We start from the raw sequence: 55,027 nt of genomic DNA, 5'->3' as shown, positions 1-55,027 counted from the left end.
TGGCGAAGTTGCCCAGGCCCTTGTCCAGGTCCTGCTCGATGACGTTGACACCTTTGGCCACACAGGCGGCGATGTTGTCGGCGTCGATCTCCAGGCCATAGCCGGTGACGTTCTTGCGCTCGCGCAAGGAGGCCAGCAGTTCGCCGTTGCCGCAGCCCAGGTCGAGGACCCGGCTGCCGGCGGGGATCCAGTCTTGGATGATTTCCAGGTCGGCTCTCATGCTGTCCTCAGAGGGCGATGCGGTTCATGTAGTTCGCGAAGCCCTGCATGTAGCGGGGCGTCGGGATGAGGAAGGCGTCGTGGCCGTAAGGCGAGTCGATGTCCAGGTAGCAGACGTTCTTGCGCGCGGCCATCAGGGCGTCGACGATCTCTCGCGAGCGGGCCGGCGAGAAGCGCCAGTCGGTGGTGAACGACATGATGCAGTAGTCCGCCGTGACGTGGGCCAGGGTCGCCGCCAGGTCGCCGCCATGGGCTGCGGCCGGGTCGAAGTAGTCCAGCGCCTTGGTCATTAGCAGGTAGGTGTTGGCGTCGAAACGGCCGGAGAACTCCTCGCCCTGGTAGCGCAGGTAGCTTTCGACCTGGAACTCGACGCTGTGGAAGTCGTAGTTGAGCTTGTCGCTCTTGAGTTCGCGGCCGAATTTCTCGCCCATCGAGTCGTCGGACAGGTAGGTGATGTGGCCGACCATGCGCGCCAGCATCAGGCCGCGCTTGGGAATCACGCCCTGGTCCTGGAACGAGCCGCCGTGGAACTCGGGGTCGGTAAGGATGGCCTGGCGCGCCACTTCGTTGAAGGCGATGTTCTGCGCCGACAGCTTGGGCGCCGAGGCGATGTCCACGCAGTGGCGCACGCGGTCCGGGTAGGTGATGGTCCACTGCAATGCCTGCATGCCGCCGAGGCTGCCGCCGACGATGGCGGCCCAGGTCTGTACACCTAAGCGGTCGGCCAGGCGCGCCTGGCTGTGCACCCAGTCCTCCACGGTCAGCACCGGGAAATCGGCGCCGTAGGGCTTGCCGGTGGCCGGGTTGATGCTGCTGGGGCCGGTGCTGCCGTTGCAGCCACCCAGGTTGTTCAGGCTGACAACGAAGAAGCGGTTGGTGTCGATCGGCTTGCCGGGGCCGATGCAGCTGTCCCACCAGCCCGGCTTGCGGTCGGTGGCGGCATGGTAGCCGGCGGCATGGTGATGGCCGGACAACGCATGACAGATCAGCACGGCATTGCTGGCGGCGGCGTTGAGGGTGCCATAGGTTTCGTAGATGAGCTCGTACGAGGCCAGGGAGCGGCCACAAGCCAGGGCCAGCGGTTCATCGAACCGGGCAGTCTGCGGTGTTACCAGACCGACGGAATCTTCGGGAAGGACAGTGGACATCGACCCTGCTCACGCTTGACGGAGGCGTAAGTCTAAAGAGCGCTACCCCCAGCGGCAAGCAAAGGCTTGCCGCTGGATGCAGGGCGGGTCAGATCATCCGCCACAGCTCTTGCGGCATGCCGGCGTAGGCCGCCAGTTGGGGCATCAGGAACGACTGGATCACCTGGATGGCGATGAAGGCGAAGATCGGCGAAATATCCATGCCGCCGAGGTTCGGCACCAGGCGGCGGAACGGCGCCAGCACCGGCTCGCTGATCTGGTAGGCCAGCTCGGCGGCGGGGTTGTGGCTGTTCGGCGCGACCCACGAGACGATGACCATGACGATCATCGCCACCCAGAAAATCTTCAGGAACAACGAGGTAATGCCCAGGATCGACCACATCAGCAGATGCAGGATGTCGCCGAAGGTGCCGTAGGTGACCATCAGCACGAAGGCCATCAGCAGCGCCTGGATCAGGATCGACAGCAGCAGCGAGGAGGTGTCCAGGCCGGCGATGCTGGGGATCATTCGACGCAGCGGCTTGAGCAGCGGCTGGGTGGCGCGCACGGCGAACTGGCTTAGCGGGTTGTAGAAGTCGGCCTTGACCAGCTGCAGCACGAAGCGCAGCAGGACGATCACCAGATACAGGCTGACCAGGGTTTGCACCACGAAGATCGCGGCGCCGGACAATGCATTCATCAATGGCTCCTTATTTGCCCAGTTGTTCGGCCAGTTCGGCGGAACGTTTCGCCGCGGCCTGAAGTGCCTGCTCGACGATTGCCTCGAAACCGCTGGCCTGGAACGACTTGATCGCCGCTTCCGTGGTGCCGGCCGGCGAGGTCACGCGGCGGCGCAGCTCGGCGGCGTCGACGTCGCTGGCAACCGCCATGCGGGCGGCGCCCAGGGCGGTCTGCAGGGTGAGTTGCGAGGCGGTTTCACGCGGCAGGCCGAGTTTCTCGCCGGCGGCGGTCATGGCTTCGATCAGCAGGAAGAAATAGGCCGGGCCGCTGCCGGAGACGGCGGTGACGGCATCCAGTTGTTGTTCTTCGTCCAGCCACAAGGCGGTGCCGACCGCCGACAGCAGCTGTTCGGCCTGCTGGCGCTGCTCGGCGGACACTTCCCCGGTGGCATACAGGCCGCTGACGCCCTGGCGCAGCAGCGCCGGGGTGTTGGGCATGCAGCGCACCACCGGGATCGCGCCCAGCCAGGCCTGCAGGCTGGCACAGGTGATGCCGGCGGCAATGGAAACCACCAGCTGGCCGGGCTTGAGGTTCGGCTTCAGTGTTTCGCAGACCGCCTTCATGACCTGCGGTTTGACCGCCAGCACGATCACGTCCACGCCCTCGATGGCCTGGGCGTTGTTTTCGAAGGCATCAATGCCGTGCTCGGCCTGGATCCGCGCACGGGTTTCGGCACCCGGGTCGCTGGCGCGGATCTGCGCGGCGTCCAGGCCCTGGGCACGCAGGCCGCCGATCAGGCTGGCGGCCATGTTGCCGGCACCGATAAAGGCAATACGAGTCTTGCTCATGTCAGGTCCTTGAAGGAAAGAGTGAGTTAAGCATGGATTCAGGGCTGTCCGTAGTCGCGGGCGCCGAACAGGGCGGTGCCGATGCGGACCCAGGTCGCACCTTGGGCGATGGCGGCTTCCAGGTCGTGGCTCATGCCCATCGACAGGGTGTCCAGGCCGAGGCCCAGCTGCTCCTGGAGCTGGCGCAGGATGGCAAAGGCGGCCTCCTGCTCGGCGCGGTCCTCGGTCGGCTCCGGAATCGCCATCAGGCCGCGCAGGCGCAGGCCGGGCAGGGCGTTCACCGCCTGGGCCAGGGCCGGCAGCTCGGCGGGCATGCAGCCGGACTTGCTGTCCTCGCCGCTGACGTTGACCTGCAGGCAGACGTTCAGCGGCGCCAGGCCGGCAGGGCGTTGTTCGGAGAGGCGTTGGGCGATCTTCAGGCGGTCCACGGAATGTACCCAGTCGAAATGCTCGGCGATGGCCTTGGTCTTGTTCGACTGGATGGGGCCGATGAAGTGCCAGATCAAGGGCAGGTCGGAAAGCGCCTGTTGTTTTGTCAGGGCTTCCTGAAGGTAGTTTTCGCCCACATCGCGCAGCCCGGCCGCAAAGGCCTCGCGGATGGCGCTGGCGGGCTTGGTCTTGCTCACCGCCAGCAGCTGGATGCTGGCCGGGTCGCGTCCGGCGGCCCTGGCCGCGCTGTCGATGCGGGTGGCAATGGCGCCAATGTTGTCTGCTAGGGTGGACATGGTTCGTCGCCGACGGCTTTGGGGTCAGCGGCATTCTACCTGCTTGATCGCCGTTGGGGAGTCTCATGGATGTGACCGACCTGTTGGGCCGGGCCCTGGCTGCCGGTGCCAGCGACCTGCATCTGGCTGCTGGCGAGCAGCCGCTGCTGCGTGTGGATGGGGTGTTGCAGCGTCTGGACCTTGCGCTGCTGACGACAGGGGCGCTGGAAAACGGGATGGCGGGTCTGCTTGATAGCGAGCAGCGGCGGCAGTGGGCGGCCGGGGATGAGCTGGACCTGGCGGTGAGCCTGGATGGACTGGGGCGTTTTCGGCTGAACCTGTTCCGCCAGCGCAATGGTCCGAGTGCCAGCGTACGTTTGGTCCCCGCGAGCGTGCCCTGTCTGGAGGCACTTGATCTGGTGCATGTGTTTCAAATCATCTCCCGGTACCGGGATGGCCTGGTCCTGGTCGGTGGTGCCACCGGCAGCGGCAAGTCGAGCACCCTCGCGGCGCTGATCGATCGGCTCAACCGCGAATACGCATTGCATATCGTCACGCTCGAGGACCCGATCGAGTTCATCCACGGCAGTCAGCGCAGCCTGGTCAATCAGCGTGAGATAGGCCTGCATAGCCGTGACTTTGCCCAGGCCCTGCGCAGTGCCCTGCGTCAGGACCCGGACGTGATCATGATCGGCGAGCTGCGCGATCTGCACAGCATTCGCCTGGCGTTGCGCGCCGCGGAGACCGGGCACCTGGTGCTGGCCACCGTGCATACGCGATCGGCGGTGAACAGCATCGACCGGCTGGTGGAGGTGTTCGCGCCGGAGGAAAAGTCGCTGGTGCGCAGCATGCTGGCTGACTCCCTGCGGCTGGTGGTCGCGCAGGTGCTGGTGCGGCGATCAGGCGGTGGCCGGGTCGCGGCGCGGGAGGTGCTGGTGGCGACGCCAGCGGTGCGCAACCTGATACGTGAGGGGCGCCTGGCGCAGATCCATTCGCTGATGCAGGCTGGTGCGGCGGCGGGGATGTGCACGATGGAGGGGGCGCTGCAGGCGCTGGAGGCGCGGGGTTTGATAGTGGGTTAGGAACGTCCACAGAGACTGAAAGTGCACCGCAGTCCCTGTGGGAGCGGCTTTAGCCGCGAACACCGGCAGAGCCGGTGCCATCCTCCGCGTCGCTTGTTTCGCGGCTAATACTCTCCCACAGAGTTCGCGCTGGGCGCGGAATCATGGTTCCCTTCGATCTCCCACAGGGACTGCTGGGCGTTTCAGCGTTTGGCCAGGCTCAGCGCCTGTTGCTGCTGCTTGGGCAGCACGCGCTTGGCTACCACGTAGTGCTTCTGCCAGTAAGGCTTCTCCAGGCTGTCGATGCTCACCCGCTTGCCGGTGCGCGGCGCGTGGATGAAGCGGTCGTTGCCCAGGTAGATGGCGACGTGGTTGACCCGACGGCTCTTGATGTTGAAAAAGATCAGGTCGCCTGGCTTGAGGTCGCCCTTGGCCACCTTGACGCCTTGACCCTGGGCCATGGCATTGGAGGTGCGCGGCAGGTCGACATCCGCCACATCGTTGAACGCATACTTGACCAGGCCGCTGCAGTCGAAGCCCTTCTTCGGGCTGCTGCCGCCCCAGCGATAGGGCGTGCCGAGCACGTTCACCGCACGGCTGAGCACTTCGCTGCTCTGCTTCGGCGACATCGCCACCGCCTGCATGCCCACGGCGTGCTGCTTGGCCGCATTGGCCGGGCGCGCGCGCAGGCTGTTGGTGCTGCGGTACTGGATCGGGGCGCGTTTCACCGTGGCGTCGGCGTTGGTCGTGTAACCGGTGAATCCGCTTGGAAGACGTTGCTCACGGTTGGTGGCGTGGGCGGCCAGGGGTAATAAAAGGCAGAGGGTCAGCCATGTCTTGAAGAAAGGTGGCATAGATGAAGCTCTTTATAAGTGTTGGCGCGCAACTTTATAACAGCTTTTTGATCAAATTCTGATCCGTTGGTCGCTCAGCCACGTACCATATGTCGGGTCAAAACGAAAAAGTCACATTTTTCGTTAGAAAATTTTCGGCTATCCCACGAGGGCTTCGAATGAATGGTTATCAACAGGGTGCCCCTTCGCACGACACCCACAGCAAGGTCCTCGGCTATCTGCTGTGGATCTTCGGTTTCACCGGCTCGCACCGTTTCTACTACGGCAAGCCGATCACCGGGACGATCTGGTTCTTCACCCTCGGGCTGCTGGGCATCGGCTGGCTGATCGACCTGTTCCTGATCCCGTCGATGGACCGCGAGGCGGACATGCGCTTCGAATCGGGCGGGGTGGATTACAACCTGGCGTGGATCCTGCTGACCTTCCTCGGCATCTTCGGTGTGCACCGGCTGTACCAGGGCAAGTGGATCAGTGCCTTGATCTACCTGTTCACCGGCGGTCTGTTCCTGCTGGGCGTGCTGTATGACTTCTGGACGCTCAACAGCCAGATCTCCCAGGTCAACGCCGAGCGTCGCCGGGTATGAAAAAAGGCCTTGTCGCTGAATGCGGCAAGGCCTTTCTCGTTACTGGCGCCGCTGTTGCAGCAGCAGGTTGCTGAAGCCTGCCCCGGCCAGTTGCTTCTGCGCCACGGTCAGCTGTTCACGGTTGCTGAACGGGCCGACCATCACGCGGTACCAGGTCTCTTCCTTGACCGTGCCCGACTCCACCTTGACCGCCTGGCCGAGCAGGATGATCTGCGCGCGGACCTTGTCGGCGTCCGCCTGCTTGCGGAACGAGCCGGCCTGCAGGAAGAACTGGGTGGTGGCTGCCGGCTTGATCACCGGAGGTGCCGGTGGCGGCGTCTGCCCCAGCAGCGCGGCCTGGGCGCGGGCGGTGTCGATCTTCGCCGCTTCCGCTGGCGTGACCGGCGTGCTAGGCACAGGCGGCTGCGCCGGTACCGGCGGGGTTTTCTCCGGCACGGCCTCGGGCGGCACGATCACTTCCGACTCCGGCAGCAGGGTATAGAAGTCGTACTTCGGCTTCACCGGTTGCTGTGGCGTCGGCGTGGTGGTCTTGCTCGCCTCGGCGACTTTCTCCGGCTTGTGCTGCTCGGGCTTGGTGCGTTTGATGTCGTCACCGCCCGGCTCGAGCTTCATCAGGAAAACGATGAAGGCGCCGACCGTCAGGCCAACCGCCAGCCACACCCAGCCCGGGATCGGCTGCTTGCTGGCAGGCGGCTGGGAACGGCTGGCGCCGCGCTTGGGTGCGGGTTTCTTCTTTGCAGCCAACTTACATGCGCTCCAGGGTTTCCAGGCCGAGCAGTTCCAGGCCCTGCTTGAGGGTGCGGCCGGTCAGGGCGGCCAGGCGCAGGCGGCTCTGCTGCTGTTCGGTGGTTTCGGCAGAGAGGATCGGGCAGTTCTCGTAGAAGCTGGAGAACAGGCCGGCGAGGTCGTACAGGTAGCTGCACAGCACGTGCGGCGTGCCTTTTTCGGCGACGTTGTTGAGGATCTCGCCAAACTGCGCCAGGCGCGCGGCCAGGTCCTGCTCGTGCGCTGCCTGCAGGACGATGCTGCCGTCGACTTCGGCGAAGCCCTTGCCGAGCTTGCGGAACACGCCGGCCACGCGGGTGTAGGCGTACAGCAGATACGGCGCGGTGTTGCCTTCGAAATTGAGCATCAGTTCGAAGTTGAAGCTGTAGTCGCTGGTACGGTGCTTGGACAGGTCGGCGTACTTGACCGCGCCGATGCCGACCACCTCGCCGATGTGGCGCAGTTCGTCCTCGGCCAGCGACGGGTTTTTCTCCTTGACCAGCGCGTAGGCGCGGTCCTTGGCTTCGGTGAGCAGGTCGATCAGCTTGACGGTACCGCCATCACGGGTCTTGAACGGGCGGCCATCGGCGCCGTTCATGGTGCCGAAGCCCATGTGCTCCATCTTCATCGGATGGCCGACGAAGCCGGCGCGACGGGCCACTTCGAACACCTGGTTGAAGTGCAGGGCCTGACGCTGGTCGACGAAGTACAGGGCGCGGTCGGCGTTCAGCGTGTTGCTGCGATAGCGCACGGCGGCCAGGTCGGTGGTGGCGTACAGGTAGCCGCCGTCGGCCTTCTGCACGATCACCGGCAGCGGCTCGCCCTCGGCGTTCTTGAATTCCTCGAGGAACACGCACTGGGCACCCTGGTCCTCGACCAGCAGGCCCTTGGCCTTGAGGTCGGCGACCACGTTGGCCAGGTCGGCGTTGTAGGCGCTCTCGCCCATCACGTCGGCCATGGTCAGCTTGACGTTGAGCAGTTCGTAGGTCTTCTGGCAGTGCGACAGCGAGATGTCCTTGAAGCGCGTCCACAGCGCCAGGCAGTCCGGGTCGCCGGCCTGCAGCTTGACCACCAGGCCGCGAGCGCGGGTGGCGAATTCTTCAGACTCGTCGAAGCGCTTTTTCGCTGCGCGGTAGAAGTTTTCCAGGTCAGACAGCTCATCGCTGGTGATCGGGTTTTCCTGCAGGTAGGCCATCAACATGCCGAACTGGGTACCCCAGTCGCCAACGTGGTTCTGGCGGATGACGTTATCACCCAGGAATTCCAGCACGCGGGCCACGCTGTCGCCGATGATGGTCGAGCGCAGGTGGCCGACGTGCATCTCCTTGGCCAGGTTCGGCGCCGACATGTCGATCACCACCTTCTCGGCCGGGCCGGCCTTGCGCACGCCCAGGTGCTCGTCGGCCAGGGCGGCGTCGAGGCGGTTGGCCAGGGCCTCGGTGTTCTGGAAGAAGTTCAGGAAGCCGGGGCCGGCGATCTCGACCTTGCTGATGTCGTCGCTTTTCGGCAGGGCGTTGATCAGCTTCTCGGCCAGATCGCGCGGCTTCATGCCGGCCGGCTTGGCCAGCATCATGGCGATGTTGCTGGCGAAGTCGCCGTGGGTCTTGTCCCGGGCGTTTTCCACCTGGATCGCCGGCGTCAGCCCTTCAGGCAGCACACCGTCGGTGGCGAGTTGGGTGAGGGCTTGCTGGATCAGCTGGCGAATGGTGTCTTTCATGGGATTCTCTTTTCGACCGCAAGCGCGGTGGAGCGCTTCGATGCGCAGGTGGAAAAACTGGGCATTATCCGTTGCCGGGGGCGGGTTGCCAACCTTTTGGCCGGTATCGCTGGTCAGGCGTGGGAGCGGGCTTGCCCCGCGATGGGTGCAATCGCGGGGCAAGCCCGCTCCCACGGACCGTTCAATCTCTCAGTACAGGTCCACCGGATCGACATCCAGCGACCAGCGCACCTGCCGCCCCGATGGCATCTGCTCCAACACTAGCAACCAGGCACTGATCAGTCGATGCAACTGAGCCCGGGCATTGGCCTGGAGCAATAGTTGCGCGCGGAAGCGGCCCGCCCGTCGTTCCATGGGCGCCGGGACCGGCCCCAGCAGCTCGATGCCGTGCAGGCCCTGTTCGGCCATGACCCGCTCGGCGGCGGCGCAGGCTTCGTCGAGGAAGCTCTCGGCCTGGCCCGGCTTGTGCGCATCCGCACGCAGCAGGGCCAGGTGGGCGAACGGCGGCAGGCCGGCGGCGCGACGTTCGCTCAGGGCCTGCTCGGCGAAGGCGAAGTAGCCCTGCTCGGTCAGTTGCACCAGCAGCGGATGGTCGGCCAGGTGGGTCTGCACGATGACCTTGCCCGGTTCCTCGGCGCGTCCGGCGCGACCGGCGACCTGGACGATCAGCTGGGCCATGCGCTCGCTGGCGCGGAAGTCGCCGGAGAACAGTCCTCCGTCGGCATCGAGAATCGCCACCAGGGTGACGCGGGGGAAGTGGTGCCCCTTGGCTAGCATCTGGGTGCCCACCAGGATGCTCGGCTGGCCGCGCTGGATGGTGGCGAACAGGTTGTGCATGGCGTCCTTGCGCGAGGTGCTGTCGCGGTCCACGCGCAGGATCGGGTAGTCGGGGAACAGCACCTTGAGCCGCTCTTCGGCGCGCTCGGTACCGGTCCCCACCGGGCGCAAGTCGACGTGGGCGCACTGTGGGCACTGCAACGGCAGGCGTTCGTCGTAGCCGCAATGGTGGCAGCGCAGCACGGCGGAGCGCTGGTGCACGGTCATGCGCGCATCGCAGCGCGGGCATTCGGAGAGCCAGCCGCAGTCGTGGCACAGAAGTGTCGGGGCGAAGCCGCGGCGGTTGAGGAACACCAGCACCTGCTGCCCAGCCTCCAGGGTCTGGCGGATAGCCTGTTGCAGCGGGCCGCTGATGCCGCTGTCCAGCGGCAGGCTGCGCACATCCAGGCGCAGGAAGCGTGGTGCCTTGGCACCGCCGGCGCGCTGGTTCATGCGCAGCAGGCCGTAGCGGCCACTATGGGCGTTGTGCAGGCTTTCCAGTGAAGGTGTGGCCGAGCCCAGCAGGATCGGGATGTTCTCCTGATGGGCGCGGACCACGGCCAGGTCGCGGGCGTGGTAGCGCAGGCCTTCCTGCTGTTTATAGGAGCCGTCGTGCTCCTCGTCGATGATGATCAGGCCCGGGTTCTTCATTGGCGTGAACAGCGCCGAGCGGGTGCCGATGATGATGTCGGCGTCGCCGTCGCGGGCCGCCAGCCAGGCGTCCAGGCGCTCGCGGTCGCCCACCGCCGAGTGCAGCAGGGCGATGCGGGCGTTGAAGCGCTGCTCGAAGCGTTGCAGGGTCTGCGGGCCGAGATTGATCTCGGGGATCAGGATCAGCGCCTGCTTGCCGGCTTCGAGGGTTTCGCGGATCAGCTGCAGGTAGACCTCGGTCTTGCCGCTGCCGGTAACGCCGGCCAGCAGGTAGGCGTGGAAGGCGCCGAAGCCTGCGCGCACCGCCTCGAACGCCGCGCGCTGCTCCTCGTTGAGCGGCAGCTCCGGCTGGGCCAGCCAGTGCTCGTGGCGTGCGGCGGGCAGGTGACGGCGGATCTCGACGGTCACCAGTTCCTTGGCCAGCAGCAGGTCGAGGCTGTCCTTGTTCAGGCCGAGCTTGCTCAACAGGCTGTGGGCCACGCCGTGAGGGTGCTGCGACAGGGTCTTGAGGGCATCGCGCTGGCGCGGGGCGCGGGCGATGCGCGGGTCCTCCAGGCGTGCGCCGGGGGCGACGTGCCAGAAGCGCTCCTGGCGCGCCTCGGCCAGCTCGCCCTGGCGCAGCAGGGTCGGCAGGGCCCAGCTCAAGGTGTCGCCCAGGCTGTGCTGGTAGTACTGGGCTGTCCACAGGCACAGCTTGAACAGCGCAGGCGGCACGGGCGAAACCGGGTCGAGCAGGGCGCTGGCCGGCTTGAGCTTGTCGGCGGGGACTTCGCTGTGCGTGGCGACCTCCACCAGCACGCCGATCATCTCGCGGCGACCGAACGGCACGCGGATGCGCATGCCTGGAGTCAACGCCTGGCGGGCCATGCTCGCGGGCGCCCGGTAGTCGAACAGGCGACGCAGGGGCGAGGGCAGGGCAATGCGCAGGATGACGTCGGACACGCGGAAAGTCTCTGGAGGGCGTTTCACAAAGCAGACGAGCCTAGCAGACGACGGTCGGTGCAAGCGACAACTTGCGCTGCGGCCGCGCTCTGGTATTATTCGCCGCCTAATTACGTGCGGTATTCAACAATAGGTGTTGGGTGGCGGCACGCAGCTCGAGGAAGTGACCATGAAAGCAGATATTCATCCGAACTACGAAGTAGTTGCAGTCACCTGCAGCTGCGGCAACAAGTTTGAAACCCGTTCGACCCTGGGCAGCGTCCTGGCGATCGACGTTTGCAACCTGTGCCACCCGTTCTACACCGGTAAGCAGAAAGTCCTGGACACCGGTGGTCGCGTACAGAAGTTCGCCGATCGCTTCGGCATGTTCGGTGCCAAGAAGTAATCATGCGCATGGCGAATCTTTCGAGGTTCGCGTTGCTGCAAAAGAAGGCGCCCCTTGTGGGCGCCTTTTTTGTGGGCGCGATCTGGCATTTTCCGGCCCTGGCGTTCTGTCCGTTGTCCGAGCAGCCGCAGCAGGTGACGGTGCGCCAGGTGGTCGATGGCGATACCCTGCGCCTGAGTGACGGGCGCAATGTGCGGTTGATCGGCATCAATGCGCCCGAGATCGGTCGCAAGGGCCGCACCAGCGAGCCCTACGCCGAGGCAGCGAAGCGGCGTCTGCAGGCGCTGGTCGAGGCCAGCGATGGCCGCGTCGGCCTGGTCCCGGGCGAAGAGCCCAGGGACAAGTACGGTCGTACCCTGGCGCACATCTATAGCCGTACTGGCGACAATCTCGAAGCACAACTGCTCAGCGAAGGCCTTGGCTACCGGGTTGCCATTGTCCCCAACGTGGCCTTGTCGGGCTGTCAGCAACAGGCCGAGCAGCAGGCGCGCAACGCCGGAACCGGGTTGTGGCGACAGTCGCCGGTTGTACGTGCGGGGGATGTCAGGCAGTCCGGTTTTGCCGTGATCGGCGGCCAGATCAAGGGTATCGAGCGCAACCGCGGCGGTATCTGGCTGGAGCTCGACGATGCGGTAGTGCTGCAGATCCCCGCTCGTCTGCAGCAGCGCTTTCCCGCCAGCTTCTTCGCTAACCTCAAGGGACGCCAGGTCGAGGCGCGTGGCTGGGTGCTGGATCGATCCCGCAAGGGCGGGCTCAAGCCCGGGCAGCGACGCTGGCTGTTGCCATTGACCGATCCGAGCATGCTGGCGACTGTTCCAGGCTAAATAGTTGTAGACATTCTTATGCTGGATTGTACACACTGGCTTCCGTAAGCCCCGTGGGTTATAGCGTAAAGTCGTAGGCCAAAGGCCTTGACACATAGTGACCGGGCAGTCTTGTCGCCCCCCGGCTCTTTGCGTATCCTCGGCGGTCCGTCAGAACAGTAAACAGCGGAATGCCCATCATGTCAGACCTGAAAACCGCCGCTCTCGAATACCACGCCCAGCCCCGTCCGGGGAAACTGAGCGTCGAGCTCTCCAAGCCCACCGCCACCGCCCGTGACCTCGCCCTGGCCTACAGCCCAGGCGTCGCCGAACCCGTGCGCGAGATCGGCCGTGATCCGGAGCTGGCCTACAAGTACACCGGCAAGGGCAACCTGGTTGCGGTGATCTCCGATGGCACCGCCATCCTCGGTCTGGGCGACCTCGGCCCGCTGGCCTCCAAGCCGGTGATGGAAGGCAAAGGTGTTCTGTTCAAACGTTTCGCCGGTATCGACGTGTTCGATATCGAAGTCGAGTCGGAGAGCCCACAGGCCTTCATCGACACCGTTCGCCGCATCTCCATCACCTTCGGCGGCATCAACCTGGAAGACATCAAGGCACCTGAGTGCTTCGAGATCGAGCGCACCCTGATCGAGCAGTGCGACATTCCCGTGTTCCACGATGACCAGCACGGTACCGCCATCGTTACCGCCGCGGGCATGATCAACGCCCTGGAAATCGCCGGCAAGAAGCTCGAGGAGGCGAAGATCGTCTGCCTGGGCGCCGGCGCCGCCGCCATCTCCTGCATGAAGCTGCTGGTGAGCATGGGTGCCAAGGTCGAGAACATCTTCATGATCGACCGCAGCGGCGTGATCCACGCTGGCCGCGACGACCTGAACCAGTACAAGGCCCAGTTCGCCCACGCCACCGACAAGCGCACCCTGGCCGATGCCCTGGATGGCGCTGATGTGTTCGTCGGTCTGTCCGGTCCGAACCTGCTGAGCGCCGAAGGCCTGAAGTCGATGGCCGCCAACCCGATCGTGTTCGCCTGCTCGAACCCGGACCCGGAAATTGCCCCGGAACTGGCTCACGCCACCCGCAGCGACGTGATCATGGCCACCGGTCGTTCCGACTACCCGAACCAGGTCAACAACGTACTGGGCTTCCCGTTCATCTTCCGCGGTGCCCTGGACGTTCGCGCCAAGCGCATCAACGAAGAAATGAAAATTGCCGCCGCCGTCGCCCTGAAGGACCTGGCCAAACTGCCGGTACCGAAGGAAGTCTGCGACGCCTACGGCGTGCAGGCCCTGGAGTTCGGTCGTGAGTACATCATTCCGAAGCCGCTGGATGCTCGCCTGATCACCGTGGTTTCCGATGCCGTGGCCAAGGCCGCCATCGAATCCGGCGTGGCTACCCTGCCGTATCCGAAGCACTACCCGCTGAAAAGCGTGGATGACGTGTTCAACGGCTGATCCGGTCGTAGCGTCATGAAAAAGCCCCGGCTCGTGAGAGTCGGGGCTTTTTGTTTGCTTTTGGATTCACCGAAGCCATTGTGGGAGCGGGTTTACCCGCGAAAGCATCGTTGGCTTCGCTGAAGCCTTCGCGGGTAAACCCGCTCCCACAGGATCGAAGTTGCCTTTGAGGTTTGTCGTTTACCTGGTCAGAACAGGTCCATCGGCGCCGCTTCGTCCGCCGGCAGCGGGCTGCCAGGTGCCGCGCCATTGCCCAGCTCGTCCACGGACGGTGGCGAGTCCTCGGCCTTGAACAGTTCGAAGTAGGCATTCGGCGTGCCCGGCGTGGCGGCGCGGCCGCTGACCGGGTCGACGCGCAGGCTGAGAATGCCTTCAGGTTCGGCCGGGGCGTGCTCAGGCTTGTCCTTCAGCGCCGCACCCATGAAGCTCATCCAGATCGGCAGCGCCACGGTGCCGCCGTACTCGCGTCGGCCCAGGGTTTCCGGCTGGTCGAAGCCGACCCAGACGGTGGTGACGTAGTCGGCGTTGTAGCCGGAGAACCAGGCGTCCTTGGACTCGTTGGTGGTACCGGTCTTGCCCGCCAGGTCCGCACGGCCGAGGGCCAGGGCGCGACGGCCGGTGCCGCGCTTGATCACATCCTGCAGCATGCTGGTGAGAATGTACGAGGTGCGGCCGTCGATGATCTGCTCGGCCACGGCGGGTACCTGTGGTGCCGGGGCGACCTGGCCAAGGGTCGACGGTGCTTCGCCCGGCATCGGCGCGACGCTGATCGCCTGCTCGGGGGCGGCGAGGCCGGCCTGGTCCTGGCTGCCCTGGGGCACCCGTGCCGGGTTGGCGGTGAACAGGGTTTCGCCGTTGCGGCTTTCGACGCGCTCGATCAGGTAGGGGCTGATCTTGTAGCCGCCGTTGGCGAAGGTGCTCCAGCCGGTGGCGATCTCCATCGGCGTCAGGGTCGCGGTGCCCAGTGCCAGCGACAGGTTGCGCGGCAGGTCCTGCTTGTTGAAGCCGAACTTGGCGATGTAGTCGATGGTGCGGTCCACGCCCATGGCCTGCAGCAGGCGGATCGAGACCAGGTTGCGCGACTTGTACAGCGCCTCGCGCATGCGGATCGGGCCAAGGAAGGTATTGGTGTCGTTCTTTGGGCGCCAGACCTTGTCCAGGTACTCGTCGACGAACACGATCGGCGCGTCGTTGACCAGGCTGGCGGCGGTGTAGCCGTTGTCCAGCGCGGCGCTGTAGACGAAGGGCTTGAAGCTCGAACCCGGCTGGCGCTTGGCCTGCATGGCGCGGTTGTAGTTGCTCTGTTCGAAGGAGAAACCACCGACCAGGGCGCGGATGGCGCCGTTGTACGGGTCGAGGGTGACCAGGGCACTCTGGGCGCCGGGCACCTGGCTGAACTTGAGCTTGCCATCCTCCAGGCGCTGCAGGCGTACCAGGTCGCCGACCTGAGCCACGTCGGCCGGCGACTGCGGCGAGCGCCCCTGCGAGTTGCTGTTGAGGTACGGGCGCGCCCATTTCATGGTGTCCCAGGCCACATTCTCTTCCAGGCCGCCGCGACTCATCACCTTCAGGCCGGTCTTCTCGACCTGGGTGACGATGGCCGGCTCCAGGCCGCCGAGGGTGCGCTGCTTGCCCAGCTCCTGCAACCAGGCCGCGCGCGTCTTGCCCGGGAAGCGTGCCTCGGGGCCGCGGTAACCGTGGCGCTCGTCGTACTCGCTGAGGCCGTTGAGCACCGCGCTGTTGGCCATCTGCTGCATGTCGCTCGGGACCGTGGTGGTGACGCGGAAGCCTTCGGTATAGGCGTCGCTGCCGTAGCGGCCGACCATCTCGGCGCGGGCCATCTCGGCGACGTAGGGGGCGTTCACCTCCGGAGTCGGCACGTGGTAGCTGGCGTTCAGCGGTTCGGCCAGGGCCGCCTGGTAGCTGGCTTCGTCGATCTTGCCGAGCTTGTACATGCGCCCGAGGATCCAGTCGCGGCGCTCCTTGGCGCGTACCGGGTTGGCCAGCGGGTTGAAGCGCGATGGCGCCTTGGGCAGGCCGGCGATCATCGCCATTTGCGCCAGGCTCACGTCGCGGATCGACTTGCCGTAGTACACCTGCGCTGCGGCATCGATGCCATAGGCGCGGTTGCCGAGGTAGATCTTGTTGACGTAGAGCTCGAGGATCTCGTCCTTGGTCAGCTCGCGTTCGATCTGCAGGGCCAGAAGGATCTCGTTGGTCTTGCGCGAGAAGCTGCGCTCGCTGCTGAGGAAGAAGTTCTTCGCCACCTGCATGGTGATGGTGCTGCCGCCGGTCTGGATATGCCCGGACTTGAGCAACTGCGATGCCGCGCGCATCAGGCTGCTCGGATCGACCCCGTAATGGTTGAGGAAATTGTCGTCTTCGGCGGACAGAAGCGCCTGGATGAACTGTGGGGGAATTTCCTGGAACTTGATCGGCGAGCGCCGCATTTCGCCGAACTCGGCAATCAGCTTGCCGTCGCTGCTGTACACCCTCAGGGGGATTTGCAACTGGACGCTTCTGAGCGAGTCGACCGAGGGCAGGCTGGGGCTAAGATACAGAAACGCACCGCTCACACCGAGCACGAGCGCGCAGATGACGGCGACGAGAGACCACCAGAAGAACTTCAGCAGACGTATCAAGGCTTTTGGGTGTCCAGGTTGAGGAGTGGATTGCGCGCGGGGCCGGCGGACAGAAAAACGCTGGCCATTATAAGCATTTTTCGTCCCGCCGGGTGACCGCCCGGGACGCGGGACGAGCGCTCGCGCCGCAACGGCGCGGGCTGCCGATGACCAGGAAGAAACAGCCATGCTTGGACGCTTTGGTAGGGACACCGGTTCGCTGCTGGGGGTGGAAATTGCCTCCGACTCCATACGAATGCTGCATCTGCACCGCCAGCGCGGCGGTTGGCGTGTGCAGGGCTGGGCGCAGGAGCGCTTCGAGCCTGCGCTGCCTGACAGCGCCGCATCCAACGAGGCAGAGGGGTTGGTCATGGGATTGCGGCGGGCCCATGATCAATGTCGGACGAGGCAGTTCCGGATCGCCCTGGCATTGCCCGCCTCCCAGGTGATCTGCAAGGTGTGCCGGGTAGCTGCCGGGCTGACCGACCTTGATGTCGAGGCCGCCGTGCTGGTTCAGGCCGAACAGCTGTTCCCTTTTCCGCTGGAGGATCTCGCCCTGGACTTCTGGGTGCAGGGTGCATGCGCTGACGATCCCGGACAGTTCGAGGTACTGGTGGTGGCTTGCCGGCAAAGCCAGCTCGATCCGCTGGAGCGGGTGTTCGCCAGGGCCGGATTGCAGCTTGAGGCCGTGGAGGTAGACAGCTTCGCGCTACGGCGAGCATTGCTGCCTGAGGTGCCGGCTCGTGGAGCGGTACTGCTGCAATTGGAGCCGGGCGAAGTGGTCATGCACCGCTGGCACGGCAGCCCCGCGCCGCAACGACAGCGGCTCGCCCTGGGCTCGCCGGCGCAATGGAGTGAGGCTGTCGATGATCTCTGGCGGTTGGGTGAACGGGCGCCCGTAGAGGAAGTTGTCCTGTTCGGCTGCGCTGCTGATGAGGACCGGGCGGCGTATTTGCGAGAGCACTTGGGTGTGAAATGCCAGGTGGGTTGCCCACTCCCTCTGGCCGGCCTGCTGGAGAGGGATGGCCTGCGCGCAGCTTCGATGGTCCTGGCCTGCGGGCTGGCCATGGGAGGCCGGGCATGATGGCGAGACTGAACCTGATGCCTTGGCGCGAGCAGCGTAGGGCCAGGGTTGTGCGACGATTTCAGATCATGCTGGTTGTCGCCCTGGTAGTGGCACTGTGCGGGGTCATATGGCTCGATCAGATGGCGCGGTCGCGTCTGGCCAGGCAATCACTGGTCGTCGCCTCGCATCAGGCGGAGCTTGAGCGGCTCGATGCCACCTTGAGGCAGGTCGATCAGCTGCGCGGCAGGCGGGCGGCGTTGCAGGCCGAGCATGCCGCAGTGTCCGCACTGGACGCCGGGCGATCGCAGATGCCCGGCCTGTTCCTCGCCCTTGAGCAGGCCCTGCCAGAAGGCGCTCGCTTGACGGAGGTGGATGTTGAGGCGGGGCGCCTGCGCCTGGGCGGCCTGGCGGCCTCCGCGTCGGTGGTCGCCCGGTTCATGCGCGATCTGGAGCAAGTGGGCATGGTGCGGAACCTCGAGCTCGTTCACATCAGGCGCCATGTCCAGGGGGACGAGTTCCTGCTGGCGGCGCGATTGCTGGCGGGCGAGTCGTGAACCGCCTCTGGCCCCTTGACTGGCAGGCGTTGGCTGGCCGGTCGGGAGTGGTGAGGGCCATGGTGTGCCTGGCGCTCGTGCTCATGGTTGCTTGCGTGGGCTACCTGGTTCGTCTGCGTGATCCGGTTCAGGGGCATGTCGAGTCTGTCCGACTGCAGCTCCAGCTACAGGACGAACTGGAGGAGCGCGGGGCGCGCCTCGTCGAACTGGGTGTCGAGCAGCAGGCGCTCGAGCACGCACGGGTGCTTTTGCAGGCGGCACGATGGCGGCTGGCCGCGGGAGAGGGCATGAGCGAGCTGCTCGATCAGCTGGCGTTATCGGGGCATGAGCATGGCCTGGTATTCGAGCGAGTCGAAGTGCAGGAGGCACAGCAGGCTTCAGTGTATCGGGTGCAACCGCTGGAAATCGCGGTGTCGGGACAGTATCCGGCGCTGCGTCTGTGGCTGGAGCAATGGCTGCGGCAATTGCGTCTGCTGAATGTGGAGCGGCTCAGGCTGGTCCTGAAGGATGAGGGGATTGGGCGAGTTGATGCTCAGCTACGACTACATGCCTACCACCCCGGAGAAGAGCTGCCGGTCCCGGCGTCATTGGCGGATGAGCCGGCCCAGGCAATCTTGTCGAAGAAGACGGCATTCGATCCGTTCCGGGCCTGGTCGCCTCCCAGAGAGGGCGGTGACCTGGCGCATGTTCCTTTGGCACGACTTGAGATGGTCGGCAGCCTATCGCGGGCAGGGTGGCGACAGGCCTTGCTGCGCTCGGGAGGTCGCCTGTATCGGATTGCGCAGGGCGAGCGGTTGGGGCTCGAAGGGGGTGTCGTGGTAGCCATCGAATTCGACCGGGTGGAGGTCCACGAGCGGTTCTACATCGATGGGCGCTGGCAGGCGCGCCCCAGGTATCTGGTTCTTGGAACGCGTGAGCAAGGAGAGGTCAGGGATGAGACCGACGAGAGGGTGGAGCGGCGCGCTATTGATGCTGGGGCTGCAGATGGCGCAGGCCGAGACGTTTCAGGGTGAGCCGATGTCGCTCAACTTCCAGGATGTCGAACTGCGTTCGGTGCTCCAGGTCATGGCCGACCACGCGGGCATCAACCTGGTGGCCGGCGATTCGGTGCAGGGGCGGATAACCCTGCGTCTGGAGGATGTGCCCTGGGGCCAGGCGCTTGACCTGGTGTTGCGCAGCAAGGGGCTGGGCAGGCGCCAGGAGGGGAATGTGCTGCTGGTCGCTCCCCTGGCCGAGCTCGCCGGGCAAGCCCAGGACATGCGTCAGGAGGTATTGCTGGAGCCTCTGCAGCGTGAGTTGATCCCTGTGTTCCATGCCAAGGCCGGCGAGTTGGCGGAGCTGTTGCTGGCGAGCCTGGCTGACGACGGTGCCCTGGCCGGGCGTGGCAGCCTCAGTGTGGATGTACGCACCAATACACTGGTAGCCACCCAGCCTGCCGCCCGGCTCGCCGAACTGCGCAGGCTGGTCACACAGCTGGATGTGCCGGTGCGCCAGGTCATGATCGAGGCACGGATCGTCGAGGCCAATGTCGATTACGATAAGGCCTTGGGCGTGCGCTGGGGTGGACCGCTGTATGGCGCGGAGCGCCGGCTGGGCAGCAACCTGTTCGTCGACCTCGGGGTCGAGCGGGCTGGTGCCGGGCTCGGGGTGGGGCTGCTGCGCAGCGATATCCTGCTCGACCTGGAGCTCAGCGCCATGGAAAAAAGCGGCAATGGCGAGATCATCTCCCAGCCCAAGGTGGTCACGGCCGACAAGGAAACCGCGCGTATCCTCAAGGGCACCGAAGTGCCCTACCAGGAAACCACCCGCAGCGGCGCCACGTCGGTCTCCTTCCGCGAGGCGTCCCTGTCGCTGGAGGTGACCCCGCAGATCACGCCGGACGGCAAGGTGATCATGGCGGTGCGGGTGACCAAGGACGAGCCGGACTTCATCAATGCCCTCAACGATGTGCCGCCGATTCGCAAGAACGAGGTCAATGCCAAGGTGCGGGTAACCGATGGGCAGACCATTGTGATTGGTGGCGTGTACTCGACGTCGCAGAACAAAGTGGTCGACAAGGTGCCATTTTTCGGCGATCTGCCGTATGTTGGACGGCTGTTTCGACGCGATGCATTACAAGAGAAAAAATCCGAGCTGCTGGTCTTCCTGACTCCGCGTATCATGAGTGACCAGGCGATTGCTGTGAGTCGTTGATTCTGTGCGAAATTTGATACTTGTGGGGCCCATGGGCGCTGGTAAAAGCACCATCGGGCGCCTGTTGGCCAAAGAGCTGCGCCTGCTGTTCAAGGATTCCGACAAGGAAATCGAACTGCGAACCGGCGCCAACATCCCGTGGATCTTCGACAAGGAAGGCGAACCGGGCTTTCGTGACCGCGAGCAGGCGATGATCGCCGAGCTCAGCGCGCTCGATGGCGTGGTCCTGGCCACCGGCGGCGGCGCGGTGATGCGCGACGCCAACCGTGCGGCGCTGCGTGCCGGCGGGCGGGTGGTCTACCTGCACGCCTCGGTGGAGCAGCAGGTGGGGCGTACCTCACGTGATCGCAACCGGCCGCTGTTGCGCACCGCCAACCCGGAAGCCACGTTGCGCGCCCTGCTGGAGACACGCGACCCGCTTTATCGCGAAATCGCTGACCTGGTGGTGGAAACCGACGAACGGCCACCACGCATGGTGGTGCTCGACATTCTCGAGCGCCTGCAGAAGTTGCCGCCCCGCTGAGCGGGGTCTATCCTCGGCGACCAACGCCGAGATGGGGTTGAACGTCACCGCGCGGGGCCGCACCGCCGCGCGTCCAAGCACATTGTGGGGATACATGCAGACACTAAAGGTCGACCTGGGCGAACGTAGCTACCCGATCTACATTGGCGAAGGCCTGCTGGACCAGCCCGAGCTGCTGGCGCCGCACATTGCCGGACGGCAGGTCGCCATCGTCTCCAACGAGACCGTCGCGCCGCTGTACCTCGAACGCCTGAGCAAGACCCTGGGTGCCTACTCGGTGCTGCCCGTGGTGTTGCCCGACGGCGAGGCCCACAAGAACTGGGAAACCCTGCAGCTGATCTTCGATGCGCTGCTCACCGCCCGCCATGACCGTCGCACCACCGTGGTCGCCCTGGGGGGCGGCGTGATCGGCGACATGGCCGGCTTTGCCGCGGCCTGCTACCAGCGCGGCGTCGACTTCATCCAGGTGCCGACCACGCTGCTGTCCCAGGTGGACTCGTCGGTGGGCGGCAAGACCGGCATCAACCACCCGCTGGGCAAGAACATGGTCGGTGCCTTCTATCAGCCCAACGCGGTGCTGATCGACACCACCAGCCTGAAGACCCTGCCCGGACGCGAGCTGTCCGCGGGCCTGGCCGAAGTCATCAAGTACGGCCTGATCTGCGACAAGCCGTTCCTCGCCTGGCTCGAAGACAATATGCAGGCGCTGCGTGACCTGGATTGCGTCGCCCTGACCGAGGCCATCCGTCGCTCCTGCGCGGCCAAGGCCGCCGTGGTCGGCGCCGACGAGCGCGAATCGGGCGTGCGTGCCACGCTCAACCTTGGCCATACCTTCGGCCATGCCATCGAAACACACATGGGCTATGGCGTCTGGCTGCACGGCGAAGCCGTGGCGGCGGGTACGGTCATGGCCCTGGAAATGTCCATGCGCCTGGGCTGGATCGACCAGCCGGCGCGTGATCGCGGAATTCGCCTGCTGCAGGACGCAGGATTGCCGGTGGTGCCACCACAGGAAATGACCCCGGCGCATTTCATGGAGCACATGGCGGTCGACAAGAAAGTGCTCGACGGGCGCCTGCGCCTGGTGCTGTTGCGCCAGCTGGGCGAGGCCGTCGTCACCGACGACTATTCGACAGAGATTCTACAGGCCACCCTGGCGGCGGATTACCGCGCGATCGTGGCCCAGCTTTGAGGTTGTGACAACGCAATGACCAGTCTGCATGCCGATGAGGCGTTCCTCGACCATTACCAGTTGAGCCACGATCCGTTCGCACCGCGAGTGCCCGGCTTCAAGTTCTTCCCCGCCCAGCGCAAACCCGTGCTCGGCCAGCTGCACCACCTGGCGCGCTACAGCCAGCTGATGCTGGTGGTCAGCGGCCCGGTGGGCAGCGGCAAGACCCTGCTGCGCCAGGCCCTGGTGGCCAGCACCAACAAGCAGTCGGTGCAGAGCGTGGTGGTGTCCGCCCGTGGCGCCAGTGACGCAGCCAGCGTGCTGGGCCAGGTGGCGCAGTCGCTGAACGTGGCGCAACCGGAGGTGCAGGCGATCCTGTCGCAGGTAGTGCAGCTGGCGCTGACCGGCCAGGAAGTCTATCTGCTGGTGGACGATGCGGAACAACTCGACGAGTCGGCACTCCAAGCGTTGCTGGAGTTGGCGGCAGGCGTGGCCGAAGGGCGCCCGCATGTGTTCCTGTTCGGCGAGCCTTCGCTGATTGCCGGGCTGGAAGAACTCAATACCGATGGCGAGCGCTTCCATGTCATCGAGTTGGCCCCGTACAGCGAGGAAGAGACCCGCGAGTACCTGGAGCAGCGCCTGGAGGGCGCCGGCCGGGGCATCGAGGTGTTCAGCGCCGAGCAGATCGTCGACATCCACGAAAACTCCGACGGTTGGCCTGGGAACATCAACCAGGTTGCCCGCGATACCTTGATCGAAGCCATGATCGCCAGCCGTACCACGGTCAAGCGACCATCCATGGGGTTCAAAATGCCTAAGAAACACGTGCTCGCGTTGTCCGCTGTGGTCGTGGTCGCCGTTGGCGCGGCGGTCCTGATGCCCAAGAAGGGTGACAAGGCCCCGACCGAGGCACCGGCCGCCCAGGCCCAGCTGCCGCTCGGACAGGGTGCGAACGGCGGCGCGCCCGCCATCGAGTTCTCCGGTTCCTCGCAGCCAATGCCGCTGCCGCTGGTCGGCCAGTCGCAGCCGGTGATGCGTGAGCCGCTGGCCCAGGCCGCCGGCATGGGCGAAGGCGAAGAGGGTGGGCCAGCGGGCGATACCGCCCTGCAGCCTGCCGCGCCGTCGGCCGCCGTGCCGCCGACCGTGACCACCATCGCGCCGCCACAAGGTGCCACCGCCAGCCCGGCACCGGCCCCTGCCCAGCCGGTGACCACCGCTCCGGTACAGCCGGTTGCGCCTGCGTCGAAGCCTGTCGCAACCCAGCCGGCAAAACCGGTTGCACCTGCAAAGCCGACTCCGGCTCCGACCCAGGTCGCCAGCGCCAAGCCCGCCAGCAAGCCTGCCGAGAAACCAACCGCAGGCGGCGCCGGTAACAGCAGCTGGTATGCCGGCCAGAAACCGGGCAATTACGTGGTGCAGATCTTCGGCACCAGCTCCGAGGCGTCGGCCCAGTCGTTCGTCAAGGCGCAGGGTGGCGACTATCGCTACTTCAAGAAAAACCTGCAGGGCAAGCCGCTGTTTGTCGTCACCTACGGCAACTTCGCCAGCCGCGACGCCGCCGCTGCGGCAATCAAGAACTTGCCAGCCAAGGTCCAGGCTGGTAAACCTTGGCCACGTACCGTCGGCAGCGTCCAACAAGAGCTGGCCACGGCCCGCTGATACCTTCCGGGCGGCACCACCCCGCCGCCCAGTTGCTGAGCGACTTCTAGCTTTCGATCAGCCTGCTGCGCCCGAGCGCGGCAGGCTTTTCTGTCCCAGACTGCCGGCCACAAGCCCTGTGTTGCAGTCATGGCTGAAACGCTTCAGACTCCAGCCTAGCCGCTATCACGGCGCATGGCGCAAAAACATTCAAAATTGCGACATAAATTTTCAATGGTGAGACATGAAAATTTGTGGGCATCGCTGTCGCTGTGCAACAATGGTTTTCCATGACCACCGCAAAAAAGCTGGCGTTTGATCGGCGTGGATGGTAAGTGGTTGTTAAAAAAGAGATTTGCCTCCGGTTGAGAGGTGAACCTGGTGAGAAAGTGTCTATGAAAACAGGTCTGTACCATCCCGAAGAATTCAAGGACAACTGTGGTTTCGGCCTGATCGCCCATATGACGGGGCAGCCGAGTCACCACCTTCTGCAAACCGCCATGCAGGCGCTGACCTGCATGACCCACCGCGGCGGCATCAACGCCGACGGCAAGACCGGTGACGGTTGCGGTCTGCTCATGCAGAAGCCCGATCAATTCCTGCGTGCCGTGGCCCAGGAGCACTTCGCCGTCGAGCTGCCCAGGCAGTACGCCGTCGGCATGGTGTTCTTCAACCAGGACCCGGTCAAAGCCCAGGCCGCCCGCGCCAACATGGACCGCGAGATCGTCAACGCCGGCCTCAAGCTGGTCGGCTGGCGCAAGGTGCCGATCGACACCCGCGTCCTCGGCCGCCTGGCCCTGGAGCGCCTGCCGCAGATCGAGCAGGTGTTCATCGGCGGCGAAGGCCTGAGTGACCAGGAATTCGCCATCAAGCTGTTCAGTGCCCGTCGCCGTTCGTCCGTGGCCAACGCCCACGACACCGACCACTACATCTGCAGCTTCTCGCACAAGACCATCATCTACAAAGGCCTGATGATGCCGCGCGATCTCGCGGCGTTCTATCCGGACCTGGGCGATGAGCGCCTGCAGACCGCGATCTGCGTGTTCCACCAGCGCTTCTCTACCAACACCCTGCCGAAGTGGCCGCTGGCCCAGCCCTTCCGCTTCCTCGCCCACAACGGCGAGATCAACACCATCACCGGCAACCGCAACTGGGCCATGGCCCGACGCACCAAGTTCGCCAACGACCTGATCCCCGATCTCGAAGAGCTTGGCCCGCTGGTCAACCGTGTCGGTTCCGACTCCTCGAGCATGGACAACATGCTGGAGCTGATGGTCACCGGCGGCATCGACCTGTTCCGCGGCGTGCGCATGCTGGTACCACCGGCCTGGCAGAACGTCGAGACCATGGACGCCGACCTGCGCGCCTTCTACGAATACAACTCCATGCACATGGAGCCGTGGGACGGCCCGGCCGGCATCGTCATGACCGAAGGCCGCCACGCGGTGTGCCTGCTCGACCGTAACGGCCTGCGCCCGGCGCGCTGGGTGACCACCACCAATGGCTACATCACCATCGCCTCGGAAATCGGCGTGTGGGGCTACCAGCCCGAGGAAGTCCTGGCCAAGGGCCGTGTCGGCCCAGGCCAGATTCTCGCCGTGGACACCGAGACGGGGCAGATCCTCGACACCGACGCCATCGACAACCGCCTGAAGTCGCGCCACCCGTACAAGCGCTGGCTGCGCCAGCACGCCACACGCATCCAGGCGACCCTGAGCGACGACCAGGGCGTGGCCAGCTACGACGCCGACCAACTCAAGCAGTACATGAAGATGTTCCAGGTCACCTTCGAGGAGCGTGACCAGGTGCTGCGCCCGCTCGGCGAACAAGGCCAGGAAGCGGTCGGCTCGATGGGCGACGACACGCCGATGGCCGTGCTGTCGCAGCGCGTGCGCTCGCCGTACGACTTCTTCCGCCAGCAATTCGCCCAGGTGACCAACCCGCCGATCGACCCGCTGCGCGAAGCGATCGTCATGTCCCTGGAAATCTGCCTGGGCGCCGAGCGCAACATCTTCCAGGAGTCCCCCGAGCACGCCTCGCGGGTGATCCTCAGCTCGCCGGTCATCTCGCCCGCCAAGTGGCGTTCGCTGATGAACCTGGAACGCGAAGGTTTCGACCGCCAGCTGATCGACCTCAACTATGAAGAGAGCGTCGGCCTGGAAGCGGCGATTCGCAACATCGCCGACCAGGCCGAGGAAGCCGTGCGCGGCGGCAAGACCCAGCTGGTGCTGAGCGACCGCTACATCGCCCCAGGCAAGCTGCCGGTGCATGCCTCGCTGGCGGTCGGTGCGGTGCACCACCGCCTGACCGAGCAGGGCCTGCGCTGCGACAGCAACATCCTGGTCGAGACCGCCACCGCCCGAGACCCGCACCACTTCGCCGTGCTGCTGGGCTTCGGCGCCTCGGCCGTCTATCCGTACCTTGCCTATGAAGTGCTGGCCGACCTGATCCGCACCGGCGAAGTACTGGGCGACCTGGACGAAGTCTTCAAGTACTACCGCAAGGGTATCTCCAAGGGCCTGCTGAAGATCCTGTCGAAGATGGGTATCTCCACCATCGCCTCGTACCGTGGCGCGCAGTTGTTCGAAGCGATCGGCCTGTCCGAGGACGTGGTCGGCCTGAGCTTCCGCGGCGTGCCGAGCCGTATCAAGGGTGCCCGTTTCGCCGACCTGGAAAGCGACCAGAAACTGCTGGCCGCCGAAGCCTGGAGCGCACGCAAGCCGATCCAGCAGGGCGGCCTGCTGAAGTTCGTCCATGGTGGCGAATACCACGCCTACAACCCCGACGTGGTGAACACCCTGCAGGCCGCCGTGCAGCAGGGCGACTATGCCAAGTTCAAGGAATACACCACGCTGGTCGACCAGCGCCCGGTGTCGATGATCCGCGACCTGCTCAAGGTCAAGGTGGCCGACCAGCCGTTGGCACTGGACCAGATCGAGCCGCTGGAGGCGATCCTCAAACGCTTCGACTCTGCCGGTATCTCGCTCGGTGCCCTGTCGCCGGAGGCACACGAGGCCCTGGCCGAGGCGATGAACCGTCTGGGCGCGCGCTCCAACTCTGGCGAGGGCGGCGAAGACCCGGCCCGCTACGGCACCATCAAGAGCTCGAAGATCAAGCAAGTGGCCACCGGCCGATTCGGTGTGACGCCGGAGTACCTGGTCAACGCCGAAGTGCTGCAGATCAAGGTCGCCCAGGGCGCCAAGCCCGGCGAGGGTGGCCAGCTGCCAGGCGGCAAGGTCAACGGCCTGATCGCCAAGCTGCGCTACGCCGTACCAGGCGTGACCCTGATCTCGCCACCGCCGCACCACGACATCTACTCGATCGAAGACCTGTCCCAGCTGATCTTCGACCTCAAGCAGGTCAACCCGCAGGCGCTGGTCTCGGTCAAGCTGGTCGCCGAAGCTGGCGTCGGCACCATCGCCGCCGGCGTGGCCAAGGCCTATGCCGACCTGATCACCATCTCGGGTTATGACGGTGGTACCGGCGCTTCGCCGCTGACCTCGATCAAATACGCCGGCGCCCCGTGGGAACTGGGCCTGGCCGAAACCCATCAGACCCTGCGTGGCAATGACCTGCGCGGCAAGGTGCGGGTACAGACCGACGGTGGCCTGAAAACCGGCCTGGACGTGATCAAGGCCGCCATCCTCGGCGCCGAGAGCTTCGGCTTCGGCACCGCGCCGATGATCGCCCTGGGCTGCAAGTACCTGCGCATCTGCCACCTGAACAACTGCGCCACGGGCGTCGCCACGCAGAATGACAAGCTGCGCAAGGATCACTACATCGGCACCGTCGACATGGTGATCAACTTCTTCACCTTCGTCGCCGAAGAGACTCGCGAGTGGCTGGCCAAGCTCGGCGTGCGCAGCCTGGGCGAGCTGATCGGTCGCACCGACCTGCTCGACGTGCTGCCGGGCGACACCGAGCGCCAGCATCACCTTGACCTGTCGCCGCTGCTGGGCAGCTCGCACATCCCGGCCGACAAGCCGCAGTTCTGCGAAGTCGACAAGAACCCGCCGTTCGACCAGGGCGAACTGGCCGAGAAGATGGTCGCCATGGCCTTGCCGGCGATCCGCGATCAGGCCGGTGGCGAGTTCAGCCTCGACATCTGCAACTGCGACCGCTCCATCGGTGCGCGCATCTCCGGCGAAATCGCCAGGCTGCACGGCAACCAGGGCATGGCTGCAGCGCCGATCACCTTCCGCTTCAAGGGCACCGCGGGCCAGAGCTTCGGCGTGTGGAACGCCGGTGGCCTGAACCTGCACCTGGAAGGCGATGCCAACGACTACGTCGGCAAGGGCATGACCGGTGGCAAGCTGACCATCGTGCCGCCTGCCGGCAGCCCATTCGAAACCCAGCACAGCGCCATTGTCGGCAACACCTGCCTGTACGGTGCCACCGGCGGCAAGCTGTTCGCCGCCGGCACCGCGGGCGAGCGCTTCGCTGTGCGTAACTCCGGCGCCCACGCTGTTGTAGAGGGCACCGGCGATCACTGCTGTGAATACATGACCGGCGGCTTTGTCTGCGTCCTGGGCAAGACCGGTTACAACTTCGGTTCTGGCATGACGGGCGGCTTCGCCTACGTGCTCGACATGGACAATAGCTTCGTCGACAAGCTCAACCACGAACTGGTGGAAATCCAGCGTATCAGTGGTGAGGCGATGGAGGCCTACCGCAGCCATCTGGCGCGGGTCCTGGGCGAGTACGTGGAGGAAACCGGCAGCGAGTGGGGGCGTGAGCTCTCCGAGAACCTGGACGACTACGTGCGGCGCTTCTGGCTGGTCAAGCCGAAGGCGGCCAATCTCAAACAACTGCTGTCCAGTACCCGTGCCAACCCGCAGTAAGAACAGCTGCAAGTGACGGCCCCGTGCGCGGGGCCCGTCCTGCTCAAGTGATTGTCTTGCAGCTTGCGGCCCAAGGCCGGCAACTGCGGTAAAGAGGTTTGAAAAATGGCTGAACGTCTGAGCAACGACTTCCAGTTCATCGAAGTGGGCCGCAAGGACCCGAAGAAAAAGCTGCTGCGCCAGCGCAAGAAGGAGTTCGTCGAGATCTACGAACCCTTCAAGCCGCAGCAGTCCGTGGAGCAGGCGCACCGCTGCCTGGGCTGCGGCAACCCGTATTGCGAATGGAAGTGCCCGGTGCACAACTTCATCCCCAACTGGTTGAAGCTGGTCTCCGAAGGCAACATCCTGGCCGCGGCTGAACTATCGCACCAGACCAACACCCTGCCGGAAGTGTGCGGCCGCGTGTGCCCGCAGGACCGTCTGTGCGAAGGGGCCTGCACCCTGAACGACGGCTTCGGCGCGGTGACCATCGGCTCGGTGGAGAAGTACATCACCGACACCGCCTTCGCCATGGGCTGGCGCCCGGACATGTCCAAGGTCAAGCCCACCGGCAAGCGCGTCGCCATCATCGGTGCCGGCCCTGCTGGCCTGGGCTGCGCCGACGTGCTGGTGCGCGCGGGCGTGACCCCGGTGGTGTTCGACAAGAACCCCGAGATCGGCGGCCTGCTGACCTTCGGCATCCCCGAGTTCAAGCTGGAAAAGACCGTGTTGAGCAATCGCCGCGAAGTCTTCACCGGCATGGGCATCGAGTTCCGCCTGAACACCGAGGTGGGCAAGGACATCAGCATGGAGCAGCTGCTCGCCGAGTACGATGCGGTGTTCATGGGCATGGGCACCTACACCTACATGAAGGGCGGCTTCCCGGGCGAGGACCTGCCGGGCGTGCATGACGCGCTGGACTTCCTGATCGCCAACGTCAACCGCAACCTCGGTTTCGAGAAGTCGCCGGAAGACTTCGTCGACATGCAGGGCAAGAAGGTCGTGGTCCTGGGCGGTGGCGATACCGCGATGGACTGCAACCGCACCTCGATCCGCCAGGGCGCCAAGGCCGTGACCTGCGCCTATCGCCGCGACGAAGCCAACATGCCGGGTTCGCGTAAAGAGGTGAAGAACGCCAAGGAAGAGGGCGTGAAGTTCCTCTACAACCGCCAGCCCATCGCCATCGTCGGCGAGGACAAGGTCGAGGGCGTGAAGGTGGTCGAGACCCGTCTCGGCGAGCCGGATGCCCGTGGCCGCCGCAGCCCCGAGCCGATCCCGGGCTCCGAGGAGATCCTGCCGGCCGATGCCGTGGTGATCGCCTTTGGTTTCCGTCCGAGCCCGGCGCCGTGGTTCGAGCAGCATGGCATCCAGCTGGACAGCCAGGGCCGCGTGGTGGCGCCGGAGAAGGGCAAGTTCAAGCACCAGACCAGCAACCCGAAAGTGTTTGCCGGTGGTGATATGGTGCGGGGGTCGGATCTGGTGGTAACGGCCATTTTCGAGGGCCGCACGGCCGCTGAGGGGATCCTGGACTACCTCGAAGTCTGATCGATTGTCGTGGCCGCTTTGCGGCCCTTTCGCGGCACAAGGCCGCTCCTGCAGAGGATCGCATTCACCTGTAGGAGCGGCCTTGTGCCGCGAAAGGGCTGCGAAGCAGCCCCAGGTTCATTTTTTGTATACAAAAACGCTTGATCCAAGGCACCCAATAGACAAAACGCATGGCCATGGCCGTGCCTTTTGCGTCCGCGTCTGAGAAAATGCCCGCACTTTTTTTCCGGATGCCGACATGACTGCCCTGAAGAACGATCGTTTCCTGCGTGCACTGCTCAAGCAACCCGTAGACGTCACCCCGGTGTGGATGATGCGCCAGGCCGGCCGCTACCTGCCGGAGTACCGTGCCAGCCGCGCCAAGGCCGGTGACTTCATGAGCCTGTGCATGAACCCGCAGTTCGCCTGCGAGGTCACCCTGCAGCCGCTGGACCGCTACCCGCTGGACGCGGCGATCCTCTTCTCGGACATCCTCACCATCCCCGACGCCATGGGCCAGGGCCTGTACTTCGAGACCGGCGAAGGCCCGCGTTTCAAGAAAGTCATCAGCACCCTGGCGGACATCGAGGCGCTGCCGATCCCCGATCCGCAGAAGGACCTGGGTTACGTCATGGACGCGGTCAGCACCATCCGCCGCGAGCTCAACGGCCGCGTGCCGCTGATCGGCTTCTCCGGCAGCCCATGGACCCTGGCCACCTACATGGTCGAAGGCGGCTCGTCGAAGGACTTCCGCAAGACCAAGGCCATGGCCTACGACAACCCCGAAGCCCTGCACCTGCTGCTGGACAAGCTGGCCCAGTCGGTCACCAGCTACCTCAATGGCCAGATCCTCGCCGGCGCCCAGGCGGTGCAGATCTTCGACACCTGGGGCGGTAACCTGTCGGCGGCGGCCTACCAGGAGTTCTCCCTGGCCTACATGCGCAAGATCGTCAGCGGCCTGATCCGCGAGCACGAAGGGCGCAAGATACCGGTGATCCTGTTCACCAAGAACGGCGGTATGTGGCTGGAAAGCATTGCTGATGCCGGTGCCGACGCCCTGGGCCTGGACTGGACCTGCGAGATCGGCGACGCCCGCCGCCGCGTCGGCGACAAGGTGGCGCTGCAGGGCAACATGGACCCGACCGTGCTGTATGCCAAGCCCGAGGCGATCCGCAAGGAAGTGGCGCGCATCCTCGCCAGCTATGGCAAGGGCAGCGGCCATGTGTTCAACCTGGGCCATGGCATCACCCCCGAGGTTGATCCGGAGCACGCCGGCGTGTTCATCAACGCCGTGCATGAGCTGTCGGCGCAGTACCACCAGTAATCGGTGTGCAACGCGAGAAGCCCGGCCAAGTGCCGGGCTTTTTGTTGTATTAAGTTTCAATTCAGCGATCGTCGGTAATCTGGGACCATCAAAACGCAAACAGGACCCGATCACCATGAAAGCCCGTTACCTGCCCCTGATCCTCGCCCCGCTGTTCAGCACCGCCGCCCTGGCCGCCGGCTACACCGGCCCTGGCGCCCAGGCCGTGACCACGGTCGCCGCCGCCAACGATGCCGCCGACGACACCCCGGTGGTGCTGCAGGGCTTCGTGACCAAGAAGATCAACAACGACGACAAGTACGAGTTCAAGGACAACACCGGCACCATCACCGTCGAGATCGACGACGAAGACCTGCCGCCGACGCCGTTCAACGACAAGACCAAGGTCAAGCTGACCGGCGAGGTGGAGAAGCACCTGATGAGCCGTGAGGTGGATGTGGATATCGTCGAGATCATCAACTGATCCGAGATTTTGGGGCTGCTGCGCAGCCCATCGCGACACAAGGCCGCTCCTACAGGGAAACGCGTACCCTGTAGGAGCGGCCTTGTGTCGCGAAAGGGCCGCAAAGCGGCCCCAGCAATCAGGACGTCTTCGGCGCTAATTTGCTCAAATGCACCGCCACCAGCAACGCCACCGCCAGCAGGCCGCCGATGAACAGCCCGATGCCGTTCCAGCCCCACTGGTGCCAGAACACCCCGCCCGCTGTCCCCGCCACGCTCGACCCCGCGTAGTAACAGAACAGGTACAACGACGAAGCCTGCCCCTTGGCCTTCAGCGCCCGGCGGCCGATCCAGCTGCTGGCCACCGAGTGCGCGCCGAAGAAGCCGAAGGTGAACACCAGCATGCCGACGATGATCATCGCCAGCGGGTTGGCCAGGGTCATCAGCAGGCCGCCGGCCATCACCACGATGCTGGCCCAGAACACCTTGCGTCTGCCCAGCTTGTCGGCCAGGGCGCCGACCTGCGCCGAACTGTAGATCCCCGACAGGTACACCACCGACAGCAATCCGACCAGCGCCTGGTTCATGTGATAGGGCCCGGCCAGCAGGCGGTAGCCGATGTAGTTGAACAGGGTGACGAAGGCGCCCATCAGCAGGAAGGCCTCGAGGAACAGCCAAGGCAGCCCGGCATCCCTGAAGTGCATGGCGAAGCCATCGAGCAGGCTGCGTGGATTCAGCGTCCGGGACCGGAAGTTGCGCGATTCGGGCAGCACCTTCCAGAACACCAGGGCCGCAGCCAGGGCCAGGCCGCCGATGGCGAGCATCGCCGTGTGCCAGCTGACGAAGTCGATCAGCACGCCGGTGATCAGGCGCCCGCTCATGCCGCCAATGGCGTTGCCGCCAATGTACAGGCCCATGGCCAGGCCGATGTGCTGCGGGTGGATCTCTTCGCTCAGGTAGGTCATCGCCACCGCCGCCAGGCCGCTCAACGACAGGCCCACCAGGGCGCGCGTCGCCAGCACCAGTTCCCAGCTCGGCATCACCGCGCTGGCCAGGGTCGACAGGGCGGCGCAGAGCAGGGCGAAGACCATCACCGGCTTGCGCCCGATACGGTCGGAGATCGGCCCGGTGACCAGCAGCCCGAACGCCAGCATGGCGGTGGACACCGACAGCACCAGACTGCTCTGCGCGGCGTTGATGGAAAACTCCTGGGACAGCAGCGGCATCATCGGCTGCACGCAGTACAGCAGGGCGAAGGTGGCGAAGCCACCGCTGAACAGGGCCAGCACGGTCTTCATGAAGGCGGGGGAGCCTTTCTCGATCCAGATATCGTTGACGACAGGCTCGGGCTCGGCAGATAGGGGGACTGCGGCGGATCTCACGGAGGGTACCTCGGGCGCTGGGGCCGGTGCTGCGATGGAAAAAGCATATAGCTGGCTAATGATTAGATCCAATATATTGTTCGACCTGTTTAAGACGTTTTACGACCTGTTTGGAGTCGATTATGGAGCTGCGTCACCTGCGCTATTTCATTGCCGTGGCCGAGGAGCTGCATTTTGGTCGTGCCGCCCAGCAGCTGGGTATCTCCCAGCCCCCGCTGAGCCAGCAGATCCAGGCCCTGGAGCAGGAGCTGGGGGCGCGTCTGTTCGAGCGCACCAACCGCCGGGTCGAGCTGAGCGAGGCCGGGCGCCTGTTCCTCGAGGAAGCGCGCCAGGTGCTGGCCCAGGTGGAGAAAGCCGCCGACGTGGCGCGGCGGGCGCAGCTGGGGGAATTGGGCGAGATGAAGATTGGCTTCACGTCATCGGCACCTTTCACCTCGCGCATCCCCCAGGCCATCCATGCGTTCCGCCAGCGCTTCCCTTCGGTGCATCTGCACCTCAAGGAAATGAGCAGCCGCGAGGTGGTAGACGGGGTATTCGATGAGTCCATCGAGGTCGGCCTGATGCGCCCGCTGCCGGTGCCGGATGGGTTGGTGGTCAGCGAGCTGTTCCGCGAGCCGCTGGTGGCCGTGCTCAACGCCTCGCACCCGCTGGCAATGGGCAGTGGACAGGGCGTGCACATGGCGGCGTTGGCGCAGGAGCCGTTCGTGTTCTTCCCGCGCAGCTACGGCAGCGGCCTGCATGCGCAGTTGATGAGCCTGGCGGGCAAGGCCGGCTTCAGCCCGCACTTCGCCCAGGAAGCGGGCGAGGCGATGACCATCATCGGCCTGGTCTCGGCGGGGCTGGGGGTGTCGGTATTGCCGGCATCGTTCCAGCGGATGCGGATCGACGGCGTGGTCTACCGTACCTTGCTGGACGAAGGCGCCGACACCGCCGTGTGGCTGGTGCAGCGGGCCGGCGCGAGCTCGGCGATGGCCAGGGCCTTCGCCGAGCTGCTGGGCGGGGTCAGTCCACCTGGGCCAGGTCGCCGCGCAGGGCCACCGAAGTGACGAGCAGGCCGGCACGGCACTGGAACTTCTCGGTGTCCTTGTACAGGTTGCGCTGGTCGACGCTGGCGATGTTCACCACGGCGTTGGCGTTGGCCTTGCGCGCGGCGTTCTGCAAGGTCGCCAGGGCCGATTGCAGGGCCCAGTAGCAGGCATCTTCGTCGGCCTTGTTGCTGCCGTTGGTCTTGCGGCTGCTGCTCACAGGGCTGAGGGTGCGGGTCGAGGCGGGCAGGCTTTCGCCGGCCAGGTAGAACTTCACGCTGCCATCGAGCAAACCGGCCTGGGTGGCGCGCTTGACCCCTTCACGGAAGCTCAGGTAGGTCGGCGCGTCCACGCCCTGGTTGACGAAGCCCTGTGCATTCAGGTGCTCGATATGCGGGTCGAAAGACAGCTCCTTGAGGATGTTGTCGCGCAGGCGGTTGACCCAGCGGTTGTAGTTGCCGTGAATCTTGCCGTCGTCGTAGTCCAGGCCCCAGCTGCTGCGGTAGATCACCTGGAATTCGGTGGGGCTGTAGGGGATGTCGACCTCGGCGTGGTGGCGGCCGCGCACGGTGATCTCTGCCTTGACCATGCCAGGGCGCACCGACTGGATGATCCACTGGCGGTCGTTGAGGGCGGTGACGATGGCGCGCTTCATCTGGTCGTCACTGAAGCCGAGGTCGCTGGAAAACGCTTCCTTGGCGTTGTACACGGGTTTGCTGGTGCAGCCGGTGACCAGCAGGGCCAATGCCAGTACGGCAAACAGGCGGTGGATCCGAGTCATTCCTTTCACTCCAAAGGGTCAGCGCCAGCGACGGAAGATCAACGACGTGTTGACCCCGCCGAAGGCGAAGTTGTTGTTCATCACATGCTCATGGTTCATCGCGCGGAACTCGCCGCGCAGGTAGTCCAGCTCGCCGCAGCGCGGGTCGACGTGGTCGAGGTTGAGGGTGGGCACGTAGCGGTCGCTGTTCATCATCTCGATGCTGAACCACGACTCCAGCGCGCCACAGGCACCCAGGGTATGGCCGAGGAAGCTCTTCTGCGAGCTGATCGGCATGCGTGGGCCGAACAGGCTGCTGGTGGCCTGGGTCTCGGCGATGTCGCCCTGCTCGGTGGCGGTACCGTGGCCGTTGACGTAGCCGATCGCCTCGGGGGCAAGGCCCGCGTCCTCCAGCGCCAGTTCCATGGCCCGGCGCATGGTGGCCTGCTCCGGACGGGTGGTGTGCTGGCCATCGGCGTTGCTGCCGAAGCCGACGATCTCGGCGTGGATCCGTGCGCCACGGGCCAGGGCGTGTTCCAGCTCCTCGAGCACCAGCATGCCGCCGCCTTCGCCGATCACCAGGCCATCACGGTCGAGGTCGTAGGGGCGCGGGCTCAGGTGCGGGGTGTCGTTCTTCAGGCTGGTGGCGTAGAGCGCGTCGAACACCATGGCCTCGGTGGGGCACAGCTCTTCGGCGCCGCCGGCGAGCATCATCGGCAGGCGCCCGTACTTGATCGCCTCGTAGGCGTAGCCGATGCCCTGGCTGCCGCTGGTGCAGGCGCTGGAGGTGGGGATCAGGCGCCCGGTGAGGCCGAAGAAGATGCTGATGTTGGCCGCCGTGGTGTGGGGCATCATGCGCACGTAGGAGTTGGCATTGAGGCCGTCGGCCACCGAGTTGAGCAGCATGTTGCCGAAGGCCTTGATCTCGTCGGTGCTGCCGGTGGACGAGCCGCAGGCCACGCCCATGCGCCCGTCGCGGATGCTCGGGTCGTCGAGCAGGCCGGCGTCGGCCAGGGCGCGCTCGGCGGCGGCAACCGCCAGGCGCGACACCCGGCCCATGCTGCGCAGCTGCTTGCGGGTCCAGTGGCCGGGCACCTTGAAGTCATCGATGGGACCGGCCAGGCGGGTGTTGAGCTCTTCAAAGCGGTCCCACTCGTCCATGCGCCGGATGCCGCTGCGTTGCTGGGCGAAATGCCCGGCGATGCTGGCCCAGTCGTTGCCCAGGGCGGTGATGCCGGCCATGCCGGTGACGACGACGCGGCGCATCAGCACAGCCCTCCGTTGACCGCCAGCACTTGACGGGTGATGTAGGCCGCCTCGGGCGACATCAGGAAGTTCACCGCGCCGGCTACTTCCTCCGGTGTGCCCATGCGCCCGGCGGGGATCATCTTCAGCAGCTCGTCCACCGGCACGTGTTCGTCGAGCATGGCGGTGTCGATCAGCCCGGGGGCCACGCAGTTGACCGTGATGCGGCGCTTGCCCAGCTCGATCGCCAGGGCCTTGGCGGCACCGATCAGGCCGGCCTTGGAGGCGCTGTAGTTGACCTGGCCACGGTTACCGATCAGGCCGGACACCGAAGTGACGCAGACGATGCGGCCCGGCGCGCGGCGGCGGATCATCGGCATCGTCAGCGGGTGCAGGACGTTGTAGAAACCATCAAGGTTGGTGCGCATGACCTGGTCCCAATCGTCCTCGGTCAAGGCCGGGAAGGCGCCGTCACGGGTCAGGCCGGCATTGCATACCACACCGTAGTAGGCGCCATGGGTCTCAACGTCGGCTTCCAGGACGGCCTTGCAGGCTTCGCGGTCGGCGACATCGAACTGCAGCACCCGCGCCTGCCGGCCCAGGGCCTGGACCTCGGCGGCGACGGTGTCGGCCTCGGCGCGGCCGCTGCGGCAGTGCAGGACCAGGTCGTAACCGGCACGCGCCAGGCGCAGGGCGATGGCCCGGCCGATGCCCCGGCTGGAGCCGGTGACCAGGATGGTGTCAGTCATGGGGTGACTCCTCAGGGCCCGCCTCGGCCAGGTAGCTGGCCACTTGCGGCGGGCGGTAGACATTCAGGCGGGCGCTGGCGTTGATGCCGGGGCCGCGCAGGTGACATTCGAACACACCCATGCCGTTGTCGTCCTCCAGCGAGCGCAGCGCGTGGATGCGCAGCTCTGCGCCGGCGGGGAAGTGTTCGACATCGCATTCGAACTTGCGGGTGCCGAGCAGGAAGCCCAGCTCCACCGGCTGGTCCAGGCGGCGTGCGCGGCAGCCAGCGTAGGCGGCCACGCTCTGGGCCATCAGCTCCAGGCCCAGCCAGGCCGGCAGGCTGCCGTCCTCGCGGTTGAACAGCCCGCCGGGGCGGACGGTCACGCGGGTGTGGATCTGCTCATCGTCGCAGCTGTCGACCTGATCGATCAGGATCATGTCGCCGGCATGCGGCAGCAGTTCGGCCAATGGCCAGGCAATCATGGAGTGTCTCCGAGAATCAGGCTCACGTTGTTGCCGCCGAAGGCGAACGAATTGCTCATCAGTCGACGCGGGCGGCCCTGGGGCAGCTGCTGGCCAGCGTCTGCCAGGGCCAGCTCCGCCAGTTGCGGGTCGCGCTGGCCGTCCCAGACATGGGGTGGCAGCCGCCCGTGCGGGTTGTGTTCGCTCAGGGCCAGCCAGCAGAAGGCCGCCTCCAGCGCCCCGGCCGCGCCCAGGGTGTGGCCGGTCATCGGCTTGCTGGATGAGCACGCTGTGCCGGCGCCGAACAGAGCATGCACGGCCAGGCTTTCCATGGCGTCGTTGTGCTGGGTGGCGGTGCCGTGCAGGTTCAGGTAGTCGATCTGCGCCGCGGCCAGGCCGGCATTGTCCAGGGCCTTGGCCATGGCTTGCAAGGCGCCGTTGCCGGTGGGGTCGGGTGCCGAGATGTGATGGGCGTCGGAACTGGCGCCGGCGCCAAGCAGGGCAATGGCAGGCCCCTGTACCGGGCGTGTTCGGCTCATGACGAACAGCGCGGCGGCTTCGCCGATGTTGATGCCGTTGCGGTTCACCGAGAACGGGTTGCAGCGTTGTTCGCTGACCGCCTCCAGGGCGCTGAAACCGTTGAGGGTCAGCCCGCACAGACTGTCGACGCCCCCGCACAGCACGGCGTCGCACAGGCCCAGGTCGAGCAGGCGACGCGCGCTCAGCAGCGCCCGGCCGCTGGAGGTGCAGGCGGTGGAGATCACGTAGGCCGGGCCGCTCAGTTGCAGCCAGTCGGCGAGGAACTCGGCGGGAGCGCTCAGTGCCTGCTGGTCGTAGCGGTAGCTGCCTGGCAGCACACCTTCGTGCAGGTAGTGGGCAATGTCGGCGCTGGCCTCGGCAATTCCCGAGGTGCTGGTGCCCAGCACCACGCCCACCCGTTGCGGGCCGAAATCGGCAATCGCCTGGCGGATCGCCGGTTCGATCTGCAAGGCCGCGCAGTAGAGCAGCTGGTTGTTGCGGCTGTGCTGTTCAGGCAGCGGCACGGCGGGTAGTTCGCCACTGACCGCACCCACCGCAGGACGTCGGTCCGGCACCCAGCCCTCCTGGGGCAGCATGCCGGAGCAGTCACCGGCGAACAGGCGAGCGGCCACCTCGGCCTGGCCGCGGCCAAGGGCGCAGACCAGGCCCAGGGCGTTGAGATAGGCGGTCATGGTGTGTTCTCGCTGGGCAATGGGCTGACTTCATAACGCAGGCCCTGGCCCAGGTTCAAGGTGAAATGCTCGCTGGCCCGATAGCTGACCTGCCAGCGGTCGCCCAGCCAGCGTCGTTGATCCTGCTGGCGCGCCTGTGGATAGAGACGCTGCAGTTGCCCGGACGGCGTCAGGGCGAACAGCACGGCGGCGAACAGTTCGCGCGCCGCCGGGTTGGGCGGCAGCAGGCCGTCGGCCTGCCATTGCCTGCCATCGAGCAACTGGCGCGCCTGGGGGATGCCCAGCAGGTCGAGCAGCGACCAGCGCAGACGGTGGTCTTCGTCCTGGATCACCAGCAGCCAGTCCTGGCGTTGGCCGTCCTGCTCGCGCTGCACGTGCAACTGGCGCGGCAATGTCAGCGTGGGTAGCGCCTCGGGCAGGGGCGGGCGCGCGGCGCAGGCGCCGAGCAACAGGCACAGGCACAGCGCCAGCAGGTGTTTCATGGTTGCTCCAGGGGCTTGCGCGCCACTACGTTGACCAGGGTTTCCTCGCGCTGGCCAACCGGTGGCGGCTTGCGCAGTCCCAGGCGTTCGAGCAGGCCGAAGTCCTTTGAGCGGCTCCACCACAGATAAGGGTAGGACACGTTGCGTGCGGCAAACTCGAAGCCCTGGTCACGCAGCATCTGCAGGTAGCCTTCGGCGCTCTTCTGCACGTGCATGGGGTGGCGGAACAGCCAGCGGATTACCCAGGTGTCGATGTAGGCCTCGGTGGACTCGGCGAACAGCAGGTAGCCGCCCGGCTTGAGTACACGGTAGAACTCGGCCAGGGCTTTCTCCTGTTCCACCAGGTGGTGGAAGGTCTGGTGGCAGAACAGGATGTCGACGCTGGCGTCGGGGAACTGCAGCGCCGCGCAGTCGCTGCCGCGCAGCTCCACCTCGACGCCCAGCCGCTGCGCCTCGGCGGCGCTCAGCGCCAGGCTGTGCGGGTCGGCGTCGGTGCCCAGCAGGCGCGACGGGGCGAACACCTGTAGCAGGTGCTTGAACGACTTGCCCTGGCCGCAGCCGGCATCGAGCAGCACCGGCGCCTGGGGCGGCTCGCCGTCGAACAGGCGGCGCAGGTCATTGATGGCCACGCGCAGCACATGGTGCTGCCAGGTGTGGCTGCGCAGGAACCAGAAGCCGATGCGGGTTTCTTCGACGTAGGTGTCGCTCAGGTACGGCTGCTGGCTCATGCTGGCGTCCTCGCGCACAGCTCGGCCAGGGTGCGCAGGCGGCGCTGGGGTTCGGCGACGAACGGATTGCGCAGGTCCCAGGCATAGCCGGCCAGGATCGAGCTGATCATGGCGCGGATCTCCGGCGAGCTGCCGGGGTGGTAGATCACATCCTGGAAGCTGCCGTCGTACCAGCCTTCGACATAGGCGCGGAAGGTATCGACGCCGCGTTTGAGCGGCGTGGCGAACTCGGTTTGCCAGTCCACCGCCTCGCCTTCCAGCTGGCGGTGCAGCAGGTTGGCGGCCATGCTCGCCGAGCGCATGGCGATGGTCACCCCCGAGGAGAACACCGGATCGAGGAATTCGGCGGCGTTGCCCAGCAGGGCAAAGCCCGGGCCGTGCAGGGTGCTGACGTTGGCCGAGTAGCCACCGATGGTGCGGGCCGGCGTGTCCCAAACGGCATTGGCCAGCACCTTGGACAGGCTCGGGGTCTGCGCCACGAAGTGCTTGAGGCAGGCGTCCAGGTCGGCCGGCGCCTCTGCGAAGCGCTCGGCGGCGGCGACCACGCCCAAGGAGGTGCGGCCGTTGCTGAACGGGATGGTCCAGAACCAGATGTCACGGTGTTCGGGGTGGGTGGTGATGAGGATCTTGTCGCGGTCGAAGCCGGGGTGGTCGATGCGGTCTTCGATGTGGGTGAACACCGCCTGGCGCACCGGGAAGTTCGACGGTGCTTCCAGCTCCAGCAGGCGCGGCAGCACGCGGCCGTAGCCGCTGGCGTCGAGCACGAAGGCACTTTCAACCTCGTATTCGTCACCCTCGGGGCGGCGCACCCGCACGCGCGGGCAGTCACCGCCCATGTCGACGCTGACGATCTCGTGCTCATAGCGGATCTCCACGCCCTGGGCCTGGGCCTGGTCGGCAAGCAACTGGTCGAACTGCGCACGTTGCACCTGGAAGGTACTTGGCTTGCCCTGGGAGAAGGTCAGGCCGAAGTCGAACGCGCTGTATTCCTCGCCCCAGGCGAAGGCGGCACCGTTCTTGTGCTGGAAGCCCGCGGCCTCGACGGCTTCGAGCATCCCGGCCTCCTCGACGAAGTCCAGGCAGTGGGACAGCAGGCTCTCGCCGATGGAGAAGCGCGGGAAACGCTGGCGCTCGATTACCAGTACATCGTGGCCCTTGCGCTTGAGCAGGGCGGCGGCGATGGCGCCGGAAGGCCCTGCGCCGATCACCAGCACCTGGCGTTGTTGCAGTTCACAGTTCGGCATGAGGCCTCCTTGGCGTCGGGACAGTATTCAGGGGAATCCGGTGCAGGCCGGCCATCGCCGGCATCAGGGTGGCAACCAGGCTCATCAGCATCAGGGCGAAGTACAGCGCCGGGCCGATCAGCCCCTGTTGCAGCAACAGGTTGAGAAAGACGATTTCGCTCAGGCCGCGGATGTTCAGCAGCAGGCTCTCGCGCCATTTGCTCGCGCCGGGGAACGATGGCGCGGCCCAGCACAGGCCCAGCCAGTTGCCCAGCAGCTTGCTGGCGATCGGCAGGGCCAGCAGGGCGGCCAGCTGCAGCGCATCGAAGCCTTGCAGGGCATGGTGCACGTCGATCTGCACCACGCCGTACGTGAGGATCAGCGGCACTGCCAAGCCTTGCTGCAGGCGGCGGCTCCAGGCCTCGGACAGCGGCATGCGCACCGGGACCTTGAGCCAGGCCAGGCAAGCCAGGTAGCCGATGCCAAAGACCAGGGCATTGAGCCGGTAGTGCTCGGCGACAAACAGCAGCGCCAGGAACAGCGCACCATATACCCTTGGGGCCCGCAGGCCGGCGAAGTGCAGCGGCAGCGGCAGGGCCGCCGCCAGTAGCGGCCAGGCCAGGCTGCCCGGTTGCAGGCTGCCCTGGCCGAGGCCCAGCAGCAGCCAGCAGGCCAGGTCGATGAGGATCGCCGCCTGCAGCAGCCGGCGGCTGGCCGCGGGTGGATAGTTGATGGCGCGCAGGTACAGGTACAGCACCGGGATCGCGGTGATGGCGAACACCAGTCCCAGGGCTAGCGCGGTGAGGCCGCCCTGGTCCAGCAGCCACAGCGCGCAGGCCAGGCCGCAGGCGAAGGGCACCAGGAAGCTGGGCACGGCCAGCTTCAGTGCCTGGCGGTCGATGCGCAGCTCGGCCACGTCGCTGAGGATATGCCCCAGCAGCAAGGCGAAGCTACAGCCGTAGAGGGTCTTCAACCAGCTCGGCGCGACCAGCGCGGCGCCGTCGAGCTGCCAGTGCGGCTCGACCCACAGCAGCATCAGCAGCGGCAGTGCCAGGGTCGCCAGCAGCAGCTGGCTGACGATCGGGATCAGCCCCACGCGCTTGCCCAGCGCACAGGCCAGGGCGAACAGCAGCAGGGCCATGGCCCAGAACAACAACACGCTCATGATCAGCTGTGCGCTCCTTCGCGCGGCGCGGCCCAGGGGGCCAGGATGAAGCTCATTGCCAGCCCCAGGCTCACCGCCAGGCCAAAATTGCTCACCGCCGGGGTGCTCGACAGCGCCAGCAGGCCGAACGACAGCCAGGTGGTCAGCGCTGCCAGCAGGGTACCCAGCAGGCTCACCGCTTCACCACCGACGCGCTCGTGCATGAGGATCGCGTAGTCGACGCCGATGGCAGTCACCAGCAGCAGGCCGAACAGGCTGAACAGCGTCAGCGGCTGCCCGAGCCAGCCCAGCAGGGCCAGGCTGCACAGCGCGGCGAGCAGCGGCAGGGCGACGATGCGCAAGGCACCGCGCAGGCCGAACGGCAGCACCAGCAACACCAGGATCAACACGCACGACAGCAGCTTGAGCTCGGCGGCGCTGACCTGGGTGGCGGCAAACAGTTGGTTCAGCTCACCCAGCCGGTCCACCAGCTGCACGCCAGGCAGACCCTCGGACTGCAGGCGCAGCAAGGCGGTGTCGTTCAGCCCCTGAAGGCTGACGATGGCGGCCACGCCCTGGTCCACCTGGCCCAGCCACAAGGGGCGCCAGGCTTCGCCCAGGGGGCCGGCGAGGACATCGTCGATGGACTGGATAGGCAACTGGTGCAATTGCTTGAGTTCGGCCAGCAGCGCGGTTTCCGGCACGCCCTGGGCCAGCAGCGGTTGCCAGTGTCCGGGCAGGCGATCCAGCGCCTGCAGCGTGCGCGTCTGCTCGGCGGGGCTGGCGACCAGCCGATCGAGGGACATGTAACCCTTGAGCTTGCCCAGGTCGACCAGCTCGTCGAGTTTTTCCGACAGCGCCGCCAGGCGTTCCAGCAATTGCTGTGGGTCGGCGCCACGTACCAGGTAGAACTGGCTGGTGGGCTGGTAGCCGGTGATGCGTGCCACCGCTTGGGCTTCCTCCAGCAGTTGCGGCGGGCTGCCGACCCACTGGCGCACGTCGTTGCGGCTGTCCAGGCGCCACAGCCCGGCGGCGCAGAACAGCACCAGCAGGGCCAGCAGCGCAGCGCTGGGGACTCGGCGCAGCAGGCCGGCGCGCAGTTCGGTCAGCCATTGCGCGACGCGCAGTGGCCACTGGGCCGGGCGCAGCTCGACACCGCCGAGCAACGCCGGCAGCAGGCACACGGCGCTGAGATAGGCGCCGACCAGGCCGGCGGCCGAGAACGCGGCGATCTGGGTCAGCGCGGGGAACGGCGTGAAGGCCAGGGCCAGGTAGCCGATGCAACTGGTCGCCAGGCTCAGGCTCAGCCCCGGCAGGGTCAGGCGCACGGCCGGCCAGCTGCGCCAGGGTTGCAGGCTCCAGCTCTTGGACAGGTAGTGCAGCGGGTAGTCGACGGCCACGCCGATCAGGCTGGAGCCGAGCACCAACGTCATTACGTGCATCTGCCCGAACAGCGCCACGCACACCACCGAGCCGAACAGCATGCCCACCAGCACCGGCACGAAGGCCAGCAGCACGCGCCAGCGGCGGAAAGCCAGCAGCAACAGCAGCAGGATGCCCACGGTGGCGCCGCCGCCGACCCAGGTGATCTCGCGGCTGGCCTGTTGCTGGCCGGCCGCGGCATACAGCAGGCCGCTGGTCGCCAGCAGTCGGGCGCCTTGCTGGCTGGCCTCGACGCGGGCGCGGGCCAGCAGGTCGGCCACCTGCAAGGGCAGGTGCATGTCGAAGGCGTTGCCCAGGGTGCGGGCGCGCAGCAGCACCCACTGCTGGCCGTCGGCTTCGGCCACCAGCGCGCCGCTGGCGGTGTCCAGTTGCACGTTGACCGGCTTGGGCTGGCTCTGCTGGATGCGGCCGCTCAAGCCGAGCCAGTCATCCTGGCTGGCCACCAGGCTGAAGCCGGCGAAGGGGTCGAACAGGCTTTGCAGGCGTTGCTCGACAAAGGTGTCGGGCTGCTCGGCCAGCAATTGCCGGTCGTGGGTCGAGAGCATGGCCACGCGGCCCTGCAGCAACTGGCTGCGTAGCGCTTGCAGGTCGGTCTGCAGGCTCCATTGCACCTTCTCGAACAGGCCGCTGGCCTGCCATTGACCGGCCAGGCGTTGGGCCAGGGCGACGGCCTGCTCGCGCTGGGAATGGCCGACCAGCACCAGCAGCTCGCGGTTGAGCGGCTCCTGCATGCGTTGCTCGGCTTGCTTGACCAGTGGGTCCTGGGTGGCGCCGGGCACCAGGGTCATCAGGTCGGCCGACAGCGGCGCACCGCGATGCCATTGCCAGCCGGCCACGGCAAGCATGATCAGCAGCAGGCCCGCGAACAGGCGCGGCAGCAGGCGTTCAGTCGGCAAAATCGCTGCGCTCCGCGTCGCTGAGGGCGCTGGCACCACGGCTTTCGGGCATGCGCAGCACGGTGCTGTCGCCCTGGGTTTCGCTCAGTTCGATGCGCTCGACATAGCGACCGCCGGCGATGTCGATGCGGGTGAAGATTTGCTTGAGCAGCAGCGAGCGTGGGGTCAGGCGCAATTGCCAGTGCGCGGCGTCGCCTGAAAGCGCCAGTTCGAAATCGCGTTGCAGGCCGCTGCTGTCGCCTTGCAGCACGGCGAAGAACAGGCGGTTCTGTTCGGCGCCGGCACTGCGTGCGGGTAACGTTTGCCAGCCACTCGGGTCGCGGCGGGCGATGCCCTTTGCGTCGATGCGGTAGTCCTGACTCAGCGGGGTCTGTAGCAGCCAGAGCAGACCGTGGTCGCGGGCCAGGACGAAGCGGCCCTTGCTGGTCAGTGGCTGGGGCAGGGCGCGCAGGTGTTTTTCCTGGATGAACGGGCCGCTGACCACGGCAGGTTCGCTGAGCTGCTTTTGCAGGTCGTCGAGGGTGAAGGCCAGGGTCAGGGGGCTGATGAACAGCAGCAACAGGGCGAGCAGTGTCGGGACCTTCGCGGGTAAACCCGCTCCCACAGGTTTCGCGGTGCCTGTGGGAGCGGGTTTACCCGCGAAGAGGCTGGCAATGCCAGTGCACAGCGCGGCGCTCATGGCAGCACCTTGGCAACGGCATCGAGCATCGCCTGGGGCGAGGCCAGTTGCATTTCGCCGCTTTCGATGTGCACCGCCACCTGCACGGTGCTGGCGCGGGTCATGCGTTCGCCGCTGGCGGCGTCGCTGATCAGGTAGTGGATCTTCAGACGGTTTTCCCATTCCACCAGGCTGGCGCGCACGGTCAGGCGCTGGCCAAAGGTGGCGCCGCGGATGTAGCGCAGCTGCAGGTCGATCACCGGCCACGCATAGCCGCTGGCCTGCATGCGCAGGTAGTCGTGCTCCAGGCGGTCGAGCAGCGCGCAGCGGGCGACTTCCAGGTACTTGACGTAGTGGCCGTGCCAGACGATGTGCATGCTGTCGACGTCGAAGAATGGCACGACGATCTCGCTGTCGACGTGGAACACCCCGGGATTACGCATGCAGCCTCCAGTGGCGCTGGCCGATACGGGCCAGGCACAGGCGCAGGTCTTGCTCCAGGGCGCGGTCCTCGATGACCGGGGCGAAGTCCTCCAGCAAGGCCGCGTGCATCTGCGCCAGGGCCGGCGGCAGGGCGTGCGCGTCGGCCAGGCGCTGGCGCAGCCAGACCCCCTGGTTGGCGGCCAGCAGGGTGGCGGCGGCAACCTGTTCGGTCAGTTCCAGCACGCGCAGGGCGTCGCGGGCGGCAATGGTGCCCATGCTTACCTTGTCCTGGTTGTGGCACTCGGTGGAGCGAGAGAACACGCTGGCCGGCATGGTCTGCTTGAGTGCCTCGGCGGTCCAGGCACTGGCGCCGATCTGCACGGCCTTGAAACCGTGGTTGAGCATGGCGCGCTCGGCCTCGGCGCCCGAAAGATTGCTCGGCAGGCCGTGGTTGTAGCGCACGTCCACCAGCAGGGCGAGCTGGCGGTCGAGCAGGTCGGCGACGTTGGCCACCAGGTTTTTCAGGCTGTCCATGGCGAAGGCGATGTGCCCGCCATAGAAGTGCCCGCCGTGCAGCACGCGCTCGGCATCACCGTCGATGATCGGGTTGTCGTTGGCGCTGTTGAGTTCGGTTTCGATGAAACTGCGCAGCCAGCCCAGGCTGTCGGCCAGTACGCCCAGCACATGGGGCGCGCAGCGCAGCGAGTAGCGGTCCTGCAGGCGATGCAGCGGTGGCAGCGGGGCCTCGATGGCCAGGTCCTGGCGCAGCCAGGCGGCGACCTGGGTCTGGCCGGGGTGCGGCTTGGCGGCGAACAGGCGCTCGTCGAAGTGCTCGGGGTTGCCCTGCAGGGCGACGACATTGAGCGCGGTGATGCGCGTGGCCAGCTTGAGCAGGTAGTCGGCGCGGGCGAAGGCCAGGCAGGCCAGGCCAGTCATCACCGCAGTACCGTTCATCAGCGCCAGCGCTTCCTTGGGGCGCAGCACCAGGGGCTGCCAGCCGAGTTCGCGGTGCACGTCGGCGCTGCTGCGGCGCTCGCCCTGGTACATGACTTCGCGCTCGCCCGACAGGGCTGCGGCCACGTAGGACAGCGGTGTCAGGTCGCCGCTGGCGCCGACCGAACCTTCTTCGGGGATCAGTGGCAGGATGTCATGCTCGATGAACGCCTGCAGGCGCTCCAGCAGCTCCAGGCGCACGCCGGACACGCCATGGCTCAGCGAGCGCAGGCGCGCCGCCAGCACGGCGCGGGTCGCCGGCGCGTCGAGCAGCCGGCCCAGGCCGCAGCCGTGGAAGGTGTAGAGGTGGCGGGGCAGGGCCTCGACGTGCTCCAGCGGCACGGCCACCACGCAGGAGTCGCCGTAGCCGGTGGTCACGCCGTAGATCACCCCTTCCTTGTCCAGCAAGGTGTCGAGGAAGCGCGCGCCACGGGCAATGCGCTCGCGGTAGGTGGCGTCAGCCTGCAGGCGCGACGGCGCGCGGCGCTCGGCCAGGGCCAGGACGTCTTCGATCGCCAGCGGCGCTTCGCCGAAGGTTACAGGCTCATGCGGATGCATCGTCATCGGTCTTCCAGAAGGGGTAGAAATTGAACCATTGCAGCGGTGCCTGGGCGCAGTAGTGGCCCAGGCGTTCGGCGTAGCGGGCGGCCCATTCGGCGATCACCGCGTCGCGTTGGCCACGGCGCCATTGCAGGCGCTCGACGAACGGCTCGAGGGTGACCTGGTAGCGGCCCTGAAGCTTGAGGCAGAACAGCAGGTTGAGCGGGCAGCCGAGCAGCCCGGCCAGCAGCCACGGCCCCTGGGGGAAGGCCGCTGCGTGGCCGAGGAAGTCCACTTCTACGGTGCGACCGCCATGCAGCGGCACGCGGTCGCCGGCGATCGCCAGCCACTCGCCGCGCTCCAGACGCTCCGACAGCTGTAGCATCACCGCCGGGTCCAGCTCGCTGACCTGGATCAGCCGCAGGTGGCTGGCGCCGGCTTCGCCCAGCAGGCGGTTGAAGTGTTCGGCATGGCGGGTATGCACCAGCACGTTCATGGTCACTTTTTCGCCGATCTCGGCCAGGGCCCGGCACACTTCCAGGTTGCCCAGGTGCGCGCCCACCAGCATTTGCCCGCGTTCGCCGCGCAACTGCTGGCGCAGGTTGGCCGGGTCGATGATGTCGATCTGCGACAGGGCCAGTCGGCCATTCCACACGTCGAGCTTGTCCAGCAGGGCTTCGGCAAATGACATGAACTGGCGGAACACGCGCCACTGGCCGGGGGCCTGGACCTGGCCGGCGCTCCAGCGGTGCAGGCGCTGCTGGTACTGCCAGGCGCTGCGCCGGGCGCGGCCGCCGAAGACGAAGAAGTAGGCGACGATCACATGGATCAGCGGGCTGAGCACGCGCCGCCCGAGCAGGCGGGCCAGGGTGGCGGTGAGCTTCATCAGCCAGAAGCTGCCGCGTTCCTGGTGCTCGGCCCAGTGTTGCGGACGCTCGCTCATGCGTGCCACCTGCGCCAGAGGATCAGCGGGGCGCGCAGGAGCATGCCGAAGAACAGCTTGGCGTGCATCTTCGAGATCAGTGCGTTGTCGTGGAACAGACGGAAGTGCGACAGGCCGTCCTGAGGATAATGGACCTTGGTCGGCAACCAGCGCATCGGCTGGTTGCGCCACGCCAGGCGCACCAGGATCTCCGGGTCGAAATCCATGCGCCGACCAAGGCTGACGCTGTCGATCAGCGCCAGGGTCGCGGGCAGCGGGTAGACGCGAAAACCGCACATCGAATCGGGGATGCGCAGCGACAGGCTGTTGATCCACACCCACACGTGGGTCAGGTAGCGGGCATACAGGCGGCCCTTGGGCACGCTGGCATCGTACTGTGGATAACCGCACACCAGCGCCTGTGGATAAGCCTGCGACTGGGTCAGGAAGTGGCTGACATCGGTCAGGTCGTGCTGGCCGTCGGCATCCACCTGCAGGGCGTGGCTGAAGCCCAGCCGCGCGGCTTCGCGCAAGCCGGCCATCACCGCGCCGCCCTTGCCCTGGTTGACCGCCAGGGTGACCAGGTGAACGTCGTCGCGCTCGGCCAGCTGGCCCAGTACCCGGGCGCAGGCCGCGTGGCTGGCGTCGTCGACCAGCACGCAAGGCAGGCCGGCGCGCAGCAGGTCGTCGACCACCTTGGGCACCGCCTGTTCGTGGTTGTACACCGGGATTACCGCGCAAGGCTTATGCACAGGCGGCCTCCAGCACGATGCGACCGCTGGAGCAGGGCTGCCCGGCGCAGGCGTAGGCGAAGTACAGCTTGCCGCGGTCGGCATCAAAACGCAGGGTCAACAGCAGCTCGTCGCCGGGGCGCACCAGTTGCTGGAACTTGAGCACTTCCATGCCGGCAAAGCGCTGGGCCAGGTGCAAGTGCGACGTGGCCAGGGCGAGCGCCCAGTCGACCTGGACCACGCCCGGCAGCACGGGCGTCTGCGGGAAGTGACCGGGGAAGCAGGCAAGATCCAGGGGCACCGCCAGGCGCAGGTGCAGCTCTTCGCCTTGTCGACTGTGCTCCAGCACCTCCGGCGCCATGCTGCGCGAGGCCAGCAGCAGCGCCTGCAGATCGGCCTGGGGCAGCTTGCCCTGGGTATTGAGAGGCAACTGGCGCACCAGGCGCCAGCGGCGTGGCAGGGCCAGCGCCTCGCAATGGCCGGCCAGGTGCTGGCGCAGGCCGTCGATCACGGCGCGGCGGCCCTGGTTGCGCAGGGCGTGCAGCCCGGCCGGGGTCAGGGCTACCAGGGCGCCGAGGTAGGCGCGGCCTTCCTCGATCATCCCCAGGCGTGCTTCGGCGACCCAGGCATTGGCGCACAGGGCCTGTTCGAGCATGGGCAGCGAGATGCGTTTCTCTTCGAGCTTGACGATGCGGTCCAGCCGGCCGAGCAGGCGGAAGCGCCCGTCGTCGCTGAACTCGGCGGCGTCGGCGCTCTGTTCGACATGACCGGCGGGCAGGTAGGGCGAGGCGATGCGCAGGGCGCCCCGTTCATCCTGGCTCAACTGCACGTCGGCAAAGGGTTGCCACAGCGGTTCGCCCTGACGCCAGGCGATACCGCCGGTCTCGGAGCTGCCGAGGATCTCGGTGGGCCATTGTCCCAGGCGTTGTTGCAGGCTTTCGGCGGCGGCTGGCGGCAGTTCACCGCCGGAGGAGAATACCCTGCGCACCGGGCTCAGGGCCGGCCAGTCGAGGTTGTCGCCCATGCGCTTGAGCAGTGCCGGGCTGGCCACCCAGGCGAACGCCGGGTGCTCGCGGCTGGCGCGTTGCAGGTCTTCGGGAAATGGCAGTTGGCGGCGCTCGAAGCCGCGCCCGGCACACAGTGGCCAGAGTACGCGCAGCAGCAGGCCGTAGATGTGCTGGGTGGCGACACTGCCGATGATCCAGGCCGTGCCGAGGTCCTTGCCCCAGAGCTGCTCCAGGGCATTGACCTCGTTGGCCAGCTGGCGCAGCTGCTTGTCGATGCGCTTGGGCTCACCGCTGGAGCCGGAGGTGCACAGGCTGACGCGGCAGGTGTCGAGGTCGAGGTCGGCAGGCGCGAGGGCCTCATCCAGCAGGTCGTCTAGCTGCTCGTCGGTGGTCAGCCACAGGTCGACCTGGGCCTGCCAGCGCTCACGGGTGGCGGGTTGCAGGTCGGCGGGCAGCAGCACCTCGGCGCCAGCGCGCCAGGCGCCGAGCAGGGCGATGGCCAGCGACGCGGCGTCTTCCAGGTGCACGGCCAGGCGGCGGATCCCGCGCTCACGCAGGCCGCCGGCCAGGCGCAGGGCCTGCAGGCTGAGCTGGGCGTGGTCCAGGGATGGTGCGTGGGTCACCTGGCGCGGGGCGTCCAGCGGGCGCAGCAGGTGTTCGAGGTTGATCCAGTTCATGAGCGTCCTCGCACACGTTGTCTTATCAGCCATTCGACGGCGAACAGCAGGCCCATCGCGGCATAGGCGATCAGCCCGTTGTACAGGGTCCACCAGGCCAGCGGCGCCCACAGGGTCAGGCCCGCGGCGACCAGTCCATTGGCCAGGAAGAACAGGCACCACACCTGCGTCACCCGCCGCGTGTAGCGCACCGCATGGGGCGGCAGATCGGGCTCGCGCAGGCGCGCCAGGCGTTCGGCCACCGGCATGCCGCGCAGCAGGCTGGCGCCGAACAGGGCCAGCATGAAGGCGCTGATCAGCACCGGGTACCAGCGCAGCAGATGCGGACTGTCGGACAGCCCCAGCAGGGCGCAGAACGCCAGCGCCGCCAGCGCCATCCACAGGCTGCCCGGGCGGCGCGGCGTGCTCAGGGCACGGGCCAGCCACAGGCCGCCGAGCAGCAGGCCGAATTGCCAGGGGGCGAAATGGGCCATGCCGAAGTGCACCGCGAAGGGGTACAGCAGCCCGGCCAGCAGCAGGCCGAGGCCGATCAGGCGTTTCATGCCGCCGGGTTGACCAGGCGGTGCACCGCCTCGACCACGTCACCCACGGTGCGTACCGACTTGAAGTCGTCGGCGGCGATCTTCTTGCCGGTCTGGCGCTTGATGTGGTCGATCAGGTCGACGGCGTCGATGCTGTCGATTTCCAGGTCCTGGTACAGGTTGGACTCCAGGGAAATGCTGGTCGGTTGCAGTTCGAACAGCTCGACCAGGGCGTCGCGCAGGATGTTGAAGATGTCTTCACGGGTTTGCATGGTGCGGTCTCAGGCTGCCTGACGAGCGGTGACGAACGCCGCGAGGGTGGCGACGTTGCTGAAATGGTTGCGGGTGTCCTTGGCGTCGGCGTCGATCTTGATGCCGTAGCGCTTCTGGATCGCCAGGCCGAGCTCGAGGGCGTCCACCGAGTCCAGGCCCAGACCTTCGCCGAACAGGGTCTGCTGGTCGTCGATGTCCTGCACGCTGATGTCTTCCAGGCCCAGGGCGTCGATGATCAGTTGCTTGAGGTCACGGTTCAGGTCTTGCTGTGGATCGCTCATCGGCGGCGAGCTCCTTTGTATAGTGCTGGTGCAGGAAATCGTTGAGTCGGCGCGACGCGATCGGCGCCGGGCCCATGGCGGCGAAGGCCTGGAGGTCGATGTCGGCGCCGACGCTGAGGCAGAAGTGCACACGGCGCCAGGGAATGCGGTACCAGGGCTCGTTCTTGGTCAGGGTGGTGGGGCTGACCCGGATGGTCACGGGTGTGATGATCTTCGCACCCCGCAGGGCGATGGCCGCGGCGCCGCGATGAAAGGCGGGGACATGGCCGGGCGCGGTGCGCGTGCCTTCGGGGAAGATGATCAGCGGCTGGCCTTGCTGCAAGGCGGCGACGGCGCTGTCGAGCATGTCCATGCTGCCGTCGTTGCCGATGTACTGGGCCTCGCGCACCGGGCCGCGGGTGAACGGGTTGGCGAACAGGCTGTGCTTGACCACGCAGTTGGCCTGGCGCACCAGGCCGATGAGGAACACCACGTCGATCAGCGAGGGGTGGTTGGCAATGATCATCTGCCCGGGGCTGCCCAGGCGCTCGGCACCCTTGATCTCATAAGTGAGCACGCCGGTCACCTGCATGAAGCGGATGAAGCGCCAGAACAGCCAGCCGATGGTGCGCCGGGCGCGCTGGCGGTGGCGCGTGGCGTCACCCGGCAGGCAGGCGAGCAGGGGGAACACCAGCAGACGCAGGCACAGACCACCCAGGCCGAACAGGCCAAAGCTCAGGGCGGTTGCCAGCAGGCGCCACAGGTAGGCGTCCCGGGGGCGCTCTATGGCTGTCGTTGCCAGTTCCATGTGCGGCGGTTCCAGGTGTGGGAAAGGGATCGGGCACCGCCCAGCGTGGCTTGCAGCCAGCTCAAGGCGTGGGGCAGCGGGGGGCGGGGAGCATCGGGCGATGAGGGGTGGCCTAGTGCCAGTTGCCATTGTCGCCCAGGCGTGAGGCGCAATGCCAGCGCGTAGCCAAATGGCACGTCGTCGATCCAGGGGCCGTAGACCGACGGCGGTTGTTCCTCGGCGATGATCAGCAGCACCGCCGGCGCCCCTTCGCGCAGCAAGGCCGCGGCTTCCAGCAGGCCTTGCTCGAAACCGTCGCCGGCCGCGGCCAGAGCGGTCATCTCGCACGTCTCGCCGCGCAGGATCGACCACAGGCCGATCACGGCATTGTGCACCGAGAGGCTGAACTGGGTGGGCGAGAGCGGCTGCTGTGCGGCCAGGTCGCTGAGGATCGAGAAGGTGCGCGGCGTTTCGCCGTGGCGCGAGACGAACACCAGTGGCATCGGTTCGCAATCCTCGGCCAGTGGCCAGCCCACGGCGAACGCCATGCGTGCGAGCGGGCTCAGGCGGCGGCGTTGCATGGCGGGCAGGAACGAGACGTCCGGCACCTGCTCCACGGCGCATGGGTGCAGGTCATGGGCGGCCCAGGACTGCCAGTCGTCGGGCGTCTGCAGGCCGGGCGCCCAGGCGCGCCATTGGCTGATATCAAAGGTGATCACGGTGCTTGTTACTTCCCGCCCTGTGGGACTTCCTTGCCTTGGGGATGACTCGGAACACAGACCTTGCAGGGTGGCGCTTTGCCGAGTGGCGCGCATTATCCCGGTGACGGAGGTGTGTAGCAATTAGTCGTTACATTCCTGTCAGTCAGACATTGCATTTGCGCAGAAGTATCGAATCGAATCTGCTGCGTAAGGGTTTTCCGACGGCTGGTCAGTGACAGGTTGTCGGTCGCTGGCCGCCCAACTTGAGTGAAGTGCTGGCCATAAGCGGTGCGGCGCCACATACTCGGGCATTCGTTGATACACGGAGGTCTGTCATGCGGCGCGTGGTGTTCAATCAGAAAGGTGGCGTGGGCAAGTCGAGCATTGCCTGCAATCTTGCGGCGGTCAGTGCCAGCGAAGGCTATCGGACCCTGCTGATCGACCTGGATGCCCAGGCCAACTCGACCCAGTACCTCACCGGCCTGACCGGCGACGACATTCCCATGGGCATCGCCGACTTCTTCAAGCAGTCGCTGTCCAGCGGGCCGTTCGCCAAGAAGAACAAGGTCGACATCTACGAAACCCCCTTCGACAACCTCCACGTGGTGACCGCCACCCCGGAGCTGGCCGACCTGCAGCCCAAGCTCGAGGCCAAGCACAAGATCAACAAGCTGCGCAAACTGCTCGACGAGCTGGATGAAGACTACGAGCGGATCTACATCGATACGCCGCCAGCGTTGAACTTCTACGCGGTTTCCGCGCTGATCGCTGCCGATCGCGTGCTGATCCCCTTCGATTGCGACAGCTTCTCGCGCCAGGCGCTGTACGGCCTGCTGGCCGAGATCGACGAACTCAAGGAAGACCACAACGACGAGCTGATGGTCGAGGGCATCGTGGTCAACCAGTTCCAGTCACGGGCCAGCCTGCCCCAGCAGATGCTCGACGAGCTGCTGGCCGAAGGCCTGCCGGTGCTGCCGGTTTACCTGGGCAGCTCGGTGAAGATGCGCGAGTCCCACCATGCCAGCCTGCCGCTGATCCACCTGGAGCCACGGCACAAACTGACCCAGCAGTTCGTCGAGTTGCATGATCTGCTGGAGCGCAGCGCCTAGACGGTACTTGCGAGCAGTACCGATCCTGACTAAAATCTACCAAAACGGGAGATTGCGCCGGGATGCGTATTATTGCAAAGCGATCGTTGGTCCGGTTCTGGGAGCTGCCCGGGCATGAGGATGCCAAGGCGCCCCTGGAAAGCTGGCATGACCTGGTGCTCAAGGCCGATTGGTGTTCTCCACAGGACGTGAAGGCGCAGATCAGCAATGCCAGCATCTGCGCGAACAATCGTGTGGTGTTCAACATCGGCGGCAACAAGTATCGGCTCGTGGTGGAAATGCAGTATCGGGCAGGTATTGCCTGGGTGAAATTCGTCGGAACGCACAAGCGCTATGACGAGATCGACGTGGAGACGATCAATGAATATTAAGCCCATTCGCAGTGATGATGACCTGCAGGCCGCCTTCAAGCGGCTGGAAGCCATTTTCCAGGCCGAAGCCGGGACGCCGGAGGCGGATGAAATGGAAGTGCTTGTGACATTGATCGAAGTTTATGAGAACAAGCACTATCCGATTCATTCAGCGGGCCCGATCGAGGCGATCAAGTTCTGCATGGACCAGCAAGGGCTGACGCCGCGTGATCTTGAGCGCTATATCGGTCCGAGCGGTCGCGTTTCCGAAGTATTGAACGGCAAGCGAGGCTTGAGCCTCTCGATGATCAAGCGCTTGCATGATGGTCTGAGGATTCCCTATGAGTCCCTTCTGGCCAGTGTGTGAGCGTATCTAGACTCCTTGCCCGCGCAACCACTCCAGCAACGACTGCAGCGGAAACGCCCCAGCCTGGCGCGCCACTTCACGGCCATTCCTGAACAGGATCAAGCTGGGGATCGAGCGGATACCGAGCTGGCCGGCGAGGTTACGGTTGGCCTCGCTGTCGAGCTTGGCCAGGCGGCAGCGGCCGGCGAGCTGGCGCGCGGCCTGTTCGAACACCGGGGCGAAACTCTTGCAGGGGCCGCACCAGTCGGCCCACACATCCAGCAGCAACGGCAGGTCGCCCTTGATCTGGGCGGCGTAGGTGCTCTCGTTCAGGTCGAAGGGCTGAGCGAGCAGCACGTCCTGCTTGCAGCGGCCGCATTTGGGGCTGTCGCCCAGGCGCTCGGCGGGTAGGCGGTTGAGGCCGTTGCAGTGGGGGCAGGGGATTACCAGGGGTTCGGACATTTTATCTCCTTGATATTGCTGGGGCTGCTGTGCAGC

The 55,027-nt window shown here is 66.0% G+C and carries 53 protein-coding genes (1 of these 53 cut by a window edge); 20 read left to right on the top strand and 33 right to left on the bottom strand.

The window, feature by feature from the left end; genetic code table 11:
- The 5 genes from metW to NMG10_RS20260 form a co-directional block, all read right to left on the bottom strand.
- Positions 1-220: the 5' end (the start) of a methionine biosynthesis protein MetW gene (gene metW, locus NMG10_RS20280; RefSeq protein WP_011531735.1), read on the bottom strand. 401 nt of this gene lie to the left of the window's left edge; only the first 220 of its 621 coding nucleotides appear in the window; the start codon lies at positions 218-220; its stop codon lies beyond the left edge, outside the window.
- Positions 221-227: 7 nt separating this feature from the next.
- Positions 228-1,367, bottom strand: coding sequence for a homoserine O-acetyltransferase (locus tag NMG10_RS20275; protein WP_254465009.1), 1,140 nt, complete (start codon positions 1,365-1,367; stop codon positions 228-230).
- 88 nt (positions 1,368-1,455) lie between these two features.
- Positions 1,456-2,046 (bottom strand): YggT family protein, encoded by a 591-nt coding sequence (locus tag NMG10_RS20270; RefSeq protein WP_254465008.1) that lies wholly within the window; start codon positions 2,044-2,046, stop codon positions 1,456-1,458.
- A 10-nt stretch (positions 2,047-2,056) separates the two neighbouring features.
- Complete coding sequence (proC, locus tag NMG10_RS20265) at positions 2,057-2,875, bottom strand: pyrroline-5-carboxylate reductase (protein ID WP_244670941.1); 819 nt, start codon at positions 2,873-2,875, stop codon at positions 2,057-2,059.
- Positions 2,876-2,913: 38 nt separating this feature from the next.
- Positions 2,914-3,600 carry a YggS family pyridoxal phosphate-dependent enzyme gene (locus NMG10_RS20260; protein WP_203648512.1) on the bottom strand — a complete coding sequence of 229 codons (687 nt, stop codon included), beginning with the start codon at positions 3,598-3,600 and terminating at the stop codon, positions 2,914-2,916.
- 65 nt (positions 3,601-3,665) lie between these two features.
- Between NMG10_RS20260 and NMG10_RS20255 the strand changes: the two genes are divergently transcribed.
- On the top strand, positions 3,666-4,661 hold the full coding sequence (locus tag NMG10_RS20255; RefSeq protein ID WP_254465007.1) for a type IV pilus twitching motility protein PilT: 996 nt from the start codon (positions 3,666-3,668) through the stop codon (positions 4,659-4,661).
- A 182-nt stretch (positions 4,662-4,843) separates the two neighbouring features.
- Here the strand turns inward: NMG10_RS20255 and NMG10_RS20250 are convergent, their stop codons facing one another.
- A complete protein-coding gene (locus tag NMG10_RS20250; protein ID WP_203648508.1) occupies positions 4,844-5,494 on the bottom strand; it encodes a C40 family peptidase in 651 nt (216 codons plus the stop codon).
- A 158-nt stretch (positions 5,495-5,652) separates the two neighbouring features.
- Here NMG10_RS20250 and NMG10_RS20245 point away from each other — a divergent pair, with 158 nt between their 5' ends.
- Positions 5,653-6,078 carry a TM2 domain-containing protein gene (locus NMG10_RS20245; RefSeq protein WP_023630210.1) on the top strand — a complete coding sequence of 142 codons (426 nt, stop codon included), beginning with the start codon at positions 5,653-5,655 and terminating at the stop codon, positions 6,076-6,078.
- Between the two features lie 39 nt (positions 6,079-6,117).
- Here the strand turns inward: NMG10_RS20245 and NMG10_RS20240 are convergent, their stop codons facing one another.
- The 3 genes from NMG10_RS20240 to NMG10_RS20230 form a co-directional block, all read right to left on the bottom strand.
- Positions 6,118-6,822, bottom strand: a complete 705-nt coding sequence (locus NMG10_RS20240) for an SPOR domain-containing protein (RefSeq protein ID WP_096049169.1) — start codon at positions 6,820-6,822, stop codon at positions 6,118-6,120.
- Between the two features lies 1 nt (position 6,823).
- Positions 6,824-8,560 carry an arginine--tRNA ligase gene (gene argS, locus NMG10_RS20235; protein WP_254465006.1) on the bottom strand — a complete coding sequence of 579 codons (1,737 nt, stop codon included), beginning with the start codon at positions 8,558-8,560 and terminating at the stop codon, positions 6,824-6,826.
- Between the two features lie 189 nt (positions 8,561-8,749).
- Positions 8,750-10,969: a primosomal protein N' gene (locus tag NMG10_RS20230; RefSeq protein WP_254465005.1), complete on the bottom strand. Its 2,220-nt coding sequence runs from the start codon at positions 10,967-10,969 to the stop codon at positions 8,750-8,752.
- 169 nt (positions 10,970-11,138) lie between these two features.
- On the opposite strand from NMG10_RS20230, the gene rpmE reads away from it, so the two are divergent.
- From rpmE to NMG10_RS20215, 3 genes are all read left to right on the top strand, one after another.
- Positions 11,139-11,354 (top strand): 50S ribosomal protein L31, encoded by a 216-nt coding sequence (gene rpmE, locus NMG10_RS20225; protein WP_110735343.1) that lies wholly within the window; start codon positions 11,139-11,141, stop codon positions 11,352-11,354.
- 2 nt (positions 11,355-11,356) lie between these two features.
- On the top strand, positions 11,357-12,178 hold the full coding sequence (locus NMG10_RS20220; RefSeq protein ID WP_232854906.1) for a thermonuclease family protein: 822 nt from the start codon (positions 11,357-11,359) through the stop codon (positions 12,176-12,178).
- Positions 12,179-12,357: 179 nt separating this feature from the next.
- Complete coding sequence (locus NMG10_RS20215; RefSeq protein WP_234561580.1) at positions 12,358-13,626, top strand: malic enzyme-like NAD(P)-binding protein; 1,269 nt, start codon at positions 12,358-12,360, stop codon at positions 13,624-13,626.
- A 188-nt stretch (positions 13,627-13,814) separates the two neighbouring features.
- On the opposite strand, the gene NMG10_RS20210 is transcribed toward NMG10_RS20215, so the two are convergent.
- Positions 13,815-16,268, bottom strand: coding sequence for a penicillin-binding protein 1A (locus NMG10_RS20210; RefSeq protein WP_203648500.1), 2,454 nt, complete (start codon positions 16,266-16,268; stop codon positions 13,815-13,817).
- Positions 16,269-16,434: 166 nt separating this feature from the next.
- Here NMG10_RS20210 and pilM point away from each other — a divergent pair, with 166 nt between their 5' ends.
- From pilM to NMG10_RS20155, 11 genes are all read left to right on the top strand, one after another.
- On the top strand, positions 16,435-17,331 hold the full coding sequence (gene pilM, locus NMG10_RS20205; protein ID WP_254465004.1) for a type IV pilus biogenesis protein PilM: 897 nt from the start codon (positions 16,435-16,437) through the stop codon (positions 17,329-17,331).
- 68 nt (positions 17,332-17,399) lie between these two features.
- Complete coding sequence (locus NMG10_RS20200) at positions 17,400-17,867, top strand: PilN domain-containing protein (protein ID WP_234561582.1); 468 nt, start codon at positions 17,400-17,402, stop codon at positions 17,865-17,867.
- A gap of 59 nt (positions 17,868-17,926) precedes the next feature.
- Complete coding sequence (locus NMG10_RS20195) at positions 17,927-18,880, top strand: pilus assembly protein PilP (RefSeq protein WP_234561583.1); 954 nt, start codon at positions 17,927-17,929, stop codon at positions 18,878-18,880.
- Complete coding sequence (locus tag NMG10_RS20190) at positions 18,837-20,060, top strand: type IV pilus secretin PilQ (RefSeq protein WP_234561606.1); 1,224 nt, start codon at positions 18,837-18,839, stop codon at positions 20,058-20,060. The genes NMG10_RS20195 and NMG10_RS20190 overlap by 44 nt, the downstream gene beginning before the upstream one ends.
- A 4-nt stretch (positions 20,061-20,064) precedes the next feature.
- Positions 20,065-20,583, top strand: a complete 519-nt coding sequence (gene aroK, locus NMG10_RS20185) for a shikimate kinase AroK (protein ID WP_186712005.1) — start codon at positions 20,065-20,067, stop codon at positions 20,581-20,583.
- 94 nt (positions 20,584-20,677) lie between these two features.
- A complete protein-coding gene (gene aroB, locus NMG10_RS20180) occupies positions 20,678-21,775 on the top strand; it encodes a 3-dehydroquinate synthase (protein WP_234561584.1) in 1,098 nt (365 codons plus the stop codon).
- Positions 21,776-21,790: 15 nt separating this feature from the next.
- On the top strand, positions 21,791-23,413 hold the full coding sequence (locus tag NMG10_RS20175; RefSeq protein ID WP_234561585.1) for an AAA family ATPase: 1,623 nt from the start codon (positions 21,791-21,793) through the stop codon (positions 23,411-23,413).
- 374 nt (positions 23,414-23,787) lie between these two features.
- Entirely contained in the window at positions 23,788-28,233 is a 4,446-nt protein-coding gene (gene gltB, locus NMG10_RS20170; RefSeq protein ID WP_254465003.1) for a glutamate synthase large subunit, read from the top strand.
- A 105-nt stretch (positions 28,234-28,338) separates the two neighbouring features.
- Positions 28,339-29,757, top strand: a complete 1,419-nt coding sequence (locus tag NMG10_RS20165; RefSeq protein WP_050707339.1) for an FAD-dependent oxidoreductase — start codon at positions 28,339-28,341, stop codon at positions 29,755-29,757.
- Positions 29,758-29,995: 238 nt separating this feature from the next.
- Positions 29,996-31,060, top strand: a complete 1,065-nt coding sequence (hemE, locus tag NMG10_RS20160) for a uroporphyrinogen decarboxylase (RefSeq protein WP_110735319.1) — start codon at positions 29,996-29,998, stop codon at positions 31,058-31,060.
- A gap of 115 nt (positions 31,061-31,175) precedes the next feature.
- A complete protein-coding gene (locus NMG10_RS20155; RefSeq protein ID WP_028689103.1) occupies positions 31,176-31,523 on the top strand; it encodes a YgiW/YdeI family stress tolerance OB fold protein in 348 nt (115 codons plus the stop codon).
- Between the two features lie 118 nt (positions 31,524-31,641).
- Here NMG10_RS20155 and NMG10_RS20150 read toward each other — a convergent pair whose 3' ends face one another.
- A complete protein-coding gene (locus tag NMG10_RS20150; protein WP_254465002.1) occupies positions 31,642-32,883 on the bottom strand; it encodes an MFS transporter in 1,242 nt (413 codons plus the stop codon).
- A 122-nt stretch (positions 32,884-33,005) separates the two neighbouring features.
- Here NMG10_RS20150 and NMG10_RS20145 point away from each other — a divergent pair, with 122 nt between their 5' ends.
- A complete protein-coding gene (locus NMG10_RS20145) occupies positions 33,006-33,929 on the top strand; it encodes a LysR family transcriptional regulator (RefSeq protein WP_203648478.1) in 924 nt (307 codons plus the stop codon).
- Here the strand turns inward: NMG10_RS20145 and NMG10_RS20140 are convergent.
- Genes NMG10_RS20140 through NMG10_RS20040 form a run of 21 tightly spaced genes read right to left on the bottom strand, consistent with a single transcriptional unit; the run spans position 33,886 to position 52,742 of the window.
- On the bottom strand, positions 33,886-34,689 hold the full coding sequence (locus NMG10_RS20140; RefSeq protein WP_203648476.1) for a hypothetical protein: 804 nt from the start codon (positions 34,687-34,689) through the stop codon (positions 33,886-33,888). The genes NMG10_RS20145 and NMG10_RS20140 overlap by 44 nt on opposite strands.
- 18 nt (positions 34,690-34,707) lie before the next feature.
- The gene (locus NMG10_RS20135; RefSeq protein WP_203648474.1) at positions 34,708-35,934 is read right to left on the bottom strand and encodes a beta-ketoacyl-ACP synthase; all 1,227 of its coding nucleotides are present in this window, start codon (positions 35,932-35,934) and stop codon (positions 34,708-34,710) included.
- Positions 35,934-36,662, bottom strand: coding sequence for a 3-oxoacyl-ACP reductase FabG (fabG, locus tag NMG10_RS20130; RefSeq protein WP_203648471.1), 729 nt, complete (start codon positions 36,660-36,662; stop codon positions 35,934-35,936). Before fabG ends, NMG10_RS20135 begins: the two co-directional genes overlap by 1 nt.
- Positions 36,655-37,125, bottom strand: coding sequence for a hotdog family protein (locus tag NMG10_RS20125; protein WP_203648469.1), 471 nt, complete (start codon positions 37,123-37,125; stop codon positions 36,655-36,657). Before NMG10_RS20125 ends, fabG begins: the two co-directional genes overlap by 8 nt.
- On the bottom strand, positions 37,122-38,315 hold the full coding sequence (locus NMG10_RS20120) for a beta-ketoacyl-[acyl-carrier-protein] synthase family protein (protein WP_254465001.1): 1,194 nt from the start codon (positions 38,313-38,315) through the stop codon (positions 37,122-37,124). The genes NMG10_RS20125 and NMG10_RS20120 overlap by 4 nt, the downstream gene beginning before the upstream one ends.
- Complete coding sequence (locus tag NMG10_RS20115) at positions 38,312-38,797, bottom strand: hypothetical protein (RefSeq protein ID WP_203648465.1); 486 nt, start codon at positions 38,795-38,797, stop codon at positions 38,312-38,314. The genes NMG10_RS20120 and NMG10_RS20115 overlap by 4 nt, the downstream gene beginning before the upstream one ends.
- Entirely contained in the window at positions 38,794-39,525 is a 732-nt protein-coding gene (locus NMG10_RS20110; RefSeq protein ID WP_232854920.1) for a class I SAM-dependent methyltransferase, read from the bottom strand. The genes NMG10_RS20115 and NMG10_RS20110 overlap by 4 nt, the downstream gene beginning before the upstream one ends.
- The gene (locus tag NMG10_RS20105) at positions 39,522-40,769 is read right to left on the bottom strand and encodes an NAD(P)/FAD-dependent oxidoreductase (RefSeq protein WP_254465000.1); all 1,248 of its coding nucleotides are present in this window, start codon (positions 40,767-40,769) and stop codon (positions 39,522-39,524) included. Before NMG10_RS20105 ends, NMG10_RS20110 begins: the two co-directional genes overlap by 4 nt.
- A complete protein-coding gene (locus tag NMG10_RS20100; protein WP_254464999.1) occupies positions 40,756-41,913 on the bottom strand; it encodes a sodium:proton antiporter in 1,158 nt (385 codons plus the stop codon). The genes NMG10_RS20105 and NMG10_RS20100 overlap by 14 nt, the downstream gene beginning before the upstream one ends.
- Before the next feature lie 2 nt (positions 41,914-41,915).
- Positions 41,916-44,231, bottom strand: coding sequence for an MMPL family transporter (locus tag NMG10_RS20095; RefSeq protein ID WP_254464998.1), 2,316 nt, complete (start codon positions 44,229-44,231; stop codon positions 41,916-41,918).
- Positions 44,221-44,910 (bottom strand): outer membrane lipoprotein carrier protein LolA, encoded by a 690-nt coding sequence (locus NMG10_RS20090; RefSeq protein ID WP_232854924.1) that lies wholly within the window; start codon positions 44,908-44,910, stop codon positions 44,221-44,223. Before NMG10_RS20090 ends, NMG10_RS20095 begins: the two co-directional genes overlap by 11 nt.
- A complete protein-coding gene (locus NMG10_RS20085) occupies positions 44,907-45,332 on the bottom strand; it encodes a thioesterase family protein (protein ID WP_186711988.1) in 426 nt (141 codons plus the stop codon). The genes NMG10_RS20090 and NMG10_RS20085 overlap by 4 nt, the downstream gene beginning before the upstream one ends.
- Entirely contained in the window at positions 45,325-46,869 is a 1,545-nt protein-coding gene (gene hutH, locus NMG10_RS20080; RefSeq protein ID WP_234561595.1) for a histidine ammonia-lyase, read from the bottom strand. Before hutH ends, NMG10_RS20085 begins: the two co-directional genes overlap by 8 nt.
- A complete protein-coding gene (locus NMG10_RS20075) occupies positions 46,850-47,788 on the bottom strand; it encodes a glycosyl transferase (protein WP_254464997.1) in 939 nt (312 codons plus the stop codon). Before NMG10_RS20075 ends, hutH begins: the two co-directional genes overlap by 20 nt.
- Positions 47,785-48,519, bottom strand: coding sequence for a glycosyltransferase family 2 protein (locus tag NMG10_RS20070; protein WP_254464996.1), 735 nt, complete (start codon positions 48,517-48,519; stop codon positions 47,785-47,787). The genes NMG10_RS20075 and NMG10_RS20070 overlap by 4 nt, the downstream gene beginning before the upstream one ends.
- Positions 48,512-50,182, bottom strand: a complete 1,671-nt coding sequence (locus NMG10_RS20065; protein WP_254464995.1) for an AMP-binding protein — start codon at positions 50,180-50,182, stop codon at positions 48,512-48,514. The genes NMG10_RS20070 and NMG10_RS20065 overlap by 8 nt, the downstream gene beginning before the upstream one ends.
- Positions 50,179-50,724 (bottom strand): hypothetical protein, encoded by a 546-nt coding sequence (locus NMG10_RS20060; RefSeq protein ID WP_203648436.1) that lies wholly within the window; start codon positions 50,722-50,724, stop codon positions 50,179-50,181. The genes NMG10_RS20065 and NMG10_RS20060 overlap by 4 nt, the downstream gene beginning before the upstream one ends.
- Positions 50,721-50,975: an acyl carrier protein gene (locus NMG10_RS20055; RefSeq protein ID WP_234561599.1), complete on the bottom strand. Its 255-nt coding sequence runs from the start codon at positions 50,973-50,975 to the stop codon at positions 50,721-50,723. The genes NMG10_RS20060 and NMG10_RS20055 overlap by 4 nt, the downstream gene beginning before the upstream one ends.
- A gap of 9 nt (positions 50,976-50,984) precedes the next feature.
- Entirely contained in the window at positions 50,985-51,257 is a 273-nt protein-coding gene (locus NMG10_RS20050) for a phosphopantetheine-binding protein (protein ID WP_186711983.1), read from the bottom strand.
- Positions 51,226-52,044, bottom strand: coding sequence for a 1-acyl-sn-glycerol-3-phosphate acyltransferase (locus tag NMG10_RS20045; RefSeq protein ID WP_203648432.1), 819 nt, complete (start codon positions 52,042-52,044; stop codon positions 51,226-51,228). Before NMG10_RS20045 ends, NMG10_RS20050 begins: the two co-directional genes overlap by 32 nt.
- Positions 52,020-52,742, bottom strand: coding sequence for a beta-ketoacyl synthase chain length factor (locus tag NMG10_RS20040; RefSeq protein ID WP_254464994.1), 723 nt, complete (start codon positions 52,740-52,742; stop codon positions 52,020-52,022). The genes NMG10_RS20045 and NMG10_RS20040 overlap by 25 nt, the downstream gene beginning before the upstream one ends.
- 317 nt (positions 52,743-53,059) lie before the next feature.
- On the opposite strand from NMG10_RS20040, the gene NMG10_RS20035 reads away from it, so the two are divergent.
- From NMG10_RS20035 to NMG10_RS20025, 3 genes are all read left to right on the top strand, one after another.
- On the top strand, positions 53,060-53,833 hold the full coding sequence (locus NMG10_RS20035; protein WP_198745742.1) for a ParA family protein: 774 nt from the start codon (positions 53,060-53,062) through the stop codon (positions 53,831-53,833).
- A gap of 62 nt (positions 53,834-53,895) precedes the next feature.
- Positions 53,896-54,204 (top strand): type II toxin-antitoxin system HigB family toxin, encoded by a 309-nt coding sequence (locus NMG10_RS20030; protein ID WP_254464993.1) that lies wholly within the window; start codon positions 53,896-53,898, stop codon positions 54,202-54,204.
- Positions 54,194-54,550 (top strand): type II toxin-antitoxin system HigA family antitoxin, encoded by a 357-nt coding sequence (locus tag NMG10_RS20025; protein ID WP_110735277.1) that lies wholly within the window; start codon positions 54,194-54,196, stop codon positions 54,548-54,550. The genes NMG10_RS20030 and NMG10_RS20025 overlap by 11 nt, the downstream gene beginning before the upstream one ends.
- 6 nt (positions 54,551-54,556) lie before the next feature.
- Here the strand turns inward: NMG10_RS20025 and trxC are convergent, their stop codons facing one another.
- On the bottom strand, positions 54,557-54,991 hold the full coding sequence (gene trxC / locus NMG10_RS20020) for a thioredoxin TrxC (RefSeq protein ID WP_254464992.1): 435 nt from the start codon (positions 54,989-54,991) through the stop codon (positions 54,557-54,559).
- Between the last annotated feature and the right edge of the window lie 36 nt (positions 54,992-55,027).

The organism is Pseudomonas sp. DVZ6 (assembly GCF_024259445.1).
Lineage (GTDB): Bacteria > Pseudomonadota > Gammaproteobacteria > Pseudomonadales > Pseudomonadaceae > Aquipseudomonas > Aquipseudomonas peradeniyensis.
The sequence above is the reverse complement of the archived record's forward strand: the minus strand, read 5'-3'. Positions and strand labels throughout refer to the sequence as shown.

What these genes read in the sequence shown, in the direction of transcription:
- NMG10_RS20245 (WP_023630210.1), top strand. Translation starts at nt 5,653, where the DNA reads ATGAATGGTTATCAACAGGGTGCCCCTTCGCACGACACCCACAGCAAG.
- NMG10_RS20085 (WP_186711988.1), bottom strand. Translation starts at nt 45,332, where the DNA reads ATGCGTAATCCCGGGGTGTTCCACGTCGACAGCGAGATCGTCGTGCCA.
- gltB (WP_254465003.1), top strand. Translation starts at nt 23,788, where the DNA reads ATGAAAACAGGTCTGTACCATCCCGAAGAATTCAAGGACAACTGTGGT.
- rpmE (WP_110735343.1), top strand. Translation starts at nt 11,139, where the DNA reads ATGAAAGCAGATATTCATCCGAACTACGAAGTAGTTGCAGTCACCTGC.
- argS (WP_254465006.1), bottom strand. Translation starts at nt 8,560, where the DNA reads ATGAAAGACACCATTCGCCAGCTGATCCAGCAAGCCCTCACCCAACTC.
- NMG10_RS20175 (WP_234561585.1), top strand. Translation starts at nt 21,791, where the DNA reads ATGACCAGTCTGCATGCCGATGAGGCGTTCCTCGACCATTACCAGTTG.
- NMG10_RS20105 (WP_254465000.1), bottom strand. Translation starts at nt 40,769, where the DNA reads ATGCCGAACTGTGAACTGCAACAACGCCAGGTGCTGGTGATCGGCGCA.
- NMG10_RS20220 (WP_232854906.1), top strand. Translation starts at nt 11,357, where the DNA reads ATGCGCATGGCGAATCTTTCGAGGTTCGCGTTGCTGCAAAAGAAGGCG.
- NMG10_RS20100 (WP_254464999.1), bottom strand. Translation starts at nt 41,913, where the DNA reads ATGAGCGTGTTGTTGTTCTGGGCCATGGCCCTGCTGCTGTTCGCCCTG.
- trxC (WP_254464992.1), bottom strand. Translation starts at nt 54,991, where the DNA reads ATGTCCGAACCCCTGGTAATCCCCTGCCCCCACTGCAACGGCCTCAAC.
- NMG10_RS20065 (WP_254464995.1), bottom strand. Translation starts at nt 50,182, where the DNA reads ATGAACTGGATCAACCTCGAACACCTGCTGCGCCCGCTGGACGCCCCG.
- hemE (WP_110735319.1), top strand. Translation starts at nt 29,996, where the DNA reads ATGACTGCCCTGAAGAACGATCGTTTCCTGCGTGCACTGCTCAAGCAA.
- NMG10_RS20250 (WP_203648508.1), bottom strand. Translation starts at nt 5,494, where the DNA reads ATGCCACCTTTCTTCAAGACATGGCTGACCCTCTGCCTTTTATTACCC.
- NMG10_RS20030 (WP_254464993.1), top strand. Translation starts at nt 53,896, where the DNA reads ATGCGTATTATTGCAAAGCGATCGTTGGTCCGGTTCTGGGAGCTGCCC.
- NMG10_RS20120 (WP_254465001.1), bottom strand. Translation starts at nt 38,315, where the DNA reads ATGACCGCCTATCTCAACGCCCTGGGCCTGGTCTGCGCCCTTGGCCGC.
- NMG10_RS20135 (WP_203648474.1), bottom strand. Translation starts at nt 35,934, where the DNA reads ATGCGCCGCGTCGTCGTCACCGGCATGGCCGGCATCACCGCCCTGGGC.
- NMG10_RS20140 (WP_203648476.1), bottom strand. Translation starts at nt 34,689, where the DNA reads ATGACTCGGATCCACCGCCTGTTTGCCGTACTGGCATTGGCCCTGCTG.
- NMG10_RS20115 (WP_203648465.1), bottom strand. Translation starts at nt 38,797, where the DNA reads ATGAAACACCTGCTGGCGCTGTGCCTGTGCCTGTTGCTCGGCGCCTGC.
- NMG10_RS20050 (WP_186711983.1), bottom strand. Translation starts at nt 51,257, where the DNA reads ATGAGCGATCCACAGCAAGACCTGAACCGTGACCTCAAGCAACTGATC.
- NMG10_RS20075 (WP_254464997.1), bottom strand. Translation starts at nt 47,788, where the DNA reads ATGAGCGAGCGTCCGCAACACTGGGCCGAGCACCAGGAACGCGGCAGC.
- NMG10_RS20255 (WP_254465007.1), top strand. Translation starts at nt 3,666, where the DNA reads ATGGATGTGACCGACCTGTTGGGCCGGGCCCTGGCTGCCGGTGCCAGC.
- NMG10_RS20270 (WP_254465008.1), bottom strand. Translation starts at nt 2,046, where the DNA reads ATGAATGCATTGTCCGGCGCCGCGATCTTCGTGGTGCAAACCCTGGTC.
- NMG10_RS20195 (WP_234561583.1), top strand. Translation starts at nt 17,927, where the DNA reads ATGGTGTGCCTGGCGCTCGTGCTCATGGTTGCTTGCGTGGGCTACCTG.
- NMG10_RS20190 (WP_234561606.1), top strand. Translation starts at nt 18,837, where the DNA reads ATGCTGGGGCTGCAGATGGCGCAGGCCGAGACGTTTCAGGGTGAGCCG.
- NMG10_RS20055 (WP_234561599.1), bottom strand. Translation starts at nt 50,975, where the DNA reads ATGCAAACCCGTGAAGACATCTTCAACATCCTGCGCGACGCCCTGGTC.
- NMG10_RS20045 (WP_203648432.1), bottom strand. Translation starts at nt 52,044, where the DNA reads ATGGAACTGGCAACGACAGCCATAGAGCGCCCCCGGGACGCCTACCTG.
- NMG10_RS20155 (WP_028689103.1), top strand. Translation starts at nt 31,176, where the DNA reads ATGAAAGCCCGTTACCTGCCCCTGATCCTCGCCCCGCTGTTCAGCACC.
- pilM (WP_254465004.1), top strand. Translation starts at nt 16,435, where the DNA reads ATGCTTGGACGCTTTGGTAGGGACACCGGTTCGCTGCTGGGGGTGGAA.
- hutH (WP_234561595.1), bottom strand. Translation starts at nt 46,869, where the DNA reads ATGACGATGCATCCGCATGAGCCTGTAACCTTCGGCGAAGCGCCGCTG.
- NMG10_RS20110 (WP_232854920.1), bottom strand. Translation starts at nt 39,525, where the DNA reads ATGAGCCAGCAGCCGTACCTGAGCGACACCTACGTCGAAGAAACCCGC.
- NMG10_RS20090 (WP_232854924.1), bottom strand. Translation starts at nt 44,910, where the DNA reads ATGAGCGCCGCGCTGTGCACTGGCATTGCCAGCCTCTTCGCGGGTAAA.
- NMG10_RS20035 (WP_198745742.1), top strand. Translation starts at nt 53,060, where the DNA reads ATGCGGCGCGTGGTGTTCAATCAGAAAGGTGGCGTGGGCAAGTCGAGC.
- proC (WP_244670941.1), bottom strand. Translation starts at nt 2,875, where the DNA reads ATGAGCAAGACTCGTATTGCCTTTATCGGTGCCGGCAACATGGCCGCC.
- NMG10_RS20025 (WP_110735277.1), top strand. Translation starts at nt 54,194, where the DNA reads ATGAATATTAAGCCCATTCGCAGTGATGATGACCTGCAGGCCGCCTTC.
- NMG10_RS20275 (WP_254465009.1), bottom strand. Translation starts at nt 1,367, where the DNA reads ATGTCCACTGTCCTTCCCGAAGATTCCGTCGGTCTGGTAACACCGCAG.
- NMG10_RS20200 (WP_234561582.1), top strand. Translation starts at nt 17,400, where the DNA reads ATGCTGGTTGTCGCCCTGGTAGTGGCACTGTGCGGGGTCATATGGCTC.
- NMG10_RS20260 (WP_203648512.1), bottom strand. Translation starts at nt 3,600, where the DNA reads ATGTCCACCCTAGCAGACAACATTGGCGCCATTGCCACCCGCATCGAC.
- NMG10_RS20125 (WP_203648469.1), bottom strand. Translation starts at nt 37,125, where the DNA reads ATGATTGCCTGGCCATTGGCCGAACTGCTGCCGCATGCCGGCGACATG.
- aroB (WP_234561584.1), top strand. Translation starts at nt 20,678, where the DNA reads ATGCAGACACTAAAGGTCGACCTGGGCGAACGTAGCTACCCGATCTAC.
- NMG10_RS20060 (WP_203648436.1), bottom strand. Translation starts at nt 50,724, where the DNA reads ATGAAACGCCTGATCGGCCTCGGCCTGCTGCTGGCCGGGCTGCTGTAC.
- NMG10_RS20165 (WP_050707339.1), top strand. Translation starts at nt 28,339, where the DNA reads ATGGCTGAACGTCTGAGCAACGACTTCCAGTTCATCGAAGTGGGCCGC.
- NMG10_RS20215 (WP_234561580.1), top strand. Translation starts at nt 12,358, where the DNA reads ATGTCAGACCTGAAAACCGCCGCTCTCGAATACCACGCCCAGCCCCGT.
- NMG10_RS20145 (WP_203648478.1), top strand. Translation starts at nt 33,006, where the DNA reads ATGGAGCTGCGTCACCTGCGCTATTTCATTGCCGTGGCCGAGGAGCTG.
- fabG (WP_203648471.1), bottom strand. Translation starts at nt 36,662, where the DNA reads ATGACTGACACCATCCTGGTCACCGGCTCCAGCCGGGGCATCGGCCGG.